Annotated in this window: 55 protein-coding genes and 9 pseudogenes; 25 read left to right on the top strand and 39 right to left on the bottom strand. The window is 55.2% G+C overall.

Annotated elements, in window-relative coordinates:
• Positions 1 to 35 precede the first annotated feature (35 nt).
• The 7 genes and pseudogenes from ACSHXH_RS15420 (at position 36) to ACSHXH_RS15390 (ending at position 5,960) form a co-directional block, all read left to right on the top strand.
• Positions 36 to 320, top strand: coding sequence for a PepSY domain-containing protein (locus tag ACSHXH_RS15420; protein ID WP_109384011.1), 285 nt, complete (start codon positions 36 to 38; stop codon positions 318 to 320).
• Positions 313 to 972: a cytochrome b/b6 domain-containing protein gene (locus tag ACSHXH_RS15415; protein WP_435672692.1), complete on the top strand. Its 660-nt coding sequence runs from the start codon at positions 313 to 315 to the stop codon at positions 970 to 972. Before ACSHXH_RS15420 ends, ACSHXH_RS15415 begins: the two co-directional genes overlap by 8 nt.
• A 188-nt stretch (positions 973 to 1,160) precedes the next feature.
• Complete coding sequence (locus tag ACSHXH_RS15410) at positions 1,161 to 1,526, top strand: hypothetical protein (protein ID WP_435672691.1); 366 nt, start codon at positions 1,161 to 1,163, stop codon at positions 1,524 to 1,526.
• 44 nt (positions 1,527 to 1,570) lie between these two features.
• Positions 1,571 to 2,041: pseudogene (locus ACSHXH_RS15405) on the top strand (DUF2271 domain-containing protein).
• A gap of 12 nt (positions 2,042 to 2,053) precedes the next feature.
• Positions 2,054 to 4,261: a PepSY domain-containing protein gene (locus tag ACSHXH_RS15400; protein WP_435672690.1), complete on the top strand. Its 2,208-nt coding sequence runs from the start codon at positions 2,054 to 2,056 to the stop codon at positions 4,259 to 4,261.
• Positions 4,242 to 5,183 carry an FAD:protein FMN transferase gene (locus ACSHXH_RS15395; protein ID WP_435672689.1) on the top strand — a complete coding sequence of 314 codons (942 nt, stop codon included), beginning with the start codon at positions 4,242 to 4,244 and terminating at the stop codon, positions 5,181 to 5,183. The genes ACSHXH_RS15400 and ACSHXH_RS15395 overlap by 20 nt, the downstream gene beginning before the upstream one ends.
• A 75-nt stretch (positions 5,184 to 5,258) precedes the next feature.
• A complete protein-coding gene (locus ACSHXH_RS15390) occupies positions 5,259 to 5,960 on the top strand; it encodes a VIT1/CCC1 transporter family protein (protein ID WP_435672688.1) in 702 nt (233 codons plus the stop codon).
• Positions 5,961 to 6,389: 429 nt separating this feature from the next.
• On the opposite strand, the gene ACSHXH_RS15385 is transcribed toward ACSHXH_RS15390, so the two are convergent.
• Positions 6,390 to 6,626 carry a hypothetical protein gene (locus ACSHXH_RS15385; RefSeq protein ID WP_435672687.1) on the bottom strand — a complete coding sequence of 79 codons (237 nt, stop codon included), beginning with the start codon at positions 6,624 to 6,626 and terminating at the stop codon, positions 6,390 to 6,392.
• 156 nt (positions 6,627 to 6,782) lie between these two features.
• On the opposite strand from ACSHXH_RS15385, the gene ACSHXH_RS15380 reads away from it, so the two are divergent.
• Complete coding sequence (locus tag ACSHXH_RS15380) at positions 6,783 to 7,508, top strand: Crp/Fnr family transcriptional regulator (RefSeq protein WP_435672686.1); 726 nt, start codon at positions 6,783 to 6,785, stop codon at positions 7,506 to 7,508.
• 27 nt (positions 7,509 to 7,535) lie between these two features.
• Here ACSHXH_RS15380 and ACSHXH_RS15375 read toward each other — a convergent pair whose 3' ends face one another.
• From ACSHXH_RS15375 to ACSHXH_RS15345, 7 genes are all read right to left on the bottom strand, one after another.
• Positions 7,536 to 7,700: a DUF3309 family protein gene (locus tag ACSHXH_RS15375; RefSeq protein WP_435672685.1), complete on the bottom strand. Its 165-nt coding sequence runs from the start codon at positions 7,698 to 7,700 to the stop codon at positions 7,536 to 7,538.
• Positions 7,701 to 7,798: 98 nt separating this feature from the next.
• Entirely contained in the window at positions 7,799 to 7,939 is a 141-nt protein-coding gene (locus ACSHXH_RS15370) for a hypothetical protein (protein WP_435672684.1), read from the bottom strand.
• A 416-nt stretch (positions 7,940 to 8,355) separates the two neighbouring features.
• Positions 8,356 to 8,553 carry a hypothetical protein gene (locus ACSHXH_RS15365; protein ID WP_435672683.1) on the bottom strand — a complete coding sequence of 66 codons (198 nt, stop codon included), beginning with the start codon at positions 8,551 to 8,553 and terminating at the stop codon, positions 8,356 to 8,358.
• A 469-nt stretch (positions 8,554 to 9,022) separates the two neighbouring features.
• Positions 9,023 to 10,012, bottom strand: coding sequence for a carbamate kinase (locus ACSHXH_RS15360; protein WP_435672682.1), 990 nt, complete (start codon positions 10,010 to 10,012; stop codon positions 9,023 to 9,025).
• 1 nt (position 10,013) lies between these two features.
• A complete protein-coding gene (gene argF, locus ACSHXH_RS15355; protein WP_435672681.1) occupies positions 10,014 to 11,015 on the bottom strand; it encodes an ornithine carbamoyltransferase in 1,002 nt (333 codons plus the stop codon).
• Positions 11,016 to 11,026: 11 nt separating this feature from the next.
• Positions 11,027 to 12,250 carry an arginine deiminase gene (locus ACSHXH_RS15350; RefSeq protein ID WP_435672680.1) on the bottom strand — a complete coding sequence of 408 codons (1,224 nt, stop codon included), beginning with the start codon at positions 12,248 to 12,250 and terminating at the stop codon, positions 11,027 to 11,029.
• On the bottom strand, positions 12,247 to 13,695 hold the full coding sequence (locus ACSHXH_RS15345; protein WP_435672679.1) for a YfcC family protein: 1,449 nt from the start codon (positions 13,693 to 13,695) through the stop codon (positions 12,247 to 12,249). Before ACSHXH_RS15345 ends, ACSHXH_RS15350 begins: the two co-directional genes overlap by 4 nt.
• Positions 13,696 to 13,993: 298 nt before the next feature.
• Here ACSHXH_RS15345 and ACSHXH_RS15340 point away from each other — a divergent pair, with 298 nt between their 5' ends.
• Genes ACSHXH_RS15340 through ACSHXH_RS15330 form a run of 3 tightly spaced genes read left to right on the top strand, consistent with a single transcriptional unit; the run spans position 13,994 to position 16,311 of the window.
• Positions 13,994 to 14,350, top strand: coding sequence for a hypothetical protein (locus tag ACSHXH_RS15340; RefSeq protein WP_435672678.1), 357 nt, complete (start codon positions 13,994 to 13,996; stop codon positions 14,348 to 14,350).
• A 52-nt stretch (positions 14,351 to 14,402) separates the two neighbouring features.
• Positions 14,403 to 15,329 (top strand): IS1595 family transposase, encoded by a 927-nt coding sequence (locus ACSHXH_RS15335; RefSeq protein ID WP_435672677.1) that lies wholly within the window; start codon positions 14,403 to 14,405, stop codon positions 15,327 to 15,329.
• A complete protein-coding gene (locus ACSHXH_RS15330; RefSeq protein ID WP_435672676.1) occupies positions 15,322 to 16,311 on the top strand; it encodes a P63C domain-containing protein in 990 nt (329 codons plus the stop codon). Before ACSHXH_RS15335 ends, ACSHXH_RS15330 begins: the two co-directional genes overlap by 8 nt.
• Before the next feature lie 2 nt (positions 16,312 to 16,313).
• On the opposite strand, the gene ACSHXH_RS15325 is transcribed toward ACSHXH_RS15330, so the two are convergent.
• Complete coding sequence (locus ACSHXH_RS15325; RefSeq protein ID WP_435672675.1) at positions 16,314 to 16,658, bottom strand: hypothetical protein; 345 nt, start codon at positions 16,656 to 16,658, stop codon at positions 16,314 to 16,316.
• Entirely contained in the window at positions 16,639 to 17,178 is a 540-nt protein-coding gene (locus tag ACSHXH_RS15320; RefSeq protein WP_435672674.1) for a Panacea domain-containing protein, read from the bottom strand. Before ACSHXH_RS15320 ends, ACSHXH_RS15325 begins: the two co-directional genes overlap by 20 nt.
• A gap of 122 nt (positions 17,179 to 17,300) precedes the next feature.
• Between ACSHXH_RS15320 and ACSHXH_RS15315 the strand changes: the two genes are divergently transcribed.
• On the top strand, positions 17,301 to 17,909 hold the full coding sequence (locus tag ACSHXH_RS15315; protein WP_435672673.1) for a DedA family protein: 609 nt from the start codon (positions 17,301 to 17,303) through the stop codon (positions 17,907 to 17,909).
• 29 nt (positions 17,910 to 17,938) lie between these two features.
• Here ACSHXH_RS15315 and ACSHXH_RS15310 read toward each other — a convergent pair whose 3' ends face one another.
• From ACSHXH_RS15310 to atpD, 15 genes are all read right to left on the bottom strand, one after another.
• The gene (locus tag ACSHXH_RS15310) at positions 17,939 to 18,286 is read right to left on the bottom strand and encodes a hypothetical protein (RefSeq protein WP_435672672.1); all 348 of its coding nucleotides are present in this window, start codon (positions 18,284 to 18,286) and stop codon (positions 17,939 to 17,941) included.
• Positions 18,287 to 18,349: 63 nt separating this feature from the next.
• A complete protein-coding gene (locus tag ACSHXH_RS15305; protein WP_435672671.1) occupies positions 18,350 to 18,766 on the bottom strand; it encodes a hypothetical protein in 417 nt (138 codons plus the stop codon).
• Positions 18,767 to 18,870: 104 nt separating this feature from the next.
• Complete coding sequence (locus tag ACSHXH_RS15300; protein WP_435672670.1) at positions 18,871 to 20,079, bottom strand: acetate/propionate family kinase; 1,209 nt, start codon at positions 20,077 to 20,079, stop codon at positions 18,871 to 18,873.
• Positions 20,076 to 21,485, bottom strand: a complete 1,410-nt coding sequence (locus ACSHXH_RS15295; protein WP_435672669.1) for a bifunctional enoyl-CoA hydratase/phosphate acetyltransferase — start codon at positions 21,483 to 21,485, stop codon at positions 20,076 to 20,078. The genes ACSHXH_RS15300 and ACSHXH_RS15295 overlap by 4 nt, the downstream gene beginning before the upstream one ends.
• Positions 21,472 to 22,236 (bottom strand): enoyl-ACP reductase FabI, encoded by a 765-nt coding sequence (gene fabI / locus ACSHXH_RS15290; protein ID WP_435672668.1) that lies wholly within the window; start codon positions 22,234 to 22,236, stop codon positions 21,472 to 21,474. The genes ACSHXH_RS15295 and fabI overlap by 14 nt, the downstream gene beginning before the upstream one ends.
• The gene (locus ACSHXH_RS15285; RefSeq protein ID WP_435672667.1) at positions 22,233 to 24,059 is read right to left on the bottom strand and encodes a PHA/PHB synthase family protein; all 1,827 of its coding nucleotides are present in this window, start codon (positions 24,057 to 24,059) and stop codon (positions 22,233 to 22,235) included. The genes fabI and ACSHXH_RS15285 overlap by 4 nt, the downstream gene beginning before the upstream one ends.
• 148 nt (positions 24,060 to 24,207) lie before the next feature.
• Positions 24,208 to 25,071, bottom strand: a complete 864-nt coding sequence (locus ACSHXH_RS15280) for a F0F1 ATP synthase subunit gamma (protein WP_435672666.1) — start codon at positions 25,069 to 25,071, stop codon at positions 24,208 to 24,210.
• On the bottom strand, positions 25,068 to 26,621 hold the full coding sequence (locus ACSHXH_RS15275; RefSeq protein WP_435672665.1) for a F0F1 ATP synthase subunit alpha: 1,554 nt from the start codon (positions 26,619 to 26,621) through the stop codon (positions 25,068 to 25,070). The genes ACSHXH_RS15280 and ACSHXH_RS15275 overlap by 4 nt, the downstream gene beginning before the upstream one ends.
• A complete protein-coding gene (locus ACSHXH_RS15270; RefSeq protein WP_435672664.1) occupies positions 26,611 to 27,345 on the bottom strand; it encodes a F0F1 ATP synthase subunit B family protein in 735 nt (244 codons plus the stop codon). The genes ACSHXH_RS15275 and ACSHXH_RS15270 overlap by 11 nt, the downstream gene beginning before the upstream one ends.
• A gap of 4 nt (positions 27,346 to 27,349) precedes the next feature.
• Positions 27,350 to 27,595 carry a F0F1 ATP synthase subunit C gene (locus tag ACSHXH_RS15265; RefSeq protein ID WP_282129446.1) on the bottom strand — a complete coding sequence of 82 codons (246 nt, stop codon included), beginning with the start codon at positions 27,593 to 27,595 and terminating at the stop codon, positions 27,350 to 27,352.
• On the bottom strand, positions 27,595 to 28,308 hold the full coding sequence (locus ACSHXH_RS15260) for a F0F1 ATP synthase subunit A (protein ID WP_435672663.1): 714 nt from the start codon (positions 28,306 to 28,308) through the stop codon (positions 27,595 to 27,597). The genes ACSHXH_RS15265 and ACSHXH_RS15260 overlap by 1 nt, the downstream gene beginning before the upstream one ends.
• Complete coding sequence (locus ACSHXH_RS15255; RefSeq protein ID WP_435672662.1) at positions 28,305 to 28,595, bottom strand: N-ATPase subunit AtpR; 291 nt, start codon at positions 28,593 to 28,595, stop codon at positions 28,305 to 28,307. Before ACSHXH_RS15255 ends, ACSHXH_RS15260 begins: the two co-directional genes overlap by 4 nt.
• Positions 28,592 to 28,888, bottom strand: coding sequence for an AtpZ/AtpI family protein (locus ACSHXH_RS15250; RefSeq protein ID WP_435672661.1), 297 nt, complete (start codon positions 28,886 to 28,888; stop codon positions 28,592 to 28,594). Before ACSHXH_RS15250 ends, ACSHXH_RS15255 begins: the two co-directional genes overlap by 4 nt.
• Complete coding sequence (locus ACSHXH_RS15245; protein WP_435672660.1) at positions 28,885 to 29,295, bottom strand: F0F1 ATP synthase subunit epsilon; 411 nt, start codon at positions 29,293 to 29,295, stop codon at positions 28,885 to 28,887. Before ACSHXH_RS15245 ends, ACSHXH_RS15250 begins: the two co-directional genes overlap by 4 nt.
• Complete coding sequence (gene atpD, locus ACSHXH_RS15240; RefSeq protein ID WP_435672659.1) at positions 29,292 to 30,740, bottom strand: F0F1 ATP synthase subunit beta; 1,449 nt, start codon at positions 30,738 to 30,740, stop codon at positions 29,292 to 29,294. The genes ACSHXH_RS15245 and atpD overlap by 4 nt, the downstream gene beginning before the upstream one ends.
• Before the next feature lie 225 nt (positions 30,741 to 30,965).
• Between atpD and ACSHXH_RS15235 the strand changes: the two genes are divergently transcribed.
• The 4 genes from ACSHXH_RS15235 to ACSHXH_RS15220 all read left to right on the top strand — a co-directional run bounded on the left by ACSHXH_RS15235 (position 30,966) and on the right by ACSHXH_RS15220 (position 32,797).
• Positions 30,966 to 31,385, top strand: coding sequence for a cupin domain-containing protein (locus ACSHXH_RS15235; protein WP_435672658.1), 420 nt, complete (start codon positions 30,966 to 30,968; stop codon positions 31,383 to 31,385).
• Positions 31,386 to 31,477: 92 nt separating this feature from the next.
• Complete coding sequence (locus ACSHXH_RS15230; RefSeq protein ID WP_435672657.1) at positions 31,478 to 31,783, top strand: hypothetical protein; 306 nt, start codon at positions 31,478 to 31,480, stop codon at positions 31,781 to 31,783.
• Positions 31,780 to 32,169: a hypothetical protein gene (locus tag ACSHXH_RS15225; protein WP_435672656.1), complete on the top strand. Its 390-nt coding sequence runs from the start codon at positions 31,780 to 31,782 to the stop codon at positions 32,167 to 32,169. Before ACSHXH_RS15230 ends, ACSHXH_RS15225 begins: the two co-directional genes overlap by 4 nt.
• Positions 32,170 to 32,497: 328 nt before the next feature.
• Positions 32,498 to 32,797, top strand: coding sequence for a DnaJ family domain-containing protein (locus tag ACSHXH_RS15220; RefSeq protein ID WP_435672696.1), 300 nt, complete (start codon positions 32,498 to 32,500; stop codon positions 32,795 to 32,797).
• A gap of 132 nt (positions 32,798 to 32,929) precedes the next feature.
• On the opposite strand, the pseudogene ACSHXH_RS15215 reads toward ACSHXH_RS15220, so the two are convergent.
• The 6 genes and pseudogenes from ACSHXH_RS15215 to ACSHXH_RS15190 form a co-directional block, all read right to left on the bottom strand.
• Positions 32,930 to 33,815 (bottom strand): annotated as a pseudogene (locus tag ACSHXH_RS15215) (cation diffusion facilitator family transporter).
• A gap of 1 nt (position 33,816) precedes the next feature.
• Positions 33,817 to 33,996: a hypothetical protein gene (locus ACSHXH_RS15210; protein ID WP_435672655.1), complete on the bottom strand. Its 180-nt coding sequence runs from the start codon at positions 33,994 to 33,996 to the stop codon at positions 33,817 to 33,819.
• A 148-nt stretch (positions 33,997 to 34,144) separates the two neighbouring features.
• Positions 34,145 to 34,834 (bottom strand): ABC transporter ATP-binding protein, encoded by a 690-nt coding sequence (locus ACSHXH_RS15205; protein ID WP_435672654.1) that lies wholly within the window; start codon positions 34,832 to 34,834, stop codon positions 34,145 to 34,147.
• On the bottom strand, positions 34,831 to 36,048 hold the full coding sequence (locus ACSHXH_RS15200) for an ABC transporter permease (RefSeq protein ID WP_435672653.1): 1,218 nt from the start codon (positions 36,046 to 36,048) through the stop codon (positions 34,831 to 34,833). The genes ACSHXH_RS15205 and ACSHXH_RS15200 overlap by 4 nt, the downstream gene beginning before the upstream one ends.
• Positions 36,048 to 37,118 (bottom strand): efflux RND transporter periplasmic adaptor subunit, encoded by a 1,071-nt coding sequence (locus ACSHXH_RS15195; RefSeq protein ID WP_435672652.1) that lies wholly within the window; start codon positions 37,116 to 37,118, stop codon positions 36,048 to 36,050. The genes ACSHXH_RS15200 and ACSHXH_RS15195 overlap by 1 nt, the downstream gene beginning before the upstream one ends.
• A 76-nt stretch (positions 37,119 to 37,194) precedes the next feature.
• A complete protein-coding gene (locus ACSHXH_RS15190; protein WP_435672651.1) occupies positions 37,195 to 37,425 on the bottom strand; it encodes a hypothetical protein in 231 nt (76 codons plus the stop codon).
• Between ACSHXH_RS15190 and ACSHXH_RS15185 the strand changes: the two genes are divergently transcribed.
• From ACSHXH_RS15185 to ACSHXH_RS15175, 3 genes and pseudogenes are all read left to right on the top strand, one after another.
• Positions 37,418 to 38,365, top strand: a complete 948-nt coding sequence (locus ACSHXH_RS15185; protein WP_435672650.1) for a DnaJ C-terminal domain-containing protein — start codon at positions 37,418 to 37,420, stop codon at positions 38,363 to 38,365. The genes ACSHXH_RS15190 and ACSHXH_RS15185 overlap by 8 nt on opposite strands.
• Complete coding sequence (locus ACSHXH_RS15180) at positions 38,362 to 38,691, top strand: chaperone modulator CbpM (protein ID WP_435672649.1); 330 nt, start codon at positions 38,362 to 38,364, stop codon at positions 38,689 to 38,691. The genes ACSHXH_RS15185 and ACSHXH_RS15180 overlap by 4 nt, the downstream gene beginning before the upstream one ends.
• A 34-nt stretch (positions 38,692 to 38,725) precedes the next feature.
• Positions 38,726 to 39,241: pseudogene (locus tag ACSHXH_RS15175) on the top strand (heavy metal translocating P-type ATPase); the annotation flags it as partial.
• 568 nt (positions 39,242 to 39,809) lie between these two features.
• Here ACSHXH_RS15175 and istB read toward each other — a convergent pair.
• Both istB and istA read right to left on the bottom strand, forming a co-directional pair.
• Positions 39,810 to 40,595, bottom strand: a complete 786-nt coding sequence (gene istB / locus ACSHXH_RS15170; protein WP_435672648.1) for an IS21-like element helper ATPase IstB — start codon at positions 40,593 to 40,595, stop codon at positions 39,810 to 39,812.
• 154 nt (positions 40,596 to 40,749) lie between these two features.
• Positions 40,750 to 41,724, bottom strand: a pseudogene (gene istA / locus ACSHXH_RS15165) (IS21 family transposase); the annotation flags it as partial.
• Between the two features lie 114 nt (positions 41,725 to 41,838).
• On the opposite strand from istA, the pseudogene ACSHXH_RS15160 reads away from it, so the two are divergent.
• Both ACSHXH_RS15160 and ACSHXH_RS15155 read left to right on the top strand, forming a co-directional pair.
• Positions 41,839 to 41,985: pseudogene (locus ACSHXH_RS15160) on the top strand (integrase core domain-containing protein); the annotation flags it as partial.
• A 198-nt stretch (positions 41,986 to 42,183) separates the two neighbouring features.
• Positions 42,184 to 42,417, top strand: a pseudogene (locus ACSHXH_RS15155) (DDE-type integrase/transposase/recombinase); the annotation flags it as partial.
• A 73-nt stretch (positions 42,418 to 42,490) separates the two neighbouring features.
• Here ACSHXH_RS15155 and ACSHXH_RS15150 read toward each other — a convergent pair.
• From ACSHXH_RS15150 to ACSHXH_RS15130, 5 genes are all read right to left on the bottom strand, one after another.
• A complete protein-coding gene (locus tag ACSHXH_RS15150) occupies positions 42,491 to 44,248 on the bottom strand; it encodes a sensor histidine kinase (RefSeq protein WP_435672647.1) in 1,758 nt (585 codons plus the stop codon).
• Between the two features lie 86 nt (positions 44,249 to 44,334).
• Positions 44,335 to 44,991: a LuxR C-terminal-related transcriptional regulator gene (locus ACSHXH_RS15145; protein WP_435672646.1), complete on the bottom strand. Its 657-nt coding sequence runs from the start codon at positions 44,989 to 44,991 to the stop codon at positions 44,335 to 44,337.
• 217 nt (positions 44,992 to 45,208) lie between these two features.
• The gene (locus ACSHXH_RS15140) at positions 45,209 to 47,017 is read right to left on the bottom strand and encodes a beta strand repeat-containing protein (RefSeq protein WP_435672645.1); all 1,809 of its coding nucleotides are present in this window, start codon (positions 47,015 to 47,017) and stop codon (positions 45,209 to 45,211) included.
• A 119-nt stretch (positions 47,018 to 47,136) separates the two neighbouring features.
• Entirely contained in the window at positions 47,137 to 48,483 is a 1,347-nt protein-coding gene (locus ACSHXH_RS15135) for a CsgG/HfaB family protein (protein ID WP_435672644.1), read from the bottom strand.
• A gap of 1 nt (position 48,484) precedes the next feature.
• Positions 48,485 to 49,072 carry a hypothetical protein gene (locus ACSHXH_RS15130; RefSeq protein ID WP_435672643.1) on the bottom strand — a complete coding sequence of 196 codons (588 nt, stop codon included), beginning with the start codon at positions 49,070 to 49,072 and terminating at the stop codon, positions 48,485 to 48,487.
• A 348-nt stretch (positions 49,073 to 49,420) separates the two neighbouring features.
• Here ACSHXH_RS15130 and ACSHXH_RS15125 point away from each other — a divergent pair.
• The 3 genes and pseudogenes from ACSHXH_RS15125 to ACSHXH_RS15115 form a co-directional block, all read left to right on the top strand.
• Positions 49,421 to 49,674: pseudogene (locus ACSHXH_RS15125) on the top strand (IS481 family transposase); the annotation flags it as partial.
• A gap of 608 nt (positions 49,675 to 50,282) precedes the next feature.
• Positions 50,283 to 50,936, top strand: a pseudogene (locus tag ACSHXH_RS15120) (IS6 family transposase).
• Positions 50,937 to 51,232: 296 nt separating this feature from the next.
• A complete protein-coding gene (locus tag ACSHXH_RS15115) occupies positions 51,233 to 52,837 on the top strand; it encodes a hypothetical protein (RefSeq protein WP_435672642.1) in 1,605 nt (534 codons plus the stop codon).
• Positions 52,838 to 52,876: 39 nt separating this feature from the next.
• Here ACSHXH_RS15115 and ACSHXH_RS15110 read toward each other — a convergent pair whose 3' ends face one another.
• Positions 52,877 to 54,607 carry a hypothetical protein gene (locus ACSHXH_RS15110; protein ID WP_435672641.1) on the bottom strand — a complete coding sequence of 577 codons (1,731 nt, stop codon included), beginning with the start codon at positions 54,605 to 54,607 and terminating at the stop codon, positions 52,877 to 52,879.
• A gap of 85 nt (positions 54,608 to 54,692) precedes the next feature.
• On the opposite strand from ACSHXH_RS15110, the pseudogene tnpB reads away from it, so the two are divergent.
• Positions 54,693 to 54,911 (top strand): annotated as a pseudogene (gene tnpB, locus ACSHXH_RS15105) (IS66 family insertion sequence element accessory protein TnpB); the annotation flags it as partial.
• Positions 54,912 to 55,149: the final 238 nt, after the last annotated feature.

The raw sequence follows: 55,149 nt of genomic DNA, 5'->3' as shown, positions 1-55,149 counted from the left end.
TCTGGTGAAGTTGGCCGCAATCCGGAGTTTGCCGCATGAAGAAGACACTGACAATGCTCGCAGTTTTCGCGACTCTTTCAGCGGGCGCTGCGATTGCCGACGATGATGACTGTTTTGTCCCCATGGCCGACTGGCAGCCACGCGAAGCGGTGGCGCAGATGGCACTGGACAACGGTTGGACCGTGCGTCGGATCAAGATCGATGATGGCTGTTACGAAATTGATGGCCGCGATGCACAGGGGCGCCGGATCGAAGTAACCGTTCATCCGCAGACCCTTCAAATGATCGAATTTGAATACGAGGATGACGACGATGACTGAGACCTCTGCACATGATGCGCCTTCTGCCGCGCAAAGATCTATAGCCAAGGTTCGTGTCTGGGATCCTCTGGTCCGGGTCTTTCACTGGAGCTTGGTTGTTACGTTTGTCGTGGCCTATCTGAGCGCCGAGGAGCTTGGCACGGTGCACGAGATCGCGGGTTACATTGTCGCCGGACTGATTGCGTTCCGGGTGATCTGGGGCTTTGCTGGCAGCAAATATGCCCGTTTTGCACAATTCCTGCGAGGGCCGTCAGAAACGGTCAGCTATATCGGGGATGTCGTACGCGGCCAGGAGCATCGGTATCTTGGCCACAACCCTGCGGGTGCCGCAATGACCGTTGCCTTGCTCCTGACACTGGCCGGCACCGCCTTTACGGGGTGGCTGCTCGAAGATGAGGACCGCATTGCGATGCTGCCTGACCTGCCACAGATTGTCTCTCCGGCCTATGCCGATGGCGTCGACGAAGGGTATGGCGGAGGCGGGTCGGAAGCCGTCGAAGAGGCACATGAGGTGCTGGCCAACCTCATGCTTTTGTTGATTGCAGTCCATGTCGGCGGAGTTGTGCTGACCTCTTTCCACCACAAGGAAAACCTCGCACGGTCCATGGTCACCGGTGACAAGCGCGCGCCAGAGCCCGGCGATATCTCCTGAACGTTCCCCCGCGTCGAATGTCCCTTCGACGCTTCCCTGGCCCCGCCATCTTCGGTGGGGCCTTTTTTCTTTCCGGCGTCGTTCTGACGTCTTTCTGACGGCAAGCTGAAGCAAAAAACCGTGTCACGTCAGGAAGACCTCAGGTGGTGTCTCCAGATTGTTCTCAGCACACAAACGGAGACATGACCATGAAAAAGACACTCGCCCTTCTTGCAGCAACAACCGCGCTGTCCGCAGCCATCACCGCACCGGCCTGGAGCGCGATGCGCACAAGCAATAGCGAATTTCTATCTTTCGCAGCAGTTCTCGAAGCCGATCAGGACGCCATGCCGCTGATTTTTGCCAGCAGCGATGATGATGACGACCGCGAATATCACAATGGCGCGCGGTATGAAGACGACGACGATGAAGATGACTGCGACGACGATGAAGATGAAGATGATGACGATGATTGCGGCAACAGCGCCCGCAATGCAGCACCCGCAGGCACCACCCCTCCGCCGCACAATGGCCTGTTCGGCAATGGCACTCCGCCAGTCGTTCAAATGAATTGACGCTTATCCTTACATTCCCATGTCCTTAGAAAGGCACATTCCCCATGAAATCACTTCTTGCAACACTGGCGCTGACCACGGCGCTCACGCTCCCCGGACTCGCAATGGCGCGTCCGGTGACCTTGACCACGACGATGAACAATTACGGAGGCGATGGGGCCTATCTTGCGCTTTATGTCACTGATGCCGCGGGGGCCTACGCTGGCAGCCTCTGGATGGCTGGCGGCAAGTCGAAATACTATGAACACCTGAGCGAGTGGTACCGGGCCACCGCCGGTGACACCGCACAAATCAATGGGATCACCGGGGCCAGTGTCGGGGCCGGACGGACGCTTGAAATCACGCTTGATCTGGCTGATGCGCTGTTTGATGCGGGCTATACTCTTCATATCGACGCCGCCGTCGAGGACATGCGCGACGGCCCGAACTAGGTCGCGGTGCCCCTGACGACAGGCGGTGCAGGCACGCCGATCACAGGGCGCCGCTACATCGCTGATTTCACCTACGACATGTAAGGAGGCCCGGCGATGATCCGCGCTTTGCACCGTTGGCCGGGTCTTCTGGCCGCAGCCCTTCTCATTGTCCTGACCCTCAGTGGGGCCGCTCTTTCGGTCTTTCCGGCGGCAGAGCGCCTGACCGCGCCGCAAGCTCAATCCGAGATGAGAGTGGCAACGCTCGCGGCTCGCATCCAGACCGCCTATCCAGGGGTCGAACAGATCCGGCGGTCTCCGTCAGGTCAGATCACAGCCTACTGGTTTGTCGATGGCACACCGGGGGCGGCGGTGATTGATCCTGCGACGGGCGAAGGCGTTGGGTCTGCCGACCCCAATCAGGTCGAGCGATGGCTGACCAACCTGCACCGGTCGCTTTTTCTGGGTGATGGCGGACGGATCGCAATGGCCCTTGGTGCGGCGGCGATGATGATCCTTTCCGTTTCGGGGTCTGTCCTTGTTGCGCGCCGTGCCGGTGGCTGGCAGCGCTGGTTCTCACCTTTGCGTGGCCCATTGTCTGGCAGGTTGCATGTGGAGATTGCGCGCGTCGCGATTCTGGGCCTTGCCTTGTCGTCGATGACGGCGCTTTGGATGTCGGCCTCGACCTTCGACCTGCTTCCCATCGCGGCATCCGCACCAGCCTTTCTGAACGCTGTCAGCGGTGAGACAGGCTTTTCGATCGTGTCCATCGACCTGCTGGGACAGACCCCTGTGGCCGAACTGCGCGAACTGAACTTTCCCTATCCGGGCGATGCCAGCGACGTCTTCACCCTGAAGACGGATCAGGGCACAGGATATCTGGATCAGGGGACAGGTGCGGCGTTGGGCTGGACCGATCTGACCGGTTGGGAAAATGTGTCGGAAACGATCTACATGCTGCATACCGGTCAGGGGGCGGCCTTTCTTGGGATCCTCCTAGGACTGATGGCACTGGGCGTACCAGTGTTGGGGGTCACGGGTGTCCTTGTCTGGCTGGCAGGACGACGCAGCAGACCGCGCATTCCCGGCAACCTGCCGGCCGCCAAGGCCGAAACGATCCTGCTGGTTGGCAGCGAAGGGGGCAGCACTTGGGGCTTTGCGGCGACGCTTCATCAGGCACTGAGTGCGGCGGGGCAAACAGTCCATGTCGGGCCAATGTCCGGGTTTGATCTGGCGCACCACGCCAAGGCACAGCGGTTTGTGATCCTTGCGGCAACTTATGGTGACGGCGACGCGCCGGAAACCGCCAAAGGGTTCCTTGATCGCCTGAAAGCTTTGGCACCCGTGCCGACGGTACCGATTACAGTGCTCGGATTTGGCGATCGCAGCTATCCGGAGTATTGCGGCTACGCTCAAAGGGTCGCGGCAATGGCTGAAACGCAGGGTTGGGACATGCTCTTGCCCTTCGACACGATTGACCGCCAGTCGCCACAGGATTTCGCGCGTTGGGGGCGTCTGCTGGGTCAGGCTCTTGGCATTGACCTCGAACTGGCGCACCAACCCGTTGTGCCTGCAACTGAGACGCTGACCTTGATTTCGCGCCGCGACTACGGGGCGGAAATGCAAGCACCTACCGCAATCCTGCGCTTTGCCTTGCCGCGTGTTTCACTTTGGCAAAAACTCACAGGGCAGGGCTTTGCCAAGTTCGAGGCAGGTGACCTGATTGGCATCGTGCCGGAGGGCTCCGCAATCCCTCGGCTCTATTCGCTGGCTTCTGACCGGCGCGACGGGTTCGTCGAGATCGTTGTGAAGCGCCAGCCAAGCGGGCTGTGTTCTGCGCAACTGACCCAGCTTGCCCCGGGCGATACAGCCAATGGATATATCCGGCGCAATCCTGGCTTCAAACCGGGCAAGGGCCGTGCGCCTCTGATACTGATCGGTGCCGGCACGGGTATCGGCCCATTGGCGGGGTTCATACGGGACAACAAACGGCATCGTCCGATTCACCTGTTTTTTGGCATGCGTCATCCAGAGAATGACTTTCTCTACGGGCAAGACCTGTCGGATTGGCAGGCGGAGGGTCGTCTGACCCGTCTGGACACCGCGGTGTCGCGCGCGGCCAACCCAAGCTATGTGCAGGACACGCTGCGTGCCGAGGGTGCAGAAGTGGCCCGCCTGATCCGAGACGGGGCACGCATCATGGTCTGCGGCGGGCGCGGCATGGCGGCCGGTGTAACAGATGCGCTGGCTGATATTCTGAAACCGATGGGTTTGACGCCACAGGCTTTGAGGGCGGAGGGACGTTATGTCGAAGATGTCTACTGATCCAACACGCCACGCGCTGCATGGGCCCACAATGGGCACACGTTGGACGGCGCTTTTTCATGTGGAAACAGGCTTTGACCCAGAGCCTGTGCAGGTGGCCTTGCAGACTGCGGTCGATGAAGTGGATGCACAGGTGTCCACATGGAAACCCGACAGCGACCTGATGCGCCTGAATGCGGCACCCGTCGGGGTTTGGCAGGCGGTCCCGGCGCGGTTGCTAGATGTCCTGGTGCTGGGGCGCGATGTAGGGCTGGCCTCTGGCGGAGCGTTTGACATGGAGCTTGGTGATGCGGTGGCGGCTTGGGGTTTCGGTGCGGATGAAGCCGACCCTACGCACATCCGTGCTGCGATGGCGCGTCGTCGGGTTGAGACTGCGCTTGAGATTGATGTTGCTGGCGGCCGCGTTCGCAAGACCGCCGATATTGCGCTGGATTTGAACGGGATCGCCAAGGGATATGGGGTTGACCGTCTGGCTGATACGTTGATTGCGCTCGGTATTCCGGCGGCTCTGGTCGGAATCGACGGTGAAATGCGCGGGGTGGGTTTGCGGCCTGATGGCGCGCCATGGACCATTGCCGTTGAAGCGCCTGACCCCGCACGCCGCGCGCCGCATTCGGTTCTTGCATTGCACAACGCCGCTGTGGCCACATCAGGCGATTACCGCCATTGGGTCGAGGTGAAGGGCCGCCGCCTGTCCCATACCATGGACCCTTCGCGTGGTGCGCCGCTCCTTGCGCCGCCCGCCTCGGTGACCGTAATCGCGCAGACCTGTGCCGAAGCCGATGGATGGGCCACTGCGCTGATGGTTCTTGGGGTTGATGCAGGGGCGACGCTGGCCGAGCAACGTGGACTGGATGCGCTGTTTCTGGTGCGCGATGAAAGAACTGGCATTCAAAGCAAAGCCGTTGGTCGCCTGTTTTAGGAGCAGCCGTCAGAGGGTATTTTGGGACTCGATCAACAAATTTCCAAATCAAACTGAACGAAAAGGTAAAGGTTCATGAGCCGCTTGACACACTCGGAAACCCATATGGTGCACCGGATCGGCTGGCTGCGGGCAGCGGTCCTTGGCGCAAATGACGGTCTCGTCTCAACCGCAAGCCTTGTAGTCGGCGTGGCCGCCGCAGGGTCGGGACGCCCCGAAATTCTGATCGCTGGACTTGCGGGGCTTGTGGCGGGTGCCATGTCCATGGCGGCGGGAGAATATGTCTCGGTCAGTTCGCAAACCGATGCGGAGCAGGCAGATATCGCGCGCGAAACGAAGGAGTTAGCGGAAACTCCTGAGGAGGAACTCAACGAACTGACCAGTATTTATCTCGCGCGCGGGCTCGATGAAGCGCTCGCACGCCAGGTCGCTGTTCAACTGACCAAGAAGGATGCATTGGGCGCGCATGTGCGCGATGAACTTGGGATATCAGAGACAGTCGTAGCACATCCCATTCAAGCAGCCCTCGTTTCAGCGGCGACCTTCAGCATTGGGGCGGTTGTGCCGTTGGTCGTGGCTGCGCTGTCGCCAACGGCGCAGATCACGCTGGTGGTTGCTGTGACAACGCTTTTCGCGTTGGCCGTCCTAGGGGGTCTTGGCGCATCGACAGGTGGGGCCGGGATCATCAAGGGAGCAGTACGCGTGACATTCTGGGGCGCGCTTGCCATGGCGGCGACTGCTGTTGTGGGTACGATTTTCGGGGTAGCTGTTGGCTGAAGTCATCGCCCAATAGGAACAAGAATACAGGCGATTGTGGTAGAGATTTGGCGATGACGACGACGATATCTTGAGCTGCACGAAGGTCGGTCTGGGACAATCAAGGTTAGGGAATGAGAACTCATGATGTGGGTCATAGGCGCGCATATGTTGACCTGAAGTGAAGGGATGGCACTGTGCTGCGGGAAATGCGTGGGTCACTCAAAGGAGTTTCTGACGCGTGGACTCAGGTTTGCTGGTGATGTCATATGCAACGACAATGAGTTCAGACAATCGATGTTCCTTTGTGAAACTGCGATCATTTCAGGTAATAAACGCGACTGAGGATGAGTGAGTGTTGGCCCAAAACGGCGGTGGCCAAGGACTGTGCGAGGGCGACACCAATCCGTTTGAGCCGCCTCCCTGCCGGAAAGGGCTGGAACGCTTCAATTAACTTCTGCGGACGGAATTTCCGCCAGCGATGATTTTGTTGATCAGCGTAGCGACCGCGTTATGTTCCTCGATCTCTATGTCGGACCCTCCCGCATTTTCATGTGTGGCGGCGGCATCCTTGAGAACACCCATAATCTCGTTTTCCGGTAGGACCTTTGCATCATTCAGCGCGAGAAGCAGCGCTTCGCAGATTGATAAGGCGGCCACACCAGCACTCGTGTTATGGTCGGACATACTGTGTTTGCCTTTCAGGATTGTTGCACGCGCGCAGCGAACCTGTGCGGCGATAACTGCAGTGTTTCAAAGATCACTTCTCTTTGGGCTGATCCGTGTCAGTCGCGGCGGATTTCTCTTTGATAGGTAACCAGCATTTTGCGTGGAAAGGAGCCCATGATGCCGAACAAGCCGCTTGCACTCAAACTGGGCGCTTTTGTAGCCCTATCAGAGGCTGAACTGTCCATCCTGGAAGGTTTGCACAAGCGCCGCCGTACCTTTGCCGCTGGGCGCGATCTGGTGCATCAGGGCCAAACGGATCATGCCGCATACATTCTCAATTCTGGGTGGGCTTGTTCCTACAAACTGCTTCACGATGGGCAGCGGCAGATTGTTGATTTCCAGATACCAGGCGATTTTCTTGGGCTACGGAGTGTGCTTTTGCACATCTCGGATCATTGCATCGAGCCTGTCACTGATATCGAAGTGACGGAAGTGCATGTCGCTGACCTTCTGGAGGCGTTTTCGCACACGCCGCGGCTGGCGACAGCGGTCTTTTGGGCGGCGTCCCGCGACGAGGCGATGGTGGTTGAGCATCTGGTCGGTATCGGGCGTCGCGATGCGGCTGAACGCATGGCGCATTTTCTGCTCGAACTTGGGGCCAGATTGTCCCTTGTCGGCTTGGGAAGCAGGGCGGGATACGCCTGTCCTCTGACACAGTATCTTTTGGCCGATGCCATTGGGTTAAGTGCCGTCCACGTCAATCGGGTGCTTCGACAATTGCGAGAAAAGGGACTAGTCACATTCCGCGATGGTTTTGTCACGTTTGATGACTATGATCGGCTGGTTGAATTTGCGGACTTTGAGATGACCTATCTGGATCAGGTTGGGCCGCTCCTTTAATAAAGTGACGGTTTAAGTGGGCAGGGATCAGATGCGACCAAGTAGCACTAGAATAAGCACGATGATCAGCACGGTGCCAAGCACACCGGTCCCTGCATGACCATAGCCGTAGCCATAGCCACCAAAACGTCCGCTAAATCCACCAAGCAGAAAAATGACAAGAATGATGATCAGGATTGTACCAAGTGACATAGCGTTTCCTAAACTGTTGTGCAGTATGCGGCCACTCATCGACCCAAACGGTCAGTATCGTTATGCGGTTCGAATTCGATGTGGACTGATGATAGAAGTCAGTTTCCATCGATGGAAATGCCCTGCTCGTTGATCTGGATATCGACACCGCTTTGGCTTTCACGATAGTAAAAATAGATTGCAGCAAGGGCGACGACGGCGAGACCTCCAATCAAAACGAACAAGAAATTGCGGCTCATTAGGGTCTTCCTTTCAGTTTTCTTTTGTCATTCGTGTCCGAAGGAAAGTGGCTCAAGCGCTGACGCCAAGGAGCTCTAACTCTCTATTCGTTCCGGCAGCCGGGCACATTCAGGTCTCTGCAAAAGTATCCCGCAGCGCCGCCAATAACAGCTCCTGTCACAGGGCTTCCGCCCGTCGCACCGGAAATCACAGCACCGCCCGCTGCACCGGCGATGCCCCGTTCTGTATCGTTTCCGAGACATCCAGCGAGGCCAAAAAGGAACGTTACAAGAAGAATGGATCTGAGGTGCATTTGACTATCCTTTGGTCCGTTTTGGTTGGAAATCTGTTTGAAGGATCGAATTGAAAAAAGATCAAACGCGGTCGCCGAGCAAGGGTCGCAAGGCGACCGCGCATTTAACTCAGGCGGTCAGTGTCACGCGAGTGCTTTGGTTGCGGCGTCGAGTTCTTTGTGGGTGTCCGCATCGTTCTTTGCCGTGTGCGCCTTTTCAGCTGCCTGATAGTGTTTGTGCGCCGCGTCTTTTTTCGGACCAGACGGGGCTTTGTCCCATGCGGTCTTCACGGTTTTCATCTTGTCGGCAACGTTGGCCGATTTATTGGTTTCGGGTGTCATTAGCTTGTCCTTTCACGGACGGTCCTTTGAGAAGAAACACGCGGGACGGGGGACATGGGAACAGTCTGTCCCACGTGTCTCTGGATCACTTGGACTGGTTACACGTTCACCTAAGTTCGGCGAACACTGGAGACTATCGCGCCGCCCTCGTTCTCCCACACTGATGCAGGTTGGTCTGGGGCATTGATTTCCGATAATTTCGGGTGGAAGCTCACAAACTGGCGGAGTTTAGCCGACGTCCGGTTGATGATTGCCCGGGCGGCTCCACCCAGTGTTTCGCGGTTGTCTGCCGTTGACTTAAGAACACGCACAGAAATGGCGGAATGAAGCGCCCCCAGAAACCGAAAATATCTCGCACGATCGGACAAATGCGCGAAACCAATCTCCAATAGGTGGCGATCTGTCGATGTCACTTTCCTCACGAGCACGGACGCGCCGTTTTTGAGGGTTGTTGGGAAGGGCGTGAGTTTCACTGCTTGCCTCGAAGGTCAGATACGCCTTGTTGCTCTGCAAAAGTTTCATCTGTCGCGCCTTGCCGCGCTTTGGGCTTTTCTTCTGGAATGCGTGTCCCCGCACGGCCCTCGATGATGGCGCGGGCATCTGTCAGTTGTCCTATTCCAGCGAGTTTGCCACTGGCGGTTGTGAAAGCCACCGCAGCGGCAACCTTTGGACCCATCGACCCGGGTGGAAGGTCTAGGTTGCCAAGTTTTGATGGCGTTATCTCGCTGATGGCGGTCTGATTGGGAGCGCCAAAATCTCGGTAGACGGCTGGTACGTCAGTCAGCAGCAAAAGCGCGTCTGCGTTGAGGCCGAGGGCCAGAAGAGCTGACGTTCGGTCCTTGTCGATGACCGCCTCGACGCCCTCCATGTCACCGCTCGTGTTTCGAATGACGGGAATGCCTCCACCGCCCGCGCAGATGACGATATGCTCAGCGTCCAAAAGAACCTTTATGGCGTCCAAACCGATGATGCGAAGGGGCATGGGTGAGGGAACGATCCGGCGCATGCCGCCGGTTGCCTCTTGCACCATCTGCCAGCCGTGATTGCTTGCAGCCAACGCGGCTTCTTTTTCCGTATAGACAGGACCGATGGGCTTGCTGGGGGCGCCAAAGGCGGGGTCTTTCGGGTCCACCTCTACACGGCTGAGGAGGGTTGCACAGCGCGAACCTTTTGGGAGCGCGTTCATCAATTCCTGTTCGATCAAGTAGCCAATCATGCCGTCTGTCTCAGCGCCCAGCACATCCAGCGGCCATGGCTTTTGTGGATCATAGGACGCACCTTGGAGAGCCAGCAAACCAACCTGCGGTCCGTTGCCATGGGCCACGATGATTTCATGGTCACGCGCCAGATCAGCAAGCGCAAGTGCCGCAAGCCTTACGTTTGTCCGCTGAACGGCTGCGGTCAGCGGCTCACCTCTGCGCAATAATGCATTTCCGCCAAGGGCCACAACGATGCGCATGTCAGGCCCCCATTGTGGCAACGAGGACCGCCTTGATCGTATGCATCCGGTTTTCTGCCTGATCGAATACGACAGAGGCGGCGCTTTCAAACACCTCTTCGGTCACTTCCATGCAATCGATCCCGAACTTTTGAAACGTCGCTTCGCCGACTTCGGTGTCGCGGTTATGAAAGGCGGGCAGGCAATGCATGAATTTGGCGTAAGGGTTCTTGGTTTTTTCCATCACCTCGGTTGTCACGCGGTAAGGCTGTAGCAGCGCGATACGCGCTTCCCAGACGTCATCAGTTTCGCCCATCGAGACCCAGACATCGGTGTAGACGAAATCGGCCCCTTCCAACCCTTCTGCATGCTTCTCGCTCAGCGTGATCCGCGCGCCCGTGGTCTCGGCGATGGTGCGACACTGCGTGACAAGGTCTGCATCGGGCCAGCAGCTTTGTGGGCCACACAGACGGATATCCATACCAATCAGGGCCGCGCCGACCATCAGGCTTGAGCCCATGTTATTGCCTGCATCCCCCATGAAGCAAAATGCGATATCTGAAAGATGCTTGTGCGTGAATTCCTTCATGGTCATCAGGTCGGCGAGGATCTGGGTGGGGTGAAACTCATCCGTCAGCCCGTTGAAAACCGGCACGCCGGAAAATGCCGCCAGCACCTCTGCATCCTTTTGGCCAAAACCGCGATACTCGATCCCGTCATAGAAGCGGCCAAGAACGCGGGCGGTGTCTTTCATCGTTTCCTTGTGGCCGATATGGCTGCCGGATGGACCCAGATAGGTGACATGCGCGCCTTGATCATAGGCTGCGACTTCAAAACCGCTGCGGGTGCGGGTGCTGTCTTTTTCAAAGATCAGGGCGATGTTCTTGCCTTCGAGCATGGGTCGTTCATATCCGCCTGCCTTGGCCATTTTGAGGGAGGCTGCGAGTTGCAACAGCTGCCGAATTTGGTCCGGGGTGAAATCGAGCAGCTTAATGAAACTGCGTCCGCGAAGGTTCTGTGGCATTTGTTATTCCTTTAAATGGCGTCGCGGATCAGGGGGCAGGTCATGCAATGTGATCCACCGCGTCCACGCCCAAGTTCCGATCCGGGGATCGTGATGACCTCGACGCCCGCTTTGCGCAGGAGGGTGTTTGAGAAGACGTTGCGCTCGTAGCCGACGACAACGCCCGGCTCGAGGCAGAGCAGATTGTTGGCATCGTCCCATTGTTCGCGTGCGGCTTCGTAGGCGTCGCCGCCTGTTGGCACGGTGCGAAGTTTCTTGATGTTCAAAGCATCCGCGACCACATCGAGGAAGGGTTTGGTTTCAACCTCAACTGCAATGGTTTTGTGGTCCGTTTGGCGCAGGCTTGTGCAGCGGATTGCATCTGTTACTTCGGAAAAGACCGTGACCAGATCACGGTCACAGAAGGTGAAGACCGTATCTAAGTGCATCGCGCTGCGGGATTTGGGGAACTGGCAGGCTATGACGCGGGTTGCTCCGCCGCCTGCAAAAAGCCCACGCGCGATCTGGCCCACAGCCTGAGGCGTGGTCCGCTCTCCCATGCCAATAAGGACAGTGCCATTGCCGATCGGCATGACGTCGCCACCCTCGACTGTGGCAGGCCCGTGGTCCTGTTTCGGATCACCCCACCAGATGGAAAACCCGGCATCCTTGAAATCCGGATGAAACCGGTAGATCGCGGCGAGATTCAGCGTCTCCAATCGACGCGCAGGCCAGTGCATCGGGTTCAGGGTCACGCCGCCGTAGATCCAGCAGGTCGTATCGCGGGTGAAGATGTGGTTGGGCAAGGGGGGCAGGATGAAATCCGCAGGTTCCAGCATGGGGGCCAGTACGCCCTTGGCGGCAATCGGTAGCTCTGCCCTGCTCATTCCGCCGATTAGAATAGTGGATAGCAGATCGGCGGGGATTTCCATCAGATGGGCCATAAGATCCTCAGCAAGGCCAATGCCTACCGTATTGTCGGTGATCCGCGCCTCCAGCAGCCAACGGCGGGCTTCCATGTCAGCCAATGTTTCGGCGAAAAGTTGGCGCAGGAACACGACCTCGACCCCGCGATTGCGCATCGCATCAACGAAGGTCATGTGCTCGATCCGCGCCTGTTTGACCCAGATCACATCATCAAACAGCAGCTCGGCGCAGTTGGCGGGTGTCAGCCGCGCCATCGCGGCACCGGGTTTATGCACCAGAACGCGCCGCAGCTTGCCCGCTTCGGAATGGACGCCATAGGTGATGGTCATGATGGGGTTCCTTGCAAAAGCACGCCAAGGCTCAGGGCGGCCATGATGATGACGGTGAGGCCCAGCAGCACGGGCCAGACAAAGCGCAGCCAGCGCTCGTAAGGAACGCGGGCAATGGCGAGCCCGCCCATGACCACGGCGGAGGTGGGAGTGACGAGGTTGACGACGCCGGTCGCAGATTGGAATGCTGTGACAATCAGGCGGCGCTCGACCCCGGCAAAGTCGCCAACCGGCGCGAGGATCGGCATCGACAGAACGGCCAGGCCGGAGGTGGAGGGCACGAAGAAGGCCATCACCACCTGGATCCAGTACATCACGTTGATAAAGACGACGTCGTTAAGGCCAGCCACGGTGCCTTCAGCCCAATGCAGGATGGTGTCGGTCATGTGGCCCGCATCCATGATCACGACTATGCCGCGCGCCAAGCCGATGATCAGCGCCACGCCCAGAAGGTCACGCGCGCCGCCGACAAAGGCCTCGACCACGCCCTTTTCGCCCAAGCGCCCGATCAGGCCGATGGCGATGCCGGCGAACAGGAACAGCCCGCTCATCTCGGCCATCCACCATCCGCCCAGGGACACGCCCCAGATCATGACGGCGAACGTTGCCCCAAAAAGCAGCAGGACGATTTTATGGAGACCGGTAAAGTCCGTGGTGACTGCCTCGGCCGTGCCAAAATGCGCCTCGTTCGCGGCCTTCAGATCATAGACAAACGACTTGGAAGGATCGGCTTTGACCCGTGCGGCATAGCGCATGACATACGCCACGGTGGCCGCAAAAGTGATGCCAAGGATGACAAAGCGCAGCATCAGCCCGTCGGTAAACGGGACACCCGCCGCGTCCGATGCAATGACGGTGGAGAACGCGTTCACGGTCGAGCCAAGTACACCGATGCCAGCGCCCAACAAGATCACCGCCACTGCTGTCATGGAGTCATAGCCTGCGGCGATCATGACGGGGGTCAGCAGCACGTAAAAGGCCAGTGTTTCCTCGGCCATGCCTTCGGTCGTGCCTCCTATGGCGAACAGACCCATCAGGATCGGGATCATCCACTTTTCGCGGCCCTTGAGCCGGGTCATGGCGCGTTTGATGCCTGCGTCGATGGCCCCGGTGGCGGTGACCACGCCGATGAAGCCGCCGATCATCAGCACGAACAACGCCACGTCGATCGCGTTCGCGGTATAGCTGCCGGGATCATAGAAGCCTGCGATGGGGGCGAGGATGACATCGAAGAATCCCTGAGGGTTGGCGTCCGTGAGCGCGTAGGTCCCCGCGACGGGGAGTTCCTTGCCAAGCGCCTCGGAGGCCACGCGTTCAAATTGGCCCGCCGGGATCACCCATGTCAGGGCCGCGATGATCACGATCAGCGCGAAGAGGATTGTGTAGGCCGAGGGAAATGAGAGCCGTTTGGTGGGCTCAGCCGGGGGCGCTGCGGGGTTTGCCATTGGGTGTCCTTTGTCGGCACGCATCGCAACGGCGATCGCGGCGGTTGGGACAATATTACCGGGGGCTGGCAGGTGCTGGACTGACTGAGGTTAGCTGCCTATCAGGATGCACTGCGGTACAGATGTGGGGGCCGGAATGGTCGAGCACACGAGTGCCAGAAACTAAGAATCCGCCCCGATTGGTTCGAGCGGGCGCGAGACGATGCTGGCACGTTGCTGACGCAACATGGATATGGCTTCGTCAACGCACCAAGTGTCCAGTCGGTCCAAGGTCCGAGTCAGTGATAAGGAAACTCAGTTGCTGGACATTTTGAAACGTCATCTTGTGCTGAGTCTGGCTTTTGTCGCAACTTTTGCGATTACGGTGGTGTTTCTTGTCAAATTCACATTGTCGGTATTGATCTGGTCCGATGCCGGACGCGTGGATCAGCCGATCGAAGCTTGGATGACGCCGCGCTATGTATCGCGATCGTGGCAAGTTCCGCCTGAGGCAATTGCGGGCGCGTTGGGAGTTCCAGCCGATGGAACCGGAAGACGGGTGACCCTCGCCCAACTCGCCGAAATCCAGAGCCGCGACCTGCAGGCGCTGATCAGCGATCTCGAAGCCTCGATTGCCAAATTTAAGGGGTCTATATACTTAACTAGCCAGAAATAACTTGCGCACATTGGCTAGTTAAGTTACAAAGGTTCCATAAGGAGCCTGAATCATGTCGAAACCTGAAACGCTTTCCACTTTTGAGTTCTTCCAGAAGTTCCCGAACGAGGAAGCCGCGCGCAAGTTCTTTGAGACAAAGCGTTGGGGTGATGAGGCTGTTTGTGGCCATTGTGGCTCCGTTGATGTTTCCGAGTGCAAAGATCACAAGCCGATGGCTTACCGCTGCAAAGACTGCCGGAAGCATTTCAGCGTTCGCACAGGCACAGTCTTGGCTGAAAGCCGCCTTCCACTGCAAAAGTGGCTTCTGGCTATTTTCATGCTCACCAGCGCACGCAAGGGAATCCCTAGCACACAGATGGCGCGTGAACTTGGCGTCACTCAAAAAACCGCTTGGTTCCTTGCGCAGCGCATCCGTGAAACATGGCTGAAAGACCGTGACGACCACATGGATGGTCAGGTTCAAGTTGATGAGACCTATATCGGTGGCCGCGAAAAGAACAAACACGCTAAGGACAAGCTTCGCGCTGGTCGCGGCACGGTTGGCAAAACCGCCGTTGTTGGCGTCCGCGATGAGGCTGGTCAGGTTCGCGCCGTTGTGGTCGAAAATACCAAGGCAGCAACCCTTGAGAAATTCGTCCGTGAAAACTGCAAAGCAGGGGCGACCATCGTAACCGATACCCACGGCGGCTACATAAACCTGAAAGCCCGTGGCTACGATCACATTACCATTAATCACTCTGCTGGCGAATACGTCCGCGACATGGCGCATACCAACGGCATTGAAAGCTTCTGGTCCCTGCTTAAGCGCGGCTACATCGGCATCTATCACTACATGAGCGCCAAGCACCTGCACCGCTATGTGAAGGAATTCTCATTCCGTCACAACACGGCTCAGATCGGCACCATGGATTTCATCGGAATGACAATCGACCGCATGGTAGACAAGCGGCTGACATACAAGGGGCTGATCAATGGCTGACAAGAAAGACACCATAAACCCGATCCTTGACGGCACTTTTGAGCAAGTGGCTGTCAAGATGGTTGCGGGCGCCGGAAGTAGCAATATTCTGGACGCGATCTACAGCGGCAAGCTACCCATTGGAGATGTTGAACTTGACTGTGCGGTTCTTGATGGTGGCGTCCGTGTCCTATCAGAGCGGGCAGTTCACCGTGCATTTGGAAGCAAGCGGGGCGGGTCGCATTGGAAGCGGATGAAAGAAAATGAGGGTGGCGCCAACCTTCCGTCTTTTCTGTCTGCTAAGAACTACAAACCTTTTATTTCTAATGACTTAGAAGTGGCGCTAAAGAAGCCTGTTTTGTACCGCACAAACGCTGGCGCCACCCCTGCCAACGGCATTCGAGCGGAATTGCTACCTGAGATTTGCGGTGTTTTCCTTTCAGCTAGGCGAAAAGGTGAACTGCATCCGTCACAAGAGCATTTGGCGCTTCAAGCTGAAATACTGATGGAGGCATTTGCTAAGGTTGGTATCGTTGCGCTTGTTGATGAAGCTACCGGCTACCAGCTTGATCGGTCACATGATGCCCTTCGCCTATTGCTATCCAAGTATATCGCGGAAGGTCTGCAAAAGTGGCTCAAGACGTTCCCAGATGCGTTCTTTGCAGAACTAGACCGCCTATACGACACAGACACCAGCCACGGAAAGCGCCCACAATATTACGGGAAGTTCATCAACAAGTATGTCTATGACCCACTGGAAAATGGATACGTTAAGAAAGAGCTTGATAAGCTGAACATCACGGATGAAGGCAAGAGACGTGCGCGCTTTCACCAATGGCTTAACGACGAAGGGCGCAACATGCTGATTCACCAGCTAGGCCGCGTTCAAGGATTGATGGAGATGTGCAGCGATATTGAACACTTTAAGGCTGCGGCAAGGAAGCAGAAAACAGTGTCCATCGCGCCTTATCTTTTTGATGAGATGAACAGAATTATAGATTGACCCTACTTTTTAGCACTGCCTTTGCCTATCGCAACACCAGCGGTAAACGTAAAGGCGGTGCCAAGTATCTTGATCGCGTCAGGTATCCATGACCGTTCTACGATCAAACCAACGGTAAAAACACACAGCAGCAGAAAACCCAGCATCAACGACAAGAGTAATGATGCAGCGTGCGGCTTGTCATCAGTTCCATAGGAAAACCATTTTAGGTTTATTCTGAAAACCTGATTTGGCGCGCCGTCAGGAATATAAGTTGGTCCTGTCTGACTGTCAGAGTCAGGAATGTCGGGTGTTTCCAATGGGGGAAACACCTCCAGCGGCGCAGACTTATCCTGCGGCACTGGCATGTTGATCTTCAAGTTTCTTCTTGAACACGCTTTGAATGATCGGGTTAGGTATAAGTGGTTTTGACGCCAAGTCCCCATATTGTTCGCGCACTATCGCCCATGGTTCACCGGGGGCGTGCGTGGCGTTAGAAAGCTGAACGCCTGAAAAACTCTTGTGGGTATCCCAGACTGAACGCAGATATGTCATGATTTCTTGGTCTGGGGCATCAGGCTCTCTTACCGAGACTTTCATTCCAGAACTAACCAGTTCAGTAGCCCTAAGCCCAGAAACCGGGCCACGTCCGGCGCTCATAAATTTCCCGTACAAAGACGGCACGACAGGCCCCCAAGGCCATGCATGAATATCTTCCTCAAAAAGGTTCTGGTCGCGCTGCGCAAGCCACCAAGCGTGAGCATAATAAACTAGCTTGTATAGCTTCATCTGGTCTATCCGTGGGAAACTCCCGTGGTCCTCGGCTTGAATGTCCAGAAATGCATTTGCCACAGCGGCAGCAGTCGTAGGCGCAGTCGAATTCGTCATGATTACCCCTCCTGACTTGCGTTATCATACCACGCAAAGATGTGGGAACAAAATGTGATTTAGTCAAGTGTGCCTTGATTGGCTAGTTAAGTATATAGACCCCAAATTTAAGGCGGGCGACGATGACTGAGATGTTTTTTGGTTTCGTCTCGAGCTACGGCTTGCCAGTCATTGCAATCACTGCATTTTTGTCCTGCCTAGCCATCCCAATTCCTACATTCGCAGTTATGCTGTCTGGTGGTGCGTTCGCCGCGACCGGCGATCTGGTACTTTGGCACGTGCTGCTTACCGCTTATGGGGCTGCGTTGTTGGGGGATCAAACCGGATTTCAGATCGGCCGTTGGGGCGGGCCTCGCGCTATTGCAAAGCTTGGGCGCAATCGCAAACGCGCCGTGCTGATCGCTCGGGCACAGAACACGATACACAAATGGGGCGGCCTCGGCGTCTTCTTTTCCACATGGCTGTTTGCTCCACTGGGACCATGGGTCAACCTAGCGGCCGGTACGGTACAGTTGGGTTGGCTCCGATTTACCGCTTGGGATGCGGCTGGAGAAGCTATCTGGGTTCTAGTTTATGTGATGCTTGGATTCATTTTTGCGGCACAATTGCCTGAGTTGGTAGACATCGTTGGGGAATTGGCGGGCCTAGTCTCTTCGGGAGCAGTCGCCGGGTTGATGGGAAGCTTGCTAATCTGGAATTTCAAAAGACTGTACAAAAGGACCAGAACCTAATGGTGACAACTACTTGTTAGGCGTTGTTCTTATCCCGTTGGTGTCTGCTGATGGCTCAGCCGCAACCATGTGCCTTCATCATTCAGGTAGGTCGAGGTGCAAAGCGCCTCATAGATCGGCAGGTCGCCCCGCTCTGCGGACACGAGGTACGCCAGAACAGCAATGTTGACCTGTCGTGATATATGACGCTCACTCATCACGACCGTGCGCCATCTCTGCGCGACATCAGCCTCTCTCCAGAGTGCATCGCCGCGCAGAATCCCGACGGGGTAGGGGAATACAAAGACGGCGTCTTTTGCGGTCATATGGCGGGCGCTGTCAGCACCTTCCGTCCAGAAACGTTCTTCGAGATCCCATAGTGTGTCGTCGGGTGTCATGCCGCGCCCCCGTCAATGTCCGACATCTCCCGGAGGCGCTTGATATTTGGAGGTATCGGCATCTCAGTTCCCTTGTGCCAGCGATACGATCCAGCCAAGAAAAAGGGCTGCTGCGATGATCCAATAGACAGGCGCGCCGGTTGGCAGTTTCACAGATTGAGCGACCGAGCCATTTCCGGAGGGTCCCGAGGTTTTTGCGCGATTTGGTAGAAAGGCCAGCAGTCCCGACGCAACGCGACCTTGATCGCGTAGCAGTGTGGGCACGTCCTCGAAACGGGCCAATAACGCTACCAGTCTTTGCCGTGCCGGGGCCTCTTGCATCTTGGCCAGATCAGACGCCTCAATCCACGGATCGACGTTTAGTCGGGCAAGCATCGACAGGACAGACACGCTGGTGCCTGTTCGGTCTTTGCCCACCGGTGCCCCAAGAAAACGCTCAAAGGCCGGATCTTGGCCCAACTGGGTCATGGACATCGCCATTGTATTCTCCTGTCCTGTGATTGGCAGAATTGGTGTCGTCGCGCGATTGTCTGTACATTTTGTGACAGGGTAAGCCTTGATGTGCCGTGCTGCGCTGATGCAGATCAGGGCTTAAGCCGCGTAGGAGCAGACTTGGCGCTGGTCAATGCATGGGTCGCCCGCGCGACGATGATCTCTTCGTCAGTTGGGATGACCAGGACGTCAACTTCGGAATTCAGCGAGCCAATGCGGGTGGCATGTCTGTCGTTTGCGCGCCTGTCGATCTCCACACCCATCCAGAGCAGATGATCGCAGATGCGACGACGCACGAGGGCAGAATTTTCGCCGATCCCAGCGGTAAAGACGATGGCGTCGAGCCCGCCAATGGCGGTTGCGAGCCGGGCCAATTCACCTGCTGCACGATAACAGAATAGGTCGATCGCTTCCTGTGCTTGGGCTGAGGCAATTGCTTCTAGTGCGGCCATGTCATTGCTGATGCCTGACACACCGAGAAGGCCGGATTTCGTATAGAGCAACGATGTGACGTCCTGCGCGGTCAGTCCTTTTTCCTGCATCAAATACAACACGACGCCCGGGTCGAGCGCGCCGCAGCGACGGCCCATCATCAGCCCATCCAGAGCGGTGAACCCCATGCTCGTTGCAAAACTGCGTCGGCTCAACATCGCGCACATGCTGGCTCCGCTGCCCAGATGGGCGACGATCACACGCCCATCGGCACGGCCGCCAAGATGGGTCGGTAGGGTGCCCGCGATGTAATCATAGGACAGACCGTGGAAGCCATAACGCACTATACCCTCGTCAGTCATTGCGCGGGGTAGAGCAAAGAGTTGCGACAGCCGGTTTTGCGTCCGGTGAAAGCTGGTGTCGAAGCAGACGATCTGCGGCAGACCCGGATTGGAGGCGGCTACGCAGCGGATTGCCGTCAGATTATGCGGTTGGTGCAGTGGCGCAAGCGGCACCAGCGCCTCAAGTTCAGTCAGCAGCACATCGGTGACCCGCGCCGGTTCGGCGTGCGTGCGCCCGCCATGCACCACGCGATGCCCGGCGGCCCGGATCGTGACACCGCCACGGTTGGAGTTCAGCCAGTCCAATAATTTTGGAATTAGATCGTCTAGACCTGCCGACGGCTCAAGCGGCATCGGACTGGCCTGTGGCACTGCAACCCCCACAGTTTTACGTACCGAAAAGACCGGTTTTGTGCCGATCCCTGCGATCTTGCCGCGTAGTATCGGTGGTGGGCTGCGTGCATAGGGATACACGGCGAACTTGAGGCTGGAGGAGCCCGCGTTCAGCACAAGGATGGCGTCATTCATGGCAATGTCGATGGTTGGTTGTTGATGAATAGCTGCGCCAATGCGCAGGAGGCAAGCCGCGACACCGTGCTGTCGGCCCGGCTGGTCAAGATGATCGGCACCCGTGCGCCCAGCACGATGCCTGCTGCATCGGCACCGGCCAGATAGATCAACTGCTTGGCCATCATGTTCGCGGCCTCCAAATCCGGGGCGACGAGGACGTCTGCAATGCCCGCCACATCCGACACAATCCCCTTGGCGGCGACCGCCACAGGAGAGATGGCATTGTCAAAGGCCAGCGGACCGTCCAGCAGCCCCCCGGTGATCTGGCCCCGATCCGCCATTTTGCACAAGGCGGCGGCGTCCAACGTCGATGTTATCCGGGGGTTCACAGTCTCAACTGCTGAAAGGATTGCGACCTTTGGCAGGGACGTCCCTAGCGCGCGTGCCAGATCAATGGCGTTTTGGACAATGTCGCGTTTGACCCTGAGATCAGGATAGATGTTGATCGCGGCATCTGTGATCAGCAGGGGTTTGGGATAGATCGGCACGTCCAGCACATAGACATGGCTCATCCGCCGCTCGGTGCGAAGGCCAAGGTCGGTATCGACGATCGCTTCCATCAACTCATCAGTGTGCAGCGCTCCTTTCATGAGGGCCTCCACTGTGCCTGCCCGGACAAGTGCCACCGCTGCCTCGGCTGCGGCATGGCTATGGGCCGTGTCGATCACCTCAAATCCTTTTAGGCTAAGCCCAGCCTCTTGTGCCGCAGCTTCGATCTTTGCCTGTGGTCCGACCAGAACGGGAAGAATAATTCCTTGCCGAGTGGCCTCTAGCGCGCCGCTCAGGGACAGCGCATCGCAAGGATGCACAACGGCGGTCCGAACCGGTTCCAAATCCTCAGTCGCTGCGATCAGCCTGGCATATTGCGCGCCTTGAACATGCAGATGGACCTCGGGCAGGACGACGCGCGGGCGGCGTACCTTTTCGTTTGGGGCGATGACAAGGGCCACGCCTTCAATGACTGATCTGCCGTCTTGGTTGAGGCAGGTGCAGGCGAGCAGCAAGCGGCCTTTCTCAAGCTTTTCCGTCACTTCAACCCGTACGGTCACCGTATCGCCAAGCCCGACCGGAGCTTTGAATGTCAGGCTCTGGTCCAGGAAAATCGTGCCGGGGCCGGGCAATTCGGTGCCCAGCACGGCCGAAATGAGCGCGCCACCCCACATGCCGTGGGCAATCACGCCGTGGAACATGTCTGTCTTGGCGTATTCGGCATCGACATGCGCCGGGTTCACGTCGCCGGACATAACGGCAAACAACTCGATATCCTGCGGTTTCAATGTCCGCGTCAGCTCCGCGTGGTCGCCCACCGCAATCTCGTCGTAGGTCTTGTTCTCGATATACTGCATCGGTTCAGGCGCGGACATGCAGGCCTCCGTCGACATAAGTGACATCGCCAGTGACGCGGCCCATGCCGTCGCTCGCCAGCATGACCGCGACGTCCCCCACATCCTTGATCGTCACAAGAGTCTGCTCGGGTGCACGACTTCGTGCTGCGTCAATCAATTCGTCAAAATGGGCGATACCGGAGCCTGCGCGCGTTTGCAGCGGCCCTGGCGAGATCGCGTTGACGCGGATGCCTTTGGGGCCAAGTTCAACCGCAAGGGCGCGCATGGTCCCCTCAAGGGCGGCTTTGACTGGTCCCATGATATTGTAGTGGTCAACGACTTTTTCGCCGCCGTAATACGTCATGGTCAGGATCGTGCCACCCTTTGTCATCAACGGTTCGGCGAGCTGTGCCATGCGGATCAGCGAGTGGACCGAGATGTCCATGGCCTGTGCAAAGCCCGCGCGGGAGCAATCAACAACCCGACCGTGCAGGTCCTTTGCCACGCAAAAGGCGATGGAGTGGACAAGAACATCGAGCCGCCCCCAGCGAGCGTCGATCGCCGCAAAAACGGCGTCCATCTGCCCCTCGGCTTCGACGTCGAGTGGCAGTAACAGCTTTGCTCCCACGGCGTCGGCAACTGGCTGCACGTAGGGTTTGGCCGTCTCGTTCACATAGGTCATTGCGATCTCGGCCCCCGCATCAGCGAAGGCCTGCGCACATCCGGCTGCGATGGAATGGGCGTTCGCAACCCCAACCACCAGCACGGTTTTGCCCTCCAGCGACTTCATCGCTGCATGACATAGGAGCCGGGCGCATCACATAGCGCCTTGTAGGTGCCCGACGTTGTACCCATGGGTGGTGGTGCGGCGAGCGCACTGGATCGCGCGGCAAGCCAACTGGCAAAGTCAGTCCACCATGAACCGTCTTCGGCCGCGTTTTTCTCAAGCCATTCGGCGGGATCGCTGTAGGTGGCATTAGCTTTGGTCTGAGCGATCCGGAAATGCCGTCCCGCATGGCCGGGCTCTGAGACAATGCCTGCATTGTGTCCGCCGCTTGTGAGCACAAAAGTCACATCCGTATCAGCCAGAAGCTGCATCTTGTAGACTGATTGCCAAGGGGCGACATGGTCATCCTCGGTGCCGACGGCAAAGATCGGTACGCGGATATCAGAGACGGCAATGGCTTTGCCCCCGACATGATATCGGCCTTCGGCCAAGTCGTTATTGAGAAACAGCTTGCGCAAATATTCGGAATGCATCCGAGCTGGCATCCGTGTGGCGTCGGCGTTCCACGCCATCAGATCGAAGGCATCGCTGCGCTGTCCCAGCAGATAATTGTGGATCACAGGCGCCCAGATCAGATCACGGGCGCGCAGCAGCGCGAAGGCGCCGGCCATCTGATCCGAGGAGAGATAGCCCTTTTCGGCCATCATGTCCTCGATCAGCGTGACCTCACTGTCATTGATGAACAGGCGCAGCGGTCCGGCTTCGGTGAAATCGACCTGTGCTGCAAGGAAGCTGGCCGACGCCAGACGCGCGTCACCGTCCCGGCCCATCGCCGCCGCTGCGATCGAGAGCAAGGTGCCACCAAGACAATAGCCGACAGCGTGCAGCTTGGGCGCTTTTGTGATGGCGAGGGCGGCATCAATGGACTCCATCACGCCAAGCTGGCGGTAGTCTTCCATGCCCAGATCGCGGTCTTCCGCGCTGGGATTTTTCCAGGACACGATGAATACGGTAAAGCCTTGGGCCACAAGAAACGCGACCAGCGAATTCTGTGCCGACAGGTCGAGGATGTAGTATTTCATGATCCAGGCAGGCACGATCAGGATCGGCTCTGGCCGAACTGTGTCGGTCGTGGGCGCATATTGAATCAACTCGATCAGGTCGTTGCGGAACACCACCTTGCCGGGCGTGGTCGCCAGATTGCGCCCCACCTCAAAGACTTGCGGTCCAGCGGGCGGTGCGGTTCCGGTTTTCGCGATCAGGTCTTCGGTCAGATTCTTCACACCGCGCACAAGGTTCTGACCATGCTCAGTAAGAGTGGCCGAGATCACGTCCGCGTTGGTCATGGCAAAGTTCGACGGTGCGGCTGTGTCGGTCATCAGACCGGCCACAAAACCCATGAGGTTCTCATGTTCGGGCGTCACGCCGTGCACGCCGGTCATGGCGTCCTGCCACCAAGCCCAGGACTGCTGATGTGCCTGAGACCAGACGTTGAATGGGTATTTCTGCCAGGCTTCACCGGCGAACCGACGGTCGGGGTTCAGGGCCAGCGATGTGTCTTGCGCAGCCTCTGGCTTACCGATACCAAGGCTGGCCATCCAAATGGTCTGAGCGTCTCGGAAGGCCCGTTCCATCAGGTGCAACTGCTTGCCCGGCGAGACGGCGAGGTGGGTTGCCCAGTCCATCCACGCCTCGGCCAGCACCGAAGGTGAGAGCCCTGAGGTTGCCTTTGCGACGCTTGCGTGGGCCATCCGGTCAAGCGTTTCAAAGGGCGCGAGCGAAGGCGGTTTTTTAGGGTCAACGGCGTGTCTTTTGATCTCCGACGTCTGAGTGGATGGGGCCGGTTTATCTGCGCGAGACGCGATCAATTTGGGTTGTGTTGACATGGCTTGTCCTTCGGGTAACGACGCGACTGGCGCATCCTTTTCCGGACATCTAATGCGTTTGCTGCACTGCGGCGTTGATCTGGGTTAGTGTCTGGGCAGAATTGATCACCTTCTTCGGCTATGATTGGCCCTAAGGTTTAGGGTGTAGCTATAAACGCCTGTCACGCGCGGTGACGGCACCAGTGCCAAGTTCGATAATTTCCGCCGTAATCGCCTCCTGTCGCACACGGCGCAGGGTCGCGTGAAACGTCTCCAGTTCACGTGCGATTTGAGTCCCAGCGGACGACATGGCTTCCATCCGCGCTTCGTTCTCGGCGGCAAAAGCGTGGAGCGCCGCCTTGCAGACTTGCGCGTTGAAGTAATCCTGACCGAGCGAAGCGATCAGGGTGGTTGGCTGCAACTGCATCAGGGGGCGGTCTTGCAATGCAGGCGGAAGATTGGCTAGATCGATCGGAAACAGACATTGCCGGACAAGGGCAGGGCGGCCTGCCTGCCAGCCGGTGAAGATGACATCGAGGCAGTCAATGCGCCGCGCTGCGACCGCCGCGTAGATTGCCGTTGTGATATCGCCTGCCAATTTGGGAATGCTGGGCGTGTGCGAGGGCAGGGGGGCGCTCCAATGCGGTTTCAGACCGCGTGATGTCGCAATAGATAGCCCCCTAGTGCCGATGAGGAATAGGGTTTCGGCGCCCGATGCCCCGCTGATGCTGTCGAGCACACGTTCGCTGAACACGCCTGCGAACCCTTGCTCGGCACAAAAGACCAGCAGACCCATTCGGTTGCCCGCGTCTTGATCTGGGCCCGTTTTGGCGATGCCGGGTCTTTCAATATTGGGCCCAAGAACACGCGACATCGCCACAGCAATGGTTGCGGCGTAACTGTCCACGGCGTCAACTTGCTCTCGGGCGACATGCGCGCGGGCAGCGGCGATACCTTTCATGGCATTCACCACCGCGCCCAACTCGCGAATACCTTCGATCCGGGTGCTGATATCGGCCAGTCTTTCGGTCATGGGCCGTCTGCTGAGGCTGTGTCCGTCTTCGCTGCTGTCTGCTCTCCGCCCAGCGACGTGGCGAGTTCGGCGAGCGTTTCCATCAGGCGCTTGCGAACTTTATCGTCAAGGTCTCCTGTCTCGGTCAGGGCGCTGTGTGCCTCGGGCGCGTTCTTGTCCAGATGCGCTGCTAGACCTGTCCGATAGGCGGCCACCGCCGCAAGCGGCAAGGGGTCCAGCAGCCCGGCCTGCACTGCAAGCATAAGTGCGACCTCATCGACCAGCCGGAACGGCATATGTTGGGATTGACGCAGCGCTTCGCGGATCCGCGCGCCACGGGTCAGCTGCTCGCGGACGCGGCCATCGGGCATGCCGCCGAAGCGGGTAAAGACCTCAAGTTCCAGAAACTGCGCATAGTCCAGACGCAGCGTGCCTGCGGCTTTGCGCAGGATGGGTGCCTGTGTCTTGCCGCCGACGCGGCTGACGCTCAGGCCCACATCCACGGCCGGTTTTTGACCCTGATGGAACAAGGCGGCGTCCAGAACGATTTGCCCATCGGTGATCGAGATCAGGTTGGTCGGGATATAGGCCGACAGGTTGCCTGAATCCGTCTCTGCAATCGGCAGGGCAGTGAGTGACCCGCCGCCGCGGTCCTTGGACAGTTTAGCCGCGCGTTCCAGAAGCCGCGCATGAATATAGAAAACATCGCCCGGATAGGCCTCGCGGCCCGGCGACTGACGGGTGAGGAGTGCGATTTCACGGTGGGTGGCGGCGTGTTTGGATAGATCATCAATCACGATCAGCGCATGCTGGCCCTTGTCGCGGAAGTGTTCGGCCATGGTCATGCCTGCATAGGGCGCGATCCATTGCAGACCCGGCGCCTCAGACGAGCCCGCCACGACGACGATACAGCGCGCAAAATTGCCCTGCGCCTGAAGCGCATCGATGGCGCGGCGCACGCTTGATGTCTTCTGCCCCACCGCGACGTAGATGCAGATCATATCGCTGTCACGTTGCGCGATCAGCGCGTCTATTGCCAGCGTCGTCTTGCCTGTTGAATGATCGCCGACGATCAGTTCACGCTGTCCCCGGCCAAGCGCGAAGAGCGTATCCACCACCACGATCCCGGTTTGGACGGGTTCTATTACCAGGTCGCGTTCGATAATAGAGGGCGCGGGTTGTTCTATTGGCAGATGTGTCTTGGACACTATGGGCCCTTTGCCATCGAGCGCGCGTCCCAGCGGGTCCACGACCCGACCCAGAAGCGCCTCGCCAACGGGCACACGCGCAACCTCGCCGGTTCCGAAAACCGCGTCGCCCGCTTCCACATCCGTGGCGGCGTCCAAAAGAACACACCCGATCAGATCGGGGTCAAGCACGCGGGCGAAACCCGTCTGACCGCCCTCAAAACGCAAGACCTCATCAAGCCGCACATCGCACAGTCCGGAGATCATGGCTACGCCGTCGCCGATCTCTTCGACCTGCCCCTTGTGTATGGCGCGAGGGCCAAGGGCCGTGTTCTTCAATGCTTCTTCTGTTATCGCGACCCAGTTTGACGTGTCAGGCAGCATTTTTCACCGCCTTGCGGACTTCGGCCAGATCCGCATGCCAAGAGTTGTGGAGGGTGAAGTGGGGGCTGCGCAACTCCAGACCGGCAATCAACTTTGTATCGGTGGTGAAACGTAGCTCTGTGGTTCCGCCTAAAGCGGTCTGAATTGCTTTTTCGATCTTCCTCTGCTCCGCCCCTGTATCAGTCGCCGAAACGATCTCGATGCCTTTTGGATCACTCGTTAGTGCTTTGCGGTCGGCGGCAGGCATATCTGCGATGGATTCCACCAGTTGCGACAGAAAGGCGGATTGTACAGTGGGACCGTTCAGGCGTTCCAGCAGCCGGGCGGCAATCTTGAGCGACAACTCCGAGGCCTGGACGTCATTGGCTTTGGCTGCTGCTACCCTATCATGGCTGATGGTGTCTTTTGCAGTGGCCAATATCGCCTCGGCCTGTGCGCGGGCCTCGGCGAGGGTGGATTTTGCTGCGGATTCAGCTTCTGCCCTTGCCGCATCACGCATCGCGGCGCGTTCTTCTGCGATGCCGGCGCGGGCCTTGGTGGCCTCAGTCAGTGCGTTGTCGGCCTTGGCCTGCGTCGCCTGTGCCGATCCGATCACCGCCTGTGCGGTTTTTTGACGCTTGGCAATGGCCGCCGCGACAGGACGCCAGAAGACCCGTGACAATAGCCAGACAAGGATCAGGACGTTAACTGCTTGCAGTCCCAGTCCCCAGAAATCGATTGTCATCGGCTCAGCCCAGCAGCGGATTGGCAAAGATCAACAAGAGCGCAATGACCAGGCAATAGATCGCGGTCGTCTCGATCATGGCGAGGCCTACGAAAAGTGTACGCGAAATCGTGTTCGCCGCCTCCGGTTGGCGTGCGATGGCGTCCATCGCGGCGGCCACGGCGCGGCCTTCTGCGAGTGCGGGGCCAAGTGCACCAAAGGCGACGGCAAAAGCCGCACCGATGATGCTGGCAAGGGCGAGATAGTCCATTAAGTGTCCTTTTGGTTCGGGGGAGGGCGCGGCGCGGTATCAAGCTTTGCGGGTTGGCCGTCCTCCACCGTTGATGTGATGAAAACCATCGCTAGGACGGCAAAGATGTAGGCCTGCACCAATCCGGTCAGCAGATCGAGCGCCATCAGCGGGATCGGCACCAGAAGGCCCGCCAGCGAGGCGACGATGCCGATGACGAAAACGCCGCTCATCACATTGCCGAAAAGGCGCACGAACATGGAGAATACGCGCGTGAGACTTTGCAATATGTTGAGCGGAATCATGATCGGGTTGGGGCTTGCGAAGGATTTGAGATAGCCAACAATGCCGTCGCTGCGCACGCCAAACCAGATCACCGACAGAAAGACGAGAACGGCCAAAGCGGCGTCGGTTTCCAGCCCGGCGGTTGGCGGTTCGACCCCCGGGATCAGTGACGACCAGTTGGCCACAAGAATGAACATGAACAGCGTGCCGATGAAGGCGCGATAGGGGGCAGGGTTTGCGCCGCTCGTCTCGACGATCTGGGTGTCCATTGTGGTGACGATCAGTTCAAGGGCGGCCTGCCGTTTGCTGGGCACAAGGTCCATCCGTCGGGTCATTAGATAGGACCCGATGACCAGTATCGCCATGATCGCCCAGGTCGTCAGCACGGCCTGGCCGATGGGCAGAGGGCCAAGGTAGAAGAGTGCGATTGAGTCCAGTGGCGAATTCAAAACGCGTCCCTCCGCAGCTTGTGGAGCATCATAGCTCTGGCGCAGAGTACCCCTGCAAAAGTCGCCAGCAAGGCCAGCCCGCCAATCAATACAGCGATGAAAAAGCCCGTGACCAAAAGGGACAGACGCCCGAGGGTCAGGGCCAATCCCATCAGCGGTTGACCCTCGTGCAAGATCAGATCAGCCGTCGCGCGCAGGGCGCGGAAATAACCATATCCGATAAAAAGCCCAGCCAGAAAACAACCCGGTAGGAGGATGAACAGCGACAGGCCTGAGAGATCAATCATTCCGCATTCATCCATTTCCATGCGGTCCAGCCGCCAAGGCAAACACCCAAAAACATCAAAGGGGCACTCCAGAAAATGCCCGAAGCGAAGCGGGCATCGAGCCAGCGCCCCAAAAACAGGCCCGCCAGCGTCGGGACAACAAAGATCCAGCCTAAGACCCCGATTTGCGCCAGACGGCGGCCCACGGACATGTCGCCGCTCCGAAGCCACCGGTCACGCCGGTCCCGGCGCAGGCGGGTTTGCGTCACCAGCGGATCATCGTCGGGCTCATCTTGTTGAGGCGTGCGGGTCATCGGAACTCACCCGCGTTTGCACCGGGTTTCAGGCGACTGACCATGTGGCGGATGGCGTTGAACTGCAGGCGCATCGTCTCGACATGCTCGATCCGTTGGGCGTCTGCATCGGATTGGAAGCGGGCCAGCACATCGGCGTCGAGGGTGGAAAGGTTATCGCCCGTCACGGCCTCGCGTGTTGAAATGTCAATGTCTGAGGTATCCCCCACAGTCATGACCCCGCCGCGCAGGGCGCAAAACTGCTCGAGGTCTGCTTTGCGCCAACTGACAATCGAAACCACCAGTGCTGTGACGAAGGGCGCATGGCCGTTGAGGATGCCGAAACTCCCGCTTGCATCTTCGGCGCGCAAGCCGTCGATGTCTTCGTCCACAACGACAGACAGGGGTGTCATAATCCGCAACCTCATGCCGCAGCCTCTTTGGCGTTGGCGGCGTCTTCTTTCTTGCGGGCATCCTCCAATGTGCCGACCATATACAGAGCGCTTTCGGCCCAATCGTCAGCGGCCCCGTCCAGGACCGCGCGGCACCCTTTGAGAGTGTCAGCAAGCGAGACGCTGGCACCGGGCGTTCCGGTAAAGGCTTCGGTCACCATAAAGGGCTGTGTCAGGAACCGCTGCAGCCGCCGGGCGCGTTTCACGATGAGACGGTCGGCTGTTCCCAACTCCTCGACCCCCAGCAAGGAGATGATATCGGTCAACTCCCGGAAGCGGGCCAGAGCTTGCCGGACAGCTTCAGCGGTCTTGTAGTGCTCCTCTCCGACCACGAGCGGATCAAGCAACATCGAGGATGAGGCCAGCGGGTCAATTGCAGGATAAAAGCCTTCGGCGGCTTGAGCGCGGCTCAGCACGACCACGCAATCCATATGGCTGGAGATCGTGGTGACTGCTGGGTCCGTGAAATCGTCGGCGGGTACATAGACCGCCTGAATTGCCGTCACGGCTGACCCCGCGACCGATGCGATCCGTTCCTGAAGTCCTGCGACTTCGGTCGCAAGTGTGGGCTGATAGCCAACGCGGCTGGGCAGGCGCCCCAGCAGGCTCGACACCTCTGCGCCCGCCTGCACAAAGCGAAAGACGTTATCCATCAGCAAAAGCACGTTCTTGTGCTTCTGGTCCCGGAAATATTCCGAGATTGTCAGTGCGGTCAGTGGCGCGCGCCAGCGTGCGCCGGGCGGCTCATTCATCTGCCCGTAGACCAGCACCGTACGGTCCAGCACGCTGGACTCGCGCATCTCTGTGAGCAATTCGTGCCCTTCGCGGGACCGCTCGCCGACACCTGCAAAGACCGAGATGCCTTCGTATTTTTCGACCATGGCCCGGATCAGTTCCATCACCAAAACGGTCTTGCCAACGCCTGCACCGCCGAACATCGCGGCCTTGCCGCCCTGCGCCATCGGAGTCAGCAGGTCGATCACCTTGATACCGGTCTCGAACACGTCCGTCGTGCCGGTTTGGGTGCTCAAAACGGGTGGCAGCGCATGGATTGATCGGCGTGGCGTATCCTTTGGCAGCGGTGGCCCATTGTCTTTGGGAGAGCCAACCACATCCAACAGCCTGCCAAGCACCGCGTCGCCAACCGGCACGGCAACTGGCCCGCCGCTTGCGCGCACCGCAACGCCCCGCGCGAGGCCCGCGGTTGATTGGAACGCCACTGCGCGTAACGTGGTCAAATCAAGATGGCTGTGAACTTCCAGGATAAGTGGGCTTGGCACATCCCATTCGACATCCAGCGCCGCGTTAATTGGCGGCAGGTCCGCGCTGGCAAAAACAACATCCACAACTGCGCCTCGTACCGCATGCACAGTCCCAATGTTCGGCTGAGGGGTATCTGTGGATTTGTGGGGGTTTTGCATCTGGGTGCAGTCTTTCTGGAGGGGTCCGTCTACCTTAGCTTATCCGGAGCGTCGGGGGACCGTGCTGATCGGTGTTAGCGTGGCGCCGGTAGCCGCGCTTCGTGCAAAACAGGCACCTTTCATTGAAAGCCATGGCCACTAACCCTGATCAGTGCGGCGGGCGGGTCTTTGAAGCAATCCTCACCCTATCGCTGCGATGTGCGGCGCAATCGACGGAGGTGTGTCGTGATTGGATACTTTGGGAATATCGAGGAATTGGCCGAAGAAAATACCGACTTTCGGCGGGTGCTATATACCGGAGCCAAGCTTCAACTGGTTTTGATGTCGATTGATCCAGGCTCTGAGATCGGCGGTGAGATCCACTCCGAAACGGATCAGTTCTTTCGTGTCGAGGATGGCAAAGGGCGCGCGGTGATCGACGGCGTCACCCATAAGCTGGGACCCGGCGACGGTATCGTTGTGCCTGCAGGTGCGCATCACAACGTGATTTGCACAGGGCATGAGCCGCTAAAACTTTATACAATATATGGCCCGGCCCATCATCAGGATCAGCTTGTTCAGAAGACAAAGGCAGAAGCAGATGCCTCGGACGAGACCTTCGAGGGACAGACCACTGAACACAAATCTGATGTGGTCCGGATCTAGCGACTTGGTCCTGTTGCCGTTCTGACCACACTCAAAATGGGCGCATAATGTGCCGCCAAGTCATCTTCACGCAAAAAAACATGGAGTTTTTAATGTCACAAAATAGCAAAGCAACCACAGAGGCAGCGACCGATTTCGAAGCTGTAAGCCACCAGCTCGCCGCCTTGCGGACAGATTTGTCGCACCTTGCCGAGACGGTCAGCGGGATTGCTGGAAAACGCAGTAGCCATATGGCGACTGATATCGCCGAAGGCTTTGGCGAAGCGAAACATTACGTCGAAAGGTCAGGTAAATCTGCCGAACATCAGCTTGAGGCATCGGTTGCCAACCACCCGTTACTGGCCATCGGCCTGGCTGCGGGTGCCGGGCTTTTGGTCGGGGCCATGTCGCGCCGGTGAACCAGTTTCTGACAGATGCGCTGCGCGGCGGTGAAGGCAGTGCCCGAGACGCCGCGCAAAAGGTGCTGTGGCGCTTGTTTTTGGAAATATCGGTTGGCTTGATTGGGCTTGCGGGCTTTGGGTTTATCACTGCGTCTGCCTTCCTCGTACTCAGCGCGTCTTTAGGCGCTGCCTTGGCTGCCCTTCTGACGGGGCTTGGTTTGCTCTTGGCAGCCGGAGGGTGTGTGGCGATCGTCAAAAAACCGATGCCAAAACAGGATCATGCAAACGCACCCAACGCCGCACCCAGTCCCTCAGCGACCGACCCCGCAGGCGTCGCGGCTACAGTTGCCTTTACTGCAGCCTTTGTCCTTGCCAGATATTTGGGCGACGACAAGCCGGACTGATTTGATCAGAAACAGCGCGGCGAAGGCATCCTTTACCTGATCAACTTACCTATTCTTGAGAAGACCCCCAATTTCGGATGCGCTCAATACGCGTCCCGTTGAGACGACTCTTTCGTCGAATATGAGATCAGTGGTTTCTGGGTTTTGGGGTTGCAATGTTGGTCGGCCAATCGAGGCAGTAAGGGTCGGCAAAGCGTGACTTTTCCGCCGTTCGGCGCAGTACTTCCAAGGTCGGCTTTGTTTCTACGCTATAGTTGCCTCGGCAGCATCAGGAAGAAGGCAAGAATATAGCATGACCCAGTCTCTTAACCGGCTCGTGGAGCGGTAAATCCTGAAGGCCCTCGCAGAGGGCAAATTACGCGGCCTTGAAGGCGAAGGGAAACCGCTGCCCGACCGCTCGGGCGAGGCGTTTACCGACATGGCGACAGCAGTGGCGGTCCGCATAATGGCCGAAGCAGGCACACTGCCCGAGGAATTCAAGATTAAGAAGCTGCTGGAGGCAGCGAAGCAAAGCTACAGGGAAGCAGAGGGCCATGACGCCAAACGCGTGACAATGGCCCTGATCGCCGACCTACAGCAACGCTACAACATAGCTGTAGAGGCAAGACGGCGGTTTATGGGAAGTTAGCCTGAAGCAGCCATCCGTCTGCTGCGCAGCATCTGGCGAAACGGACTCCGAGCCGACCTTGCGCCAACGCCGCCGTTCTGACTGGCCCTCCCAAATACCGGGTAGTGTGGCGTTGATCTGCGTCAGGACAAATCAATTTGTTGCTGAGATGTGGCCGACAACTTGTAAGTCTTCACAGTCAAAGCCATGGCGTTCCAACTCGAGGGTGATGTGAGACAGCCCGAACCTATCGCGAAGGGCGATCTTCACGGCCTCTTTCACGCGATCAGCCTCGTTCCAGCGGCCTTCTTTGATCACAATATGGGCGTCCAGCGCCGATTGGTGTTCCTGCATCTGCCACAGATGCAGGTGGTGCACATTCTCAACGCCTGACACGCTGCGCATAGCGGTCAACACAGCTTGAGTATCCAGATCCGGCGGACTGCCGAGCATCAAGATGCGCACTGAGCCGCCAATCATAGAGAATAATGACAGTGCCCGCGACAATGACCGCCACTGAACCAAGCGCGTCTGCAACATTGTGCAGGAACGCCGCGCGAATATCCATGCTGCTTTTGGAGAGCGCATAGGTCAGAAACGCGGTCAGCGTATCAACCCCAAGCGCGAATACTGCAATGATAACAACGGACCAACCGTCCACATCTGTGGGGGCGAACAGGCGCACAATTGCTTGTTGCGTCAGATACAGGCCAAGCAGGATCAGCGTTGTATAGTTGATGAGCGCTGCGACGATCTCCGCACGGCCATATCCAAACGTCATGGTGTCGTCTGCGGGTCGCCTTGCGATAATACGTGCAAACAGGGCCAGACCAAGCGAAAGCGCATCTGACAGATTGTGGATCGCATCGGCGATTAACGCGAGGCTACCGGATAGAACCCCACCAATGATCTGCACCACGGTCAGCAAGATATTGACCACAACGGCCCAAACTATCCGCGTGTTTCCGGCTTTGGGGTCGATATGGTAGTGATGCCGGGGCTTGGCGAGGACGTTCCTGGGTTCGACTGTATGCCCCAATTCAGACGGGCAGGTTGTCGAACGGGTCGTCATCATCAGATGGCTTGCGTGGTTGCCGTTCATCCGTTGAAGCTGCTGGTTCGTGCGATGTCTTGCCGTCGGTCGTTTTGGCAGGTGTTGTTTTCTTCTCAGGGTTTTCCACGGGATCAAGCGCCTCTTTGTCAGTATCTTTATCAGTCATGTGAGGGTCGCTTTCGCTCTAGGATATTATGTTCTCCAATTGTATTGCAAAGGCGCATCGGCTTGCACTAATCCAAGTTAGGAAAGGTAGTTTTCGCAAGGTGCGCGAACCGGTCAGCGGATCGACGCCTTGCGCCCGTGAAAACGCGCTAACCCGTCACAATCCCATCCCCCACCACAAGTTGCCTTCGACACAGACCCGCGATCTTTTCGTCATGGGTCGAGATTAGAAATGTTGTGCCTTCCTCGCGGTTGATCTGTTCGATCAGCTCCATCACCTGCATCGCCGAGGCGCGGTCAAGGTTGCCAGTCGGCTCATCTGCGAGCACCAGTTCGGGGCCGTTCATCAGGGCGCGGGCGACGGCCACGCGCTGTTTCTGTCCGCCCGACAGTTTGGTCGACGGGAAGTTGATCCGTTCCTCCAGCCCCATGCGCACCAGCAAGTCGCGGCCCCGGTTGCGGGCGGCGGATGTCTCGCGGCCCATTCGGACAGCCGTGGGAAAGATGACGTTTTCCAGTGCGGTGAAATCGGGCAAAAGGTTATGAAACTGGAAGACAAAGCCAATATGGAGGTTGCGAAACGCCGTAAGTTGATCGTCATCTGCCGCGATCAGATCCTGCCCCAGCATGGTGTAGCTGCCTGATGTGGGCTTCATCAACGTACCAAGGATTGTCAGCAGCGTGCTTTTGCCCGAACCGGACGGACCCAACAAGGCGGCCATTTCTCCCTTGCCGAGGCTCAGTGACAATCCGCGCAACACGTGTGTTGCCACGTCCCCGGTTCCGAAGGTCTTGACCAGATCGCTCACCTCAAGAAGGGCGTTTTGCGAAATCGTCATTGTCCGATTGCCGTGACTGGATCGACCCGGGCGGCCGACCTCGCAGGAAGGATCGAGGCGAGGATCGCGCCGATGAGCGTTAGGGCAATGGCCAGTCCATACGATCCCTGGGTAATGTCCAACGGCAGAGTCCCTGCCTGAAACGCATCGCGCGATGGGAATGGCAATAGGGCAAGATACCCCAGGGCCGCCCCCGTGACCCCGCCCATTAGTCCGATCATGGCACCTTGAGTGACGAACACGAAAACAACGAAGCCGCGACTTGCCCCCATCGCCCGCATGATCCCGATCTCGGGGCGGCGACGGTAGGTGGACAGCAGGAGCGCAGAGGCAACCCCGATGACGATGGTGATGAGCGCGAAGGTTTTCAGGAAATAGCCGGTCTGCGCTTGGGCGTTCAGCGCCTCCATCAACTGTTCGGCCCCGTCTGTCCACGGCACAGCATCCAGACCCGTGAGCCCACTGATCCGAAGGGCGGTAGTATCGGCGGCATTCAGATCGTCCAGCTTGATCTCGATCTGTGTCACGCCTTGGGGCATAGCAAAGAGGGTTCGCGCAACCCCGAGGCTGACAAAGGCGCGCGCGCCGTCTATCCCACCATTGCCCGTATCAAAGATGCCGCTCAGTGTGAGTGTCGCCGTGACCCCGTTTGAGCTTTGCAACCGTAGTGTCTGGCCGAGCGATAGGGCCAGATCATCTGTCAATCTATTGCCCAGCACGATGAGACCCGAGCCGAGCCGTACGGTTCCCGCGACCATGTAGCCCTCAAGGTCCAGGATCGCGGATTCTTTCCCAGGCTCCAAACCTGTCACGCTGACCTGGCTGACTTGTGCGCCGCGTGTCAGAAATCCGGCACCGGTGATCTGCGGCGAGACGGCGCGCACACCGGGTACGGCCTCGATCAGGGGAAGCCATGTCGCCGCATCACTCAGTGTGGCGGTCCGGTCGCGGCCCCGTTCGGTGACGAACAAGACATGGCCGCCATCCAAGTCATTTGGTGAAATCAATACGGCAGGGTCATCGATCTCGGCCTCGATCGTGATATGCGAGATATCGCCCACGGTGCGCGACAGGATGAATTCGGCCAACCCCCCGATCAGGGCCGACATGAAAATGAAGATAAACACGCCGACCGCGACCCCGACGACTAGGAGCGCTGTTTGCGCCTTGCTCGCCGTTAGGTATCGGCCCGCGATCTTGAGGGCGTAAAGCATCAGGGTTGGTCCGACACGACGGCCTGCCCAACTTCGATGTTGGTCGGGTCGATGATCACGGCGTCACCCTCGGTAAGGCCTCCTGTCACGATCAGCCGTGCGGCGGGCCAATCGACCACCGAAACGGGTTGGAACATTGCGATTCCGTCTCTGACCACAAGAACGCCCGTGCCATCCGCGCCTGTTTGCAGGGCGGTGCGCGGTAGGGTCAGCGCCGCATCGCGTCTCTCCACGATGATGTTCGTCGCAACCGTCAGACCGATGGGAGCCATGACCGGGGCCTCAAAGGCGATCTTGACCGCCAGACCACCGGTTGCCGCATCCACAAGGGCAGACACAAAACTGACGTGTCCGTCTCGATTGCGTGCCTCACCCGCCAGTTGCAACACCGCGGGTTGTCCGGGTGCGATCTGTGTCGCATAGGCTTCGTCCACATCGGCCTCGACCACCAGATCTGTCAAATCAGCCAGTGTCAGCAAGGGAATTGTGGGGCCGGTAAGTTGGCCCCGTTCGGCGTCAAGCGCCACAACAGTGCCACTGCGCGGCGCGCGGATGGTGTGATTGCCAAGCACGATCTGGGCTTGATCAAGAGCGGCGGTTTGGCGTGCAACCTCTTGCACCGCCGTTTGGACGACATGAGCATCGGCTTCGAGCACGCTTTTGGCAATATTCGAACCAAGGGACAGCGCGCGCTCATAGCTTTCGGTTGCCTGTGCTTGAGCAACGAGGGCTGCATCCAGAGCAGCCATGGCTTGCCGCACAATTGCATTTTGCGCGGCGGCGTCCACTTGTGCAAGGATCTGGTCTGCCTCGACCACATCCCCTTCGGTAACGGCAATTGCTATCAGGGTGCCTGTAACAACGGGCCGGATGTCGACGGAATTGACCGCAGCAATACGTCCGTTGATGGCGAGAAGCCGTGTGACGGGCGCCGCTTGGGCCATTTCGACTGCGACCACCGACGGTCCGGCCATCCACAGTTGTGAATATGCGAGGATCGCCAACAGAAGCCCCATGACGCCTGCACTGATCCAGAGCCAAACCTTGCGGTTTGGGGAAGCGACTGGCACCGGATGACGTAGGGCAGGGACAGGGGCTGTCTGCGGAGCGCGCAGACCGGTCGTCCCGGTCCCATCGGAAGTTTTATCAGTTGCCGTCAATGTGACGCCCTTTTTGAATTGAGCTTGTAACAAAAGGCGCGTCAGTTTTCGGCCCGATGTCTGCTTGGTCAGAATAGGTGGCCCGGACACCTTCGGCGTTGACATGGATCAGGACGGAAACACAGCTGACATGCCATCCTAAGCGAAAAGAGGCACCAGACGCGCGGTTGGTCCGCTTGATGCGTTTTGTCAGAATTAAGGGAATCTGAATGCCCAACGATCCATACGAAGCGCTTGGCTTGGCCAAATCGGCCACGGCAGACGACATCAAAAAAGCATATCGCAAGCTGGTGCGCACCAGCCATCCCGATCTACATCCCGACGACGCGGGTGCCGAGGCGCGGTTCAAGGCCATTGCCGCTGCTTACGCGCTGTTGAAAGATCCCGAGACCCGCGCGCGCTTTGATGCGGGCGAGATTGACGGGCTAGGTGCGGAACGCCCTCAGCGCCAGTATTACCGCGATTTCGCACAGGCACCTGACAACGCTTACCAGCAAGGTCATGGCTTCGGCGCAAATGCTGATCCCGCAGATATCTTTGCTGAGATTTTGCGGAACCGCGGGCGCACGCGTGGTGCCGACGACTTTGGCGCGCGTGATTTTCAGGCCGCCGGGGCGGACGCGCGCTATACATTGGAAGTGCCTTTCCTTGATGCCGTGCGGGGCAGTGAAACGAAGATAACTCTGCCGGACGGCCAAAGCCTTGCGGTCAAGATTCCGCGCGGCATGGAAGATGGTCAGACCCTACGACTTCGCGGCAAGGGCAGCCCCGGCTTTGGCGGCGGACCACCCGGTGATGCTTTGATCACAGTTCTTGTGCGACCCCATCCGGTGTTCCGCCGGGACGGCGATGACATCCTGCTGGCTTTGCCGATCACCATCGACGAGGCCGTTCTGGGCGGCAAAGTCACCGCACCAACCATCGACGGACCGGTGGGCCTGACAGTGCCACCCGGGGCCAGCACCGGCAGGGTCCTGCGTTTGAAGGGCCGCGGCGTTGCGCGGACGGGGCGAAAGACGAAAGGCGATCAGAAGGTCGAATTGAAGGTCGTTGTGCCGCCTGATCCCGATGAGAGCCTGCGCGAATTTCTGTCTGAATGGCGCCAAAATCACGGGTTTGATCCGCGCATTGATCTGATGAAGAGGGCAGAGACATGACAGACTTTTTCTCAGAGGATGAAGTCGTCATTACGGTAACACGATTGACCCGCGTACAGCTTGTGCGCTTCGTTGAGGCCGATTTCATCAAGCCGCAGCGCCATACCGGCGGATATGTTTTCCGTCCCATTGACATCGCGCGGTTGGAGCTCTTGTGCGACCTGTCTCAGGATCTCGATCTTGATGAAACAGCGCTTGGCATTGTGATCTCGCTTATCGATCAATTGCACGCCGCGCGACAGGATCTTGCGGCAATCGCCCAGGTGATTGACGCCCTGCCTGTGGATCTGCGCAGCCGGATCGACACCACGTTGAAACAGGGCTGAACAAGTTTTGCGAAAGATCAACGGATGATTTTTGATGCTTAATGATCGCTTAAAGACCGCGCTGCTGGCCATTGCTTTGCTGGGCCTGATATCCGGTGCGGGCCTTTGGATGGCCGGTTTGCCGGAGTTCGCTGCCTTGGCCTGGTCGGCTGGTGTTGTGCCGGTTCTTGCCGCCCTTGTAATCGAGATTATTCGAAGTCTCGCGCAGGGGCGGGTCGGGCTCGACATCGTCGCTGCTTTATCGATGTCGGCGGCTTTGGTTTTTGGCGAAGCGCTCGCAGCCGCGGTGGTCGCACTGATGTATTCAGGCGGCACGTTTCTGGAAAGCTTTGCCGAGGGTCGTGCCCGGCGCGAGATGCGCGATCTTCTGTCTCGGGTCGCGCGGACAGCGACGCGGCATCAGGGTGGACGGCTGGAAGAGGTCGCATTGGACGCCATCGTGCCGGGGGATCTGTTGTTGATCCGGCAAGGCGTCGTTGCTCCGGTTGACGGCGCTTCGGAAATTGTGCAGGCCATATTGGATCAATCTGCCTTGACGGGTGAAGCGGTGCTCGAGACGGAATTCAGGCGGTGCGTTCGAAGTTGGGGCGGCCAAGTTTGGTCATTCGGTTCAGCACGCGGGCGCCAATTTTGGCCTCGGTTTTCTGATTTTCGAAGCTACACGCCGTTAGCGTGGACCCGATGACAGCCCTCCAGCGACCCATCAGAGGTTCGTCACGGCTGCGTTGATTGTAGCCGGAGGTCCTCTGCCATGCCATCCGGCCGTGGGCCGCTATGTCGGTATTATGGCGATCACGGGTTGTCGGGTTCTGTGCTGCGTTTGGGCTCGGGATTGCGTTTTTGGGAGGCGGCATTGTGATGTCAATTTCTTCGCCAAAGCGCTCGAGCAGAAAATCGCGAGTTGGGTCGCCGTCGTAAGCACCATTCGCCAGAAACAGGTCGGCGCGGCCATCAAATTGATCCAATAGACTTGGCAGCGCTGTGGAATCTCCGTAAACATCGGCCGAGGGCCGTCTGGCTGTTTAGCGTTTTGATTGTCGTTGAGAACTGACCTGGCATTTTCATCGAGATCTGACCCACCCAGTCGTTATGATCTGCTGATTATGATTGCGTGAATGCTATTGCCTCCTTTCGCTTTTTCTTCGCTTTTTCTTCGCTGTTTCGGAGCTGGCCTTGAAGCGGTAGCTGTCATTGCCGGTCTCGAGGATGTGGCAACGATGTGTGAGACGATCGAGCAGTGCTGTGGTCATTTTGGCATCGCCAAAGTCGCTGGCCCATTCACTGAAGCTCAGGTTGGTGGTGATGATGACGCTGGTGCGTTCATACAGCTTGCTCAGAAGATAGAAGAGCAACGCGCCCCCGGAGGCGCTGAACGGCAGATATCCCAGCTCATCCAGGATCACCAAGTCGGTTTTGACCAGCGCCTCAGCGATCTTCCCGGCCTTGCCTTGGGCCTTTTCCTGCTCCAGTGCGTTGACCAGTTCAACCGTCGAGAAGAAGCGGACGCGCTTGCGGTGATGCTCAATGGCCTGAATGCCAAGGGCGGTTGCAACATGCGATTTCCCTGTTCCCGGACCTCCGATCAGCACCACATTCTCGGCCGCGTCCATGAACTCACAACGATGGAGTTGTCTGACTAAGGCTTCATGGATCTCGCTGGCGGCAAAGTCGAAGCCGGAGAGGTCCTTATAAGCCGGAAAGCGGGCCGCCTTCATGTGGTAGGCGGTAGAGCGCACCTCGCGCTCGGCCATTTCCGCCTTGAGCAGTTGCGACAGGATCGGCATGGCGGCTTCAAATGCGGGCGATCCTTGCTCATGCAGATCCTGCACAGCCTGTGCCATGCCTGGCATCTTCAGGCTGTGCAGCATGATGACGATGGCAGATCCAGCGGGATCATGACGCATCGCGCACTCCTTTCTGGACGCGCAATCCATCATAACGTGCGACATTGGCCTCAGGCTCCTTGCTCAGGGATAAGGCGACTGGAGGGTTCACGTCTGGCTGGTCGGTCGGCGTGCCATCCAACAGGCGGTGAAGCAGGTTCAGCACATGGGTCTTGATCAGGCAGGTCGGTGAGACGCGCTTTCTCTCTTCGACAAAGCCATCAAACATCGTGGGCAGGGGCATCAGGGCAGACCTCTCGGCCTCCCAAACGTCAGCGATGCTGCCAGGCAGTGCGCCATGTGCCGTCTCCACCCACAGCAGCTTGCAACGATCTTCCAGCCATTCATTCAGTGCAGCAAGGTCTGGGAAGACAGGAGCGACCTGCCATAGGCGATGTCGGGCATCACGCACGCTCTTCTCAACCTGACCCTTCTCCCAGCCCGCCGCCGGATTGCAGAACTTGGGATCAAAGACATAGTGGCTCGTCATGGCCAGGGACCGCGCATTCACATCACGCTGTTTGCCGACGCCAACCTTGTCGACGGCAGCCTTCATATAGTCATAGATGCCGCGACCGGGCACGCCTTCGAAGACGCAGAATGCATGCAAGTGGGCATCAAACAGCATCTCATGCGTTTGCAACAGATTGGCCCGCACCAATAATGCCCGGCTGTGCAACAGCTTGATATGCGCGACCTGCAGCTTGATACGCGCGCCGCCGACATAGGCCCAGTCCTCGCTCCAATCGAACTGGAAAGCCTCGCCCGGCGCGAACACCAGCGGCACGAAAGTCTCACGATCTGTTGTGTGATGCGCACGCTGCCGGTCAGCCTTCCATTCCCGCACAAAGGCCGCAACACGTTCGTAGGAACCGTCATATCCAAGCTTTACAAGATCGGCATGCATCAGCTTCGCCGTTCGACGTTCCTTGCGTGATTTGCGCTGATCAGTCGTCAGCCACGCAGTAAGATGCTTAGCATAAGGGTCCAGCTTGCTGGAGCGATCTGGCACCTGAAATGCAGGTTCAACAATCCCCTCCCGCAAATACTTCTTGATCGTGTTGCGAGATACGCCCGTCCGCCGCGCGATCTCGCGAATAGGCATCTTATCCCGCAGTGCCCATTTCCGAATTACCCTCAAAAATCCCATGTCTATCACTCCATGCGCCCCCAGCTGATTCAAGCCGGGGCAAGGTTGCACATGGGTCAATTTTCAATGACTATTTCTGCTGCTGCCGGGTCAGTTCTCAGTGACAATCTACACCTACGCCATGCCCGCAACCTGATCGCGGCGTGGCGCAACGACTTTAACCACAACCGACCACACACAAGCCTCCCTGGCCTGACGCCAGCGGAATTTTCTAACCGGTCAAAGGAAGACCAAAACCTGAACAGAGCTAACCTAAACTAGCGGACTCTCAGGGGAGCAGGTCACTGTGGATAACTGTAACGGTTGCTAATGCCGTACCGTCCCAAAGTGTCAATAAACTCACTGCTTTGCAGCGGCATTTGGGCCCAAACGCGTTCTGTGGATATATTTCAATTAAGGGTACAAGAAACGCCGAAAAGGCGTCCAATCCGCAGAATCTGATTAATTAGGGTACAGTGACACAAGGGCTTGAACAACCGGATCGAGGCCTCACACAGACCAACGCGACGGCGAGAGAAAATCATGGGGCGCTTCAAGTCCCAACAACAGGCGCAGAGATTTCTCGCCGCTCATGACCAGATCAACACCCTCTTTCGTCCCCGCCGCTATCGTCTCACCGCATTATCATACCGCCACGCACGGGCTGACGCCTTCAGCCAGTGGAACGACTATGCGCTTGAGATGACCGTATAAGCGCGCACGCCACACCCCCCCTGCGCCCATGATCAACCAACTTGGCAATGCCGTCTCAGGACAGTGGCGCCACTCAAACTGAAGATGACTCTTTATATGTTGGAAATGTAAGAATGAGTTCCGCACCTGTCGGAATAGTTGCTAATTCGAATTTCGCACCAATCGAAGTGGCGCGTCGCTGCATATTTCTGATCCCAAAACCGACATTTATATTAGCATCATATGTACACCCACCCAAATTTTTAAGTATAATCTTTACTACCTCGCTGTCATCAACGTAAGCTTCCACCCTAATTTCAGTGCATTTTGCACGTATAGTAGCGTTGTGAACTGCCTCTTGTAGAATTCTAAATAAGTCCAGAGCTCCACCTTTGTGAATTAGTTTTCTTTCCAGAAGCGCTAATATATCCCAATGTACGGATAAACCCATATCGACTAAAGGATCCACTATCTGGCTTCTCAGCAAGGATAATACAAGAAAAACATCATTTCTGTCAGTATCGGATGAATCGAGAATTAACCTAATTTCTTGAGTGGCGTTCTGCGCTAATGTTCTTATTGTTGAATCCCGAGGTTCAACGGAAGTCTCTGTCATTGCATAAATCATCGACAGATAGGTCAAAACCCCATCATGGAGATCACGCGTCAATTTTAGATTCTGCTCATTCGCTACTGCATGTTCACGGATCACCAAGTATCTTTTATGTTCAACTTCTAACTCAATCTCACGGGCAGCCAACTTAGTTTTAACAATAAGGCTGTTTGCAACCAAGTCATCACGTGCCTGCAGCAAGCGCGCGACAATAATTAGTGAAAGGCTAGAAAAAAAGATGAGGTTTCCAAGACCTATTACATATACTCCACCACCAAATGCGCCAAATCTAATTATTAAATCGTGAAATATGGCAAGGGTTATAGAAGAAATGGATAGAGCCCATAGAGCAGATTTCATGTCACCAATTTTCCAAAAAACTCGTAAATTATCAATATATACGAAAATAAATCCAGCAAACAAAATTGGCAGCGAAATAAACAACAGCGACCTGCTATCGGGAAGAAACAATTCTACCGCTATGGTTCCAACTGATAGAATAATGGCAAAGTGCCATTGGTAAATTTTGGCTTTAACTCTTTTTCCTTCAACATTAACCAAACCAAATTCACGAGCTGCAAGAACTAAAATTGGACTCAATTGCATAGTATATTTCGAAAGATTGCCCAAATTGGTAAAATTGGACAGCACCTCTGCACTGCTTATTCCCAACATAAATATACAAATTACGAGCAAGGGCACTCCTTCATAGCCAATTCTACGATTTATAGATAGTAATGCGAGAGAAAAGGATATAAATATTAGAATTCCCCAAAAAGCTACTCGCAAAAATTCAGAAAAAAATGATCGAATTTTCATTGACCTCATCATGTCTACATTCGACCCAACATATATGCCAGATAGTGAGGAAAAAATCCGGGAATCAGTGCGCAGCTCAAGTATGACGTGATGTGAATCTACAATCTTGAATTCAGGAATTTCGACTAAAGCATTTCTATAAGTGTTTAGAGATGGAAGACCTGCCATTGGATCATCTTCAAATACAATTTTCCCATTCATTTTTATAGTTAAATTTCCAAAGTAATATGGCACATATAAATATTCACTGAGCTTTTCACTGTCATTCTCGAGAGAGAAGCTCCCAGATATGATCAGATTATTTAAATTGTTGTGTGAAGTCAAAAGCGAGTGAAAAGGTAACTCGAGGTGGTCCACATTATTCGAAAATTCATTTACTAAATTTGTAATTTCTAAACGATAATTGGCTACTTCGGTCAATCTGTGAACCGAGTAAAAAGCTGATATTGGAATAAGAATCGTGATAAGTGAAAGCACCCAAATCCTTATTGCTTGCAATTGAAAAATCAAGGTAGCAGTCCAAGTTGTCGCGCTTCGTAAACAGCCTCAGATTTACTATTGACCTGCAGTTTACTATAAATTTTTCGGATATGGACTGGAACTGTATTGCTTGACATACCCAGCGTATGTGCCGCTTCAGAATATGACAAACCTTTTGATAGCAAAGCCAAAACCTCTAGCTCTTTTGGTGTGAGTATCGAATTGCGTTTTTCATTCAAAATTGTATTTCTCTGATCGGTATCTTTGTTCTGTATACGCGAAAGAACTTTCCGCGCTATAGCAGAGGATATTGGTGATTCGCCCTGCAACACCATTTCAATAGCTGCTATCACTCCTATTGAGCTATCGTCTTTGTGTAAATATCCAACAGCACCAGATAATATTGCAGTCATAATTGTATCAGCATCAGATAGGGCGGAAATAACAATTGATTTGCAAGATTTTCCCGATTCAGAAATATACTGGATGCTGCGAATACCGCTGCCATCTACGAGATTTAGGTCTACCAACGCGATATCACACTCAATCATTTCAAAATTTGAAATAAATGCAGTGTTAGAATCAAAGGAATGGCACTCATTGGCTAGATCCCAATTGTTGACGATGGAGGCAATTCGATTTCGAAGTATCAAATTGTCTTCCAATATTGCGACTGAAATCAACTTAAGACCCCTTCTTTTTTTGGCAATTCATTATACTTGACGCAGCGTCCACGTTCTACTTTGATGTGCAAATTGACATAGCGGATTGGACATCCTTCACTGTGAGGCGCAAAAGATAAATTACACATCTTTTGACAGCAAGACTCAGATTAACGACATATGTGGTATGGATTTATTCTGACGTCGCCATATATGGCGACGCCAGTTTATTACACCCTCAACGTGTGAAGCTAAAGCCACTGCTTGTGCGGTTCGTGATCGACGTCGTCGATACGTTGCCGGTTGCCGAAGCAAGGACAGTGTTTCCGGTGAGCGACGACGCTCCCACAGATGTGGCCGAACCCATAGCTGCAATATTTGCAAGTGTTATCGTTGCTGTCGACGATCCGCCGCTGATTTCCTGCTGGCTGGTGGATACCATTGTGCTTGTACCAAGGTTGGACGAACCTGTGTTCTGCAACACGTTGGTCTGCGTGTTCAAAGCCGCGGTCGAGAACACATCGTTGTTGTTCAAGATCAGATTCGAAGTAGCGTCCGAAGATTCGACATTTGCGACAATGTTGGCGGCGGTGTTCACCGCTTTGATGCCCACATCTGTGGCCACCTGGCGACCCGCAACAAAGCTTTGCGATCCTTCGATACCGGTTGAGGTGACTGCAGCCACGTTCGTGGCTTCGTTGCCCGAAGCTGTGGCACCAATCTGGTTATCGGACAATGTCACATCCACACCGGTCAAAGAACCGCCAGTTAAAGGTGCACCTGACACACCGTTGCCGAATGACACTGTACCGAGTGCCGTGGTTGCCACAACTTCATCAACGGCGGCTCCACCAGTAAATTCCTGCAGCGATGCAACACCAACAGACACACCATTTATACCGCTTGTCGTTGCGATACCGCGGTTGGTTGCGGTGTTCCCGGCAGCGTCAGACAGGATTGCGTTGTTGCGCAAGACGATATTGTCCGAAGTGATTGCAGCTCCGGAATCAACACCCACTGCAACGACGCCGGTCGTATCGGCCGTGATTGTAACAGTACCGGTACCTGCGCTTTCAGAAATCGTTTGAAGGTTTGCAACACCGAAATCTGCTACAAAGGCACCAATTTCGCCGGTTGTTTCAACAGCGGCCGAGCCCAAGTCGCCGGCCAGGGCACCCTGCGCGGGGTTGTCCGCAGTCCCAGCAAAAAGATCATTGACGGCGGTGTTTGCGGCAGCGCGCGACGCAACCGTGTTTTGATCGAGAGTAATATCACCACTGATTGCACTGGGCGAGGTGGTCGTATCTGTAATTTTGACGGTAACGTCGCCGAAGGTTGTAGCGGCCACTGACAAATCCCCAGCGGTGGCGTTGGGTGCAACAGATTGAAGGTTGGCAATCGCAGCGGGGCTGCTGGGCGATCCGGTGCCGCCACCGGTCACCGAAAGCGTGTTCACGACGTCGTTTGCAAGCGCGTCTGCTACAGCGACGTTGCCGCTGTTCGTCACATTCCCCGAAACGCTCGGTGTGTCTAGCGCGACATTAAAGCCTACCGTACCAGTTGCTGTACCGGTGTCTGCTGTCACTGCACCGGTAGCTGACGTACCACTGTCCACCAGATTTTGTTGCGAGAGAATCCCTGATGCAACGTCAATGCTAACTGTACCTGAAGCTGCATTATTGATATCTGTTGATCCGGTTAAGGTGCTTCCGTCAGGTGCGCTGACGGTCAGAGTGTTGGTCCCTTGGTTCAGACGTGCTTCGGCCGTGGCAGATTCCCCGAAAATTGTCTGATTTGTGGTAATATCAGTAGCTTCCGTCTTGTTGATCTGGCTGCCAGACGCCGCGACGTCAGCGTCCACGACGGTACCGTCAGCAATCTGGCTTGTCGCGGAAACAAATCCCGCCAATGCAGCGTCAACTGACATTGTGCCATCTGTAATAGTGATCGTGCTGTCTGCAGCAGATGCTGTCGATACAAAGCCTGCCGCCACTAGTGCGGTGCTGGCAAGGAGAAGAGTTCGGAAATTGGATGTCGTTTTGGTCATGAGTTTCTCATTTCAAGAGTTTGGGTTTGCGGTAATTACTGCCATGCGGCGCAGTGCACGCACTTCAGATTCAGCCGGCGCAGGGAAATAAGGCTAACAACCCCACACGTTGAATTTCGTTAATTTTGGGAATTGGCCCTCACTGTGTCCAATGCGGCAAGGACTTCGGGTGGTGCTTCAAGACACTCAACACCGACCGCTTTAGCAACTTCGCAATAAGCTGAAGCTTGTTTTTTTGGATGCTGAACAACAACAAGGAAAGGCCCACCATCACGATTGACGCTTACCATGTCGGCTTGAACTTCGGCAAAGAGGTCCGGATTGTTCTGCTTGAGGCTCTTCCAAACTCCAATTGCAGCTTCGGCGCTTGTTCCAGCTCCGACAACTACGACACCTCCACCGACGGGTGCTAAAGATTGTTGTTCAGGTTGGGTCAAAGTCTGATTTTCTTGATCAACCAAATCGGGCTGTGTAGCGAGCGCTTCCGTAGCAGGAGGCTTCAGAACCGATTTGGTGTTCGCCATGGCAACAGAACTTTCAGCCGCAGGAGGCCAATTACGCGTATCCTTAGGAGGTCGTGGCCTTGGCAGTTTTCGATCCAAATTAGGTTGGACCAGTCGGACACAGGCTTCGTTTGGCACTTCCGAAATAGCCTCAAGAAGATCTAAGCTCGCTAGCTGCAAAATGGAACGCACAGCCATTTGCATTGGTTCGACCATTTGCGTACCAGCCTTGATGTCAAATAGACGAGTATCAAAGAAACTGAAAATGTCAAAACCAACCTCTTGTCCAATGACTTGCTTTTGTAAGGATACAGCATGCTCCACCACAAGGTTGCGCGTATTTACAATTCTCAAGTCAACCGCAACATTTATTATTGAGTAACGTGAACGCCCACCGGCGCCACCAATAAGTGCTTCCCCCCCACCACTAACGAGGCTGTGATTGAGTTCAGTAACCCCGCCAACAATGTAGTAATCGCTTTGAAGTATTGATCCACCCATATATGGCATCCACGGTGTTGGAATGGAGTCAAGCGACGCTTGATGCATCTGCCCGTCACCAAGTCGCTGACGATCAAGATACGACAATTCTAATTCAGCTACACGAGGATCAAGACGTTCATGAATACGAATTGATGGTCCGATGCTTGCCAAAGCACTGTACATCATAAGTCCCGCACCCTGAGTAATTGGAGCACCATCTGAGTCACTCAATCTGCCGGTAAAGTCACGCACATCACCAACAGCGATGCCAAGAGGCCTTCGGCTTTTTCGCACAAGAGAAAGCGCATCGCCATAACAGCTCAATGCATCATCCACTGGTGTACGATTTTCAGTCACTGATACGCCAGCTAATACAGGTGCGTTTCCCTGCCCATTTTCAAGAGTGTTTGTGTCTGGCAATGCGCATGCTGACAAAAAGAATGAAGCGATAACGGTGTAGGCACACATTTGGAATTTCATTTCAATTCCATTCGCAAGCGCGAGAATCAGCAATTGTACTGTTTAACGGACTGGAATTGACTGACTGATCATTCTCAGAGTCTTGAGATAGGCTACTTATACTACCCCCGACATCTCCAGAGACACCATCTTGTTTGCTACCTTCAAGGGTGGCTGACAGTGCCGATCCATCGACATCTTGAGTTGTATTTATAGAATTTGAACCACCAGAATAGTTAAGAGGGCCATCTTCCTCAGCCCCTGATACATTTCCGTTTGATGCAACCTTAACTTCGGGAGAATTTAATACACTGGGCGCGCCAGAACTGCCTTCAGTCATTGCGCTACCACTATTTCCAATAGTTGTTGACACCACGTCGCAATTTATCTGATCACCAGCAATGTTAGTGGTATTGGTCGAATTGAAGTTAGGCGCCTGAAACATACCAGCCTTCTTTCGTTCAATTAAATCAACGACACCAGACTTGACGGCTCGATCATTGTCACTGCGAAATTGAAAAGAAGATGAGAAACCAGGCCCAAAGCTTTCGGCCACAGAGTTTTGCGGCAACGCTGACAGTAGAGCAAAGATCAATATTTGTTTTTGCACTATTTTTCATTCCTATATTCGGGGTGACAACTACATCCCTGAGTAAATGAAAAAAAGATGTTTCCGATACCATGAATATGGTACTATGAAAAAGTATTTTCTAAAAAGCTTCATAAACGATGAAAATATGGCAGATTATCTGAATTAAAACTAACGAGGATTAATGTTAACTTTCGTTATATAAACTACCATGGCGTGATTATTACGAGCTTTAGTTGTTTTAATGGCATGGGGGTTCTGTTGCAAACTTTAGTTGGTGAGCGAAATGTCCTCAAGGACAGAAGGTTCTAGGTGTTTGATCCCACGGTATGATGGTGCGATTCTTTCTCAGGAATGGAAGAAAGCTTTATGGGACAAGTTCGTTATGGGAGCGCCACGCCCACGCACGTCGTTAGATCTGCGATATAGCGATCGCAAGCTTCGCTCGCGTAGCTGAGCTAGGAGCTGGGCATCAATCCCAAGACCGTCGCGAAATGGCGCAGCGGGCGACTGTGGAGGACTTGAAGACTGGTCCGAGGGGGCCGCGTTCGACCGTTCTCACCGAAGCGGAGGAGGCCATGGTTGTCGCATTCCGGCGTCATTCGCTAATGTCGTTGGATGAATACGCTCAGCGCTGCATCCGTGTCTGCAGCTGTCCGTCGTCATATAAAGTGGGACATCAGAGCGGTACTGAGGCGCGGAGCGCTTCGACTTTCCAGAATGCGAGGTGTATGGCGATGGTGTAACGGCAAGGGCCGCCAATTCACAGCCTGTAAGGAGCGATGGCGATCAAAAACCGGTCATCTTAGAAGGCACGAAAACAAGCGGATCCCATCGAGGCAAGAAGCACATAAGCTTCGTAGAAGGCCGGATAGATTCACGCATCCAAGGCCGTTGGAACCAAAGTTGAAAAACACCTTGCGCAGGGAGGGTCCATAGAATCGCTCCTTAAAGGCTACGATGAACCAGAACCCCTCCAGTGTTCAAACTCTCAAATCTGCCCCATAGGTGCTGACATCAGACAGCACAGGACGTCTCGGGAAGAGATTTTCACCACCATCCATGTGCTCCAAAATGAGGGATTCAACTGCAGAGAGATCAGGCGCCAGACATGGTTCCCGGGTGTTGTCACGTTAACGCCCTGCAGATTTCTGCTTCATTGATCTGAGCGTAGGCGGTGTCGATTCAGCTATTGAAAATCAACAACAAGCGCCATCGGTTTCCGCCCCAGATGATTGCCCATGTTGTCTGGCTCTACGTCCCGTTCCACTTGAACTTACGCGAAGTTGAAGAATTGATGCTGTAACCTGGCGTGGACGTTTCGTATGAAACGATCCGACCCTGGACCGTCAAGTTTGGCCTCCTGATAGCCCATGCTCTACTGTGACGCCAGCCGCGCCTCGCCGATGTCTGGCACCTAGACGAAGTCGTCGTGACAATCGCAGGCCGATCTTACTGGCTCTGGCGTGCAGTCGACCAACACGGCGTAGTTCTTGAGGAAATCTTGCAGCCCAGGCGGGACAAGCGGACCGCAAAGCGGCTTTTGATCAAGCTGGCGAAAGGTTGGGGTTTCGTGCCCAAACGGATCATTGGGGACAAATTGCGATCCTATGCTGCCACAAAACGCGAGGTCGCGCACGGTCTTGATCATTGATCTCACAAGGGTCTCAACAACCGAGCAGAGAACAGCCATTTGCCTTTCCAAAAACGAGCGCGAGCAATGCAGGGCTTCCGGACGCCGGGTGGATTGCAGCGTTTCGTCTCTATGCAGTCCGCAACCGGCAATCAGTTCTCTGTCCCGGCCCGCCGTCGTTCCGCCCTCACCATCCGCGACCCTCGGTTGGAAGCATTCGAGGTGTGGAGATCCGCGGCAAGCGTTGCTTGACAACCGACCGCTACGTTCGCTCACAAGCTGGTAGAGTTAATGTGACAACACCACCCAAAACTTTCGAGAATCTCAGGGCCATAAGATACTTTGATCCGCAGGCCTGATCAGGCGATTTTCGCCTTGTCGGGTAGGCTGCTTCGCGAATGCCAGCGCAATCAGCCTTGGGAGGTAAGTCGTCCTTTCAGACGATGAAAGAGTGAAGCAAAATCAAGCCTAAGCTAAAAAAAAGCGGCAATATTGCCCCATTAAAAGTAAACCAGCGGCTGAGCATGACAAAAAGAGTGGCCTAATTGTTGAAAATAGATGTTAATCAAGTTGAAGGATACGCATACGGTGCTATTCAGCCCTCGATCACTTTACGCTTCTCAGATGGCTTAATCGACGACCGAAAGCTTAGAGAAAACTGCAACAAACTACGAGAGCAGCTTCCTACTTTTAATGCCAATCAGAGGTTTTTTGCTGGCGATATAGCGTTTGACCAAGCCACAGCTCAAGCGCTGCTCGTCAAAATTTTAGATACACTGAACGACTACTGTGGCGATCAAAGATTTACACCTATTCATGTGTTTGAAGAAGAAAATTCTCTGTGCTTTTCCTTACCAACACTATCTACACAAATGTCCTTGTTAAATATGAATGCAATACAGCCTATGCTCAAAATGGCGAGCAACGGAATATTGAGTAAGGAGATCATTGGCTTCTTGGAAAAACAAAAACGTCTAGCACGACAGTTTCTTCCCGCGGGCACGAATGCAGGCAGCTTTATAGCAGCTGCGGCAGAGCGCAAAATCCCATTCAAGATATTCAATCGAAGATACATCATCTTTGGATACGGGATTGGCTCACGTATCTTCAACAGTTCAATCACCGATGAAGAAAGTGCTATTGGTGTTAGTTTAGCAAAAAGCAAAGTCGACACCAACCGCCTGTTGAAAATGTCAGGCATCCCGGTTACCGAACAAGCACGAGTGCGTACCGTTGATGATGCGATACGCTTTGCTAGAACAACCGACTATCCGGTTGTTCTCAAACCTGAAGCGGAAGAGCAAGGCAGGGGCGTTTTTGCAAACATTATTAACGAAACTGAGCTTAAGCAATGCTTTAAGAAAGCATCCAAGCATTACAAAGCCCTTATTATCGAAAAGTTTATCAAAGGCTTCTCTTACCGAGTTCATTTACATTATGGAAAAGTAGTGGGCGCATGGAAGATGATGCCACCATGCATATCAGGAGATGGAAATTCTTCTATAAGCGAACTCATTGATATTGAAAATGCAAGACCAGAACGAAAATCAATAAATTCATCACTTAAGCCTATACCAAAAGACTATGTCACCGAACTGAATTTGAAGAAGTTAGGATTAACTTTTAACTCTTGCCCATCGCTAGGCGAGGAAATAGTATTGGCGGCAACTTCAAACGAAAGTCGTGGGGGATCACCACAAAATTTCCTTTCTTCTCTTCACCCAGAAATATTAGATTTGTGCATACAAGCCTCGCACACATTGCAGTTAAAGGTAGCTGGTATAGATATTATTTCAGAAGATGCCGCAGTCTCATGGCGAGAAAATAATGCAGCTATCTGCGAAATTAACAGTCAGCCACAGTTAGGCGATCTTGAAACTTATTCTCACCTTTTTCATGATTTATTGGATCGAATTCCTGAAAAGCAACCAGAAGTGAGTGTGGTAGTTTCAAATAAATTTGAGAATTTTTCCTTAAGCCTCTTCAACAAGACAGTGAGCGAAATTGTTGTCGAAGTTTCCCCACACTATTTACATAAATTTGGAAGCCCAACGCAGTTTTTTGACAAACTCTCATTTGAGGGTGATGTTTCCATCGAAGATCAGGAAATGATTACCTCAATGATCTCTAGCACTCCATGCACTGCCTCCTGACATCTTCGGAGCTTCAGCTTAATCAAAGCCAAATTTGCGTTATCTATCGTCAGATTGATTTTTGATTGATTCAAAAATTGAGAAATGCGCACCGCAACCTGATAAAAAATCTAGTGCCGACGCATTAACAGATTTTTCAACCTCGACTGATGTGAATCCTTCAATTAAACCATATCTTTCCAAAACGTCTTCGGACATGATTACGCAAATTTTATCTAGGATAGTATTGCTTGCGTAGTGAGCCCATGCTGAAAGGAAAGTATCGTGTTTTGCTTTTACAAGTCTTCCACCAGTTAAAAAATGTCTAGGCGCAAGAAATGCATCTCTTATTCCTCTTAGCCTCACAAGTTCAAGTTCACGGCCGCGTTTCGTAACAATGATATTGACAGGAACATTGCAACAATTTGGGCCAAGTAAGGCTGTTCCTATGTCAAGTAAAGGAACACCCGCAACAGCGAAAATTGGAATACCTGGTGTTTTGTTGAATTCAGTGAATGCGCCTGTAGTGAGGTTAGGATCTTTTGTGATATCGAGTGAAATATAGTCAATACCAATTGAATGAACTCCAAGGTTGGCAGAAATCTTTTGTGCATCGTCCAAAATCTTGGGATGAACATTTTCAATTTTTTCCGATTCTCCACCACCACTCAAATTTGAATTATTGCGCAAAAATACTTTTTTACCATAATCTGGGATCGTCTGCATGTCGTATCCATAGCTTTCCAATTTATTCGTTAACACTTCATCAATTTTAATTCTTCGCCTATACCCACTTTTGTAAAGTGATCGTGTTCGAGTGTAGTTTTTTGAATTAATCAATTCACAGATTTTTGAATAGCCATCCCCAACAACAAAGGGTGCTTCCGATCTCACACATCCAAAATATTTGCCACCAATAAATAAAAGTCGGTGGTCGTCTCCTTCAATATGTTCTTCAAGTAGAACGCATTCATTTTCCTTCACATACGACAAGGCCAAGTCATATGCATATCTAAGCTGATTGGCGTCTTGTATATTCGCTGTGATGCCGTTGCCACCTCCTGAATTTGAGGGCTTCATAACGCACTTATATCCAATATTTGCCACTGCACGATCAAGATCACCAGAACAATTTATTTGAGTAAAACTTGGTGTCGAAATACCCAATCTCTTAAATAGATCTTTGCAAAAAATCTTTGAAAACCGGTCTGATTTGAAATCAGATGCAAGAGATGTTTCGAAAAAAATCTTGGACCCTTTACCAAGTCCATATAGCCAGTATTTTCCTTGAATGTGCGTGTAACAAATGTTTTGGGATTTGGCTGCTTCGATTAATGCGTGTGCTTGAAAGTCTGGATGATGCTTTTGACTCAGGTTCCATATCTCCTGAAGCGCTCTTTTGAATTTATTTGAATCAATTTTCACCATGGAAAACACGGAGCCAATAAGTTTGAGGGCTATGATGTTTACCTCCGGCACATGGTAATCAGAGATGAGAAGTGTTTTTCCATTTCTAACCTGAATTCTAGCTTTTCGTAGGTCGCCACGTGTGTAGTTCAAAAGTTCTACAAGAAAATCTTTAATCCAATTCGCAATGTCATCATGGCTTCTTGGCTTTGCAGTTTCAAAATCATGTGGTAGCAATGAGTGAATAAGGGAAATACGTTTTAAGGCGTCAGGTAACTGTAGCGAAGGTATATTAAGAATTTCGCAAACGATCGCCTTGTGGGGTGCGTACTGACTTGGTCCACAATATGTTGCAATGTGCTTGAACTGAATCCTTATAGCCACGTCCTCTCCCCAAGAAATTAGATTGGTTTCAAATTTTTACTAGCAAGTTCGTGGAGCTGTAGGCAATCCATCTTTAGAGTTATGTATCGAATGCGATTGCCTCCTGAGGCTGAAGGAGAGCTCCAAGGCCAACGAAAGGTTCATACTTGGCGATATGGTCAACGTCAGGGTGATCTTGGTGTTTAGTCCCGGCATCTGGTGGAATGGCCTGGGCGCGTGGCTGTTCAGCAAGCGTTTGGAGAAAAGCCGGTTTGTGTGGCGATCGGCAAAGGAGGGAAAAATCGCCATGACCGCAGCGCAGTTGGGCACCGCTCATGGCAGGATACCCATCTCAAGATAATTTGCTCTGACAGTACCGAACCAGAGCCTCCATTACGAAAACGCCTCAGCATTCTAAAAAACTCTGACAACGGACAAGGTATTTAAATTACATAAATATCATTATGCGGCTTAATGCTGTACGCGGGTGGATTCACCAACGAAGTGCAAATTCTGTATCAAAACAGGATATTGCATGGAGTATGAACAATGGGACGCTGTTA

Source organism: Marivita sp. (assembly GCF_051251565.1).
Classification (GTDB): Bacteria; Pseudomonadota; Alphaproteobacteria; order Rhodobacterales; family Rhodobacteraceae; genus Marivita.
Note: the sequence above shows the minus strand (reverse complement) of the source record. Positions and strands in the feature narration are given on the sequence as shown.

Excerpts from the sequence above, each read along its gene's own strand:
- ACSHXH_RS15365 (WP_435672683.1), bottom strand. The coding sequence starts at position 8,553 with ATGACACCCGAAACCAATAAATCGGCCAACGTTGCCGACAAGATGAAA.
- ACSHXH_RS15230 (WP_435672657.1), top strand. The coding sequence starts at position 31,478 with ATGTCACAAAATAGCAAAGCAACCACAGAGGCAGCGACCGATTTCGAA.
- ACSHXH_RS15265 (WP_282129446.1), bottom strand. The coding sequence starts at position 27,595 with ATGGACTATCTCGCCCTTGCCAGCATCATCGGTGCGGCTTTTGCCGTC.
- ACSHXH_RS15360 (WP_435672682.1), bottom strand. The coding sequence starts at position 10,012 with ATGCGCATCGTTGTGGCCCTTGGCGGAAATGCATTATTGCGCAGAGGT.
- ACSHXH_RS15335 (WP_435672677.1), top strand. The coding sequence starts at position 14,403 with ATGTCGAAACCTGAAACGCTTTCCACTTTTGAGTTCTTCCAGAAGTTC.
- ACSHXH_RS15385 (WP_435672687.1), bottom strand. The coding sequence starts at position 6,626 with ATGTCCGACCATAACACGAGTGCTGGTGTGGCCGCCTTATCAATCTGC.
- ACSHXH_RS15210 (WP_435672655.1), bottom strand. The coding sequence starts at position 33,996 with ATGACTGATAAAGATACTGACAAAGAGGCGCTTGATCCCGTGGAAAAC.
- ACSHXH_RS15400 (WP_435672690.1), top strand. The coding sequence starts at position 2,054 with ATGATCCGCGCTTTGCACCGTTGGCCGGGTCTTCTGGCCGCAGCCCTT.
- ACSHXH_RS15255 (WP_435672662.1), bottom strand. The coding sequence starts at position 28,595 with ATGATTGATCTCTCAGGCCTGTCGCTGTTCATCCTCCTACCGGGTTGT.
- ACSHXH_RS15410 (WP_435672691.1), top strand. The coding sequence starts at position 1,161 with ATGAAAAAGACACTCGCCCTTCTTGCAGCAACAACCGCGCTGTCCGCA.
- argF (WP_435672681.1), bottom strand. The coding sequence starts at position 11,015 with ATGCCACAGAACCTTCGCGGACGCAGTTTCATTAAGCTGCTCGATTTC.
- ACSHXH_RS15320 (WP_435672674.1), bottom strand. The coding sequence starts at position 17,178 with ATGACGAATTCGACTGCGCCTACGACTGCTGCCGCTGTGGCAAATGCA.
- ACSHXH_RS15325 (WP_435672675.1), bottom strand. The coding sequence starts at position 16,658 with ATGCCAGTGCCGCAGGATAAGTCTGCGCCGCTGGAGGTGTTTCCCCCA.
- ACSHXH_RS15285 (WP_435672667.1), bottom strand. The coding sequence starts at position 24,059 with ATGTCAACACAACCCAAATTGATCGCGTCTCGCGCAGATAAACCGGCC.
- ACSHXH_RS15270 (WP_435672664.1), bottom strand. The coding sequence starts at position 27,345 with ATGACAATCGATTTCTGGGGACTGGGACTGCAAGCAGTTAACGTCCTG.
- ACSHXH_RS15140 (WP_435672645.1), bottom strand. The coding sequence starts at position 47,017 with ATGACCAAAACGACATCCAATTTCCGAACTCTTCTCCTTGCCAGCACC.
- ACSHXH_RS15275 (WP_435672665.1), bottom strand. The coding sequence starts at position 26,621 with ATGCTGCCTGACACGTCAAACTGGGTCGCGATAACAGAAGAAGCATTG.
- ACSHXH_RS15250 (WP_435672661.1), bottom strand. The coding sequence starts at position 28,888 with ATGACCCGCACGCCTCAACAAGATGAGCCCGACGATGATCCGCTGGTG.
- ACSHXH_RS15310 (WP_435672672.1), bottom strand. The coding sequence starts at position 18,286 with ATGACACCCGACGACACACTATGGGATCTCGAAGAACGTTTCTGGACG.
- ACSHXH_RS15420 (WP_109384011.1), top strand. The coding sequence starts at position 36 with ATGAAGAAGACACTGACAATGCTCGCAGTTTTCGCGACTCTTTCAGCG.
- fabI (WP_435672668.1), bottom strand. The coding sequence starts at position 22,236 with ATGAAGTCGCTGGAGGGCAAAACCGTGCTGGTGGTTGGGGTTGCGAAC.
- ACSHXH_RS15345 (WP_435672679.1), bottom strand. The coding sequence starts at position 13,695 with ATGGCAAACCCCGCAGCGCCCCCGGCTGAGCCCACCAAACGGCTCTCA.
- ACSHXH_RS15135 (WP_435672644.1), bottom strand. The coding sequence starts at position 48,483 with ATGAAATTCCAAATGTGTGCCTACACCGTTATCGCTTCATTCTTTTTG.
- ACSHXH_RS15315 (WP_435672673.1), top strand. The coding sequence starts at position 17,301 with ATGACTGAGATGTTTTTTGGTTTCGTCTCGAGCTACGGCTTGCCAGTC.
- ACSHXH_RS15200 (WP_435672653.1), bottom strand. The coding sequence starts at position 36,048 with ATGCTTTACGCCCTCAAGATCGCGGGCCGATACCTAACGGCGAGCAAG.
- ACSHXH_RS15415 (WP_435672692.1), top strand. The coding sequence starts at position 313 with ATGACTGAGACCTCTGCACATGATGCGCCTTCTGCCGCGCAAAGATCT.
- ACSHXH_RS15300 (WP_435672670.1), bottom strand. The coding sequence starts at position 20,079 with ATGAATGACGCCATCCTTGTGCTGAACGCGGGCTCCTCCAGCCTCAAG.
- atpD (WP_435672659.1), bottom strand. The coding sequence starts at position 30,740 with ATGCAAAACCCCCACAAATCCACAGATACCCCTCAGCCGAACATTGGG.
- ACSHXH_RS15370 (WP_435672684.1), bottom strand. The coding sequence starts at position 7,939 with ATGAGCCGCAATTTCTTGTTCGTTTTGATTGGAGGTCTCGCCGTCGTC.
- ACSHXH_RS15280 (WP_435672666.1), bottom strand. The coding sequence starts at position 25,071 with ATGACCGAAAGACTGGCCGATATCAGCACCCGGATCGAAGGTATTCGC.
- ACSHXH_RS15180 (WP_435672649.1), top strand. The coding sequence starts at position 38,362 with ATGACAGACTTTTTCTCAGAGGATGAAGTCGTCATTACGGTAACACGA.
- ACSHXH_RS15330 (WP_435672676.1), top strand. The coding sequence starts at position 15,322 with ATGGCTGACAAGAAAGACACCATAAACCCGATCCTTGACGGCACTTTT.
- ACSHXH_RS15205 (WP_435672654.1), bottom strand. The coding sequence starts at position 34,834 with ATGACGATTTCGCAAAACGCCCTTCTTGAGGTGAGCGATCTGGTCAAG.
- ACSHXH_RS15295 (WP_435672669.1), bottom strand. The coding sequence starts at position 21,485 with ATGTCCGCGCCTGAACCGATGCAGTATATCGAGAACAAGACCTACGAC.
- ACSHXH_RS15185 (WP_435672650.1), top strand. The coding sequence starts at position 37,418 with ATGCCCAACGATCCATACGAAGCGCTTGGCTTGGCCAAATCGGCCACG.
- istB (WP_435672648.1), bottom strand. The coding sequence starts at position 40,595 with ATGCGTCATGATCCCGCTGGATCTGCCATCGTCATCATGCTGCACAGC.
- ACSHXH_RS15390 (WP_435672688.1), top strand. The coding sequence starts at position 5,259 with ATGAGCCGCTTGACACACTCGGAAACCCATATGGTGCACCGGATCGGC.
- ACSHXH_RS15395 (WP_435672689.1), top strand. The coding sequence starts at position 4,242 with ATGTCGAAGATGTCTACTGATCCAACACGCCACGCGCTGCATGGGCCC.
- ACSHXH_RS15375 (WP_435672685.1), bottom strand. The coding sequence starts at position 7,700 with ATGTCACTTGGTACAATCCTGATCATCATTCTTGTCATTTTTCTGCTT.
- ACSHXH_RS15305 (WP_435672671.1), bottom strand. The coding sequence starts at position 18,766 with ATGGCGATGTCCATGACCCAGTTGGGCCAAGATCCGGCCTTTGAGCGT.
- ACSHXH_RS15245 (WP_435672660.1), bottom strand. The coding sequence starts at position 29,295 with ATGAGGTTGCGGATTATGACACCCCTGTCTGTCGTTGTGGACGAAGAC.
- ACSHXH_RS15350 (WP_435672680.1), bottom strand. The coding sequence starts at position 12,250 with ATGACCATCACCTATGGCGTCCATTCCGAAGCGGGCAAGCTGCGGCGC.
- ACSHXH_RS15380 (WP_435672686.1), top strand. The coding sequence starts at position 6,783 with ATGATGCCGAACAAGCCGCTTGCACTCAAACTGGGCGCTTTTGTAGCC.